The following is a 50593-nucleotide window of genomic DNA, read 5'->3' as shown; positions in this document are numbered from 1 at the left end:
GCCCCGCCCTCCCTGGACGAGGACGCGACGCAGGAAGAGGCCCGGGAGGCGCGCGAGGAGGCCCGCGAAGAGGCGAGGCACGCTCGCGATGAGGCCAAGCAGGCCGCGAAGGAAGAGGCCGAGGCCGCCAAGCAGCGCATCCGCGAGGAGATCCGCAGCTTCCGCGACAGCTTCAAGCACAAGAAGGGCAAGCGCGGAGCCCGGGACGTGGTGGCGCGCGGACAGAACCTGGAGGTGAAGGAGGGCGAGTCCGTGGAGAGCGCCGTCGTGTACGGCGGCAACCTCATCGTGAAGGGCACCGTGGAGGACGACGCGGTCGCCTTCGGCGGCAACCTGGAGATCCAGGGCCACGTGGAGGGAGACGCGCACGCCTTCGGCGGCAACGTCATCCTGGGCCCCAACGCGCAGGTGGAGGGCGACGTGTCCGCCTTCGGCGGGCAGGTGCAGAAGGCGGACGGCGCCATCGTGGAGGGCAGCCTGGAGTCCTTCGGCGGCGCGGGCCTGGGCCGCATGGTGGCCGGGGAGATCAAGCGCGGCATGCAGGACGGGCAGAACCACGACGCGTCGGTGGACCACGACGACGACGATGACGACCGAGGCAGCCGCGGCGGGGGCCTGGCGTCCTTCATCCTCCAGTTCGCGCTCCTCTTCGGCCTGGGCTTCCTGGGGCAGATGTTCTTCCCGGCGCGCATGAAGGAGCTGGGCGATGAGATCCGCGCCAACCCCGCCCGCAACTTCTGGGTGGGCATCGTGGGCGCGCTGGCCCTCATCCCGTTGACCATCGTCCTGTGCATCACGCTCATCGGCATCCCGGTGGCGTTCGCCCTCCTGGTCGCCTCCATGCTGGGCACGGCGTTGGGCTACGCGGCCATCGCCAGCGAGGTGGGCACGCGGTTGCCGGTGATGCGCGGCCGCAAGACGCAGGCGGTGGTGCTCGCCCTGGGCCTGGGCCTCATCCTGCTCATCAGCCACATCCCGGTGGTGGGCGTGCTGCTCAACCTCATCCTCAACCCGCTGGCCTTCGGAGCGGTCATCCGCACCCGGTTCGGCTACCGCGGCCGGGGCATGCCGGAGCCCATCTTCCCCCGGAGCGAGCACCCGGTTTGACGCACCCGGCCTCACGGCCCCCCGGCTTGCCACACCGCATCATGAAGCCCCGCTCCCAAGCGCACCGGGAGTGGGGCTTTTCCTTCTCCAACAAGTGCCGTGCTCGCGCGCCATCACCTGCGCTGTCGTGACCGGGTGTTGACGGTGGGCGGGCGGCCGCTGACAGGCTTTGACCGGCTCCGTCGGGTGCGCCATTTTGCGCGGCACCCATGCGACGCCTCCCAGACGCAACCCCGCGCGGCAGGGCCATCACCGTGGACCTCGAGGGCGAGAGCATCCCCGCCATCGAAGGCGAGCCGGTGGCGTGCTCCCTCATCGCCGCGGGCGAGAACGTCCTCTCCCGCTCCGTGAAGTACCACCGCCCGCGCGGGCCGTACTGCTTCGCCGCGGCCTGCTCGCACTGCCTCATGCGCGTGGACGGGCTGCCCAACGTCTACACGTGCCGCACCCCCGCGAAGGAGGGCATGCGGCTGGAGCGGCAGAACGCGTACCCGTCCGCGAAGGTGGACATCTTCGAGACCATCGACTGGTTCTTCCCCAAGCGCCTGGACCATCACGAGATGTTCGCGGGCGTGCCGGTGGCGGAGGACGTGATGGCGCGAGTGGCCCGGCAGCTGGCCGGCCTGGGCCTGTTGCCCAAGGCAGCGGGCCCGGAGCCCCTGCCCCCTCGCACCTTCCACACCACCGTCGCGGTGGTGGGCGGCGGCGCGGCGGGCCTGGACGCGGCGCGGGTGCTCGCCGGACAGGGCGTGCCCTTCCTGCTCTTCGAGCGCGACGCGAACCTGGGCGGACGGCTGGCCCACGGAGTCCCGGAGGAGAACGCGCCCTTCGTGCCGGAGGCCACCGCGTTCCCGCAGGGCAGCGTGGTGCGCAACGCCACCGTCATCGGCCTGTATGACGACGAGCACGGCCGCTACCTGGCGGTCGCGTCGCAGGAGTCGGCGAACGTGCGGCTGCTCAAGGTCTACGCGAAGCGCTTCCTGCTCACGGTGGGCGGCCATCCCCCCACCCTCCCCTTCGAGAACAACGACCTGCCCGGCGTCATCGCGGGCCGCGCGGCCAGCCTGCTCCTGCGCAAGCACGACGTGGCGCCCCAGGTGGCGACGCTGGTGGGCCACGGCCCGGAGCTGCACGCGCTGGCGCACCTGTTCACCCAGCGCGGCGTGGAGGTGGCGGCGGTGGTGGACCTGAAGGGCCCGCTGCCCGCGAACGCGCACCCCAAGGCCGTCATCGGTGACGGCCTCAAGGCCCACGGCCTGCGCGGAGTGACGGCGCTGAGCTTCACGCCCCAGGGCGGCCGCAAGCAGAAGGTGTCGTGCGACGCGGTGGTGGTGTCCGTGCCGGTGACGCCGGGCTTCGAGCTGGCGCGCCAGGGCGGCGCGAAGGTGGAGTTCGACGCGGACGCGGGCCATTTCCGGGTCGAGGCGGACGCGGACGGGCGCACGCAGGCGGGGGACGTGTTCGTCGCGGGCGACGTGGCGAAGCCAGGCTCGGCGAAGGACGCCGCGGCCATGGGCGCACGCGCGGCGCAGGCGCTGATGGGAGGGCTGTCATGAGCAAGGCGCTCGTCTGCACCTGTGAGGACGTCACCGTCACGGACGTGGAGCACGCCATCGAGCGCGGCTACCACGACGTGGAGTCGGTGAAGCGCTACACGGGCTTCGGCACCGGCATCTGCCAGGGCAAGAGCTGCCACTCCGCGGTGGCCGCGCTGCTCAAGCAGAAGGCCCCGGCGCTCAAGCCGGAGGGCGTGGTGCCCTTCACGCCGCGCCCGCCGCTGTACCCCACGGAGCTGCGCGTGCTCGCCAGCGCACCCGTGGACGAGTCCGTCCCGCCCGTGGGCGGCGTGCCCCAGGAGCTGGAGCACTTCCCGTCCGCCCTGCGCCCGGAAGGCCCGGTGCCCCAGAAGGCGAAGGTGGTCATCATCGGCGGCGGCATCATGGGCCTGTCGCTGGCGTACAACCTGGCCCTGCGCGGTGAGACGGACGTCGTCGTCCTGGAGCGCGGCTACCTGTGCGCGGGCGCGTCCGGCCGCAACGGCGGCGGCGTGCGCATGCAGTGGGGCACCCCGGCGCTGATTGAGCTGGCCAAGCGCTCCATCGACCTGATGAAGGGCTTCGCGCGCGACCTGGGCGTCAACGTGTGGCTGCGCCAGGGTGGCTACTTGTTCCTGGCCAAGCGCAAGGACACCGCGTACCGCCTGGATCGCAACGCCGCCCTGCACAACAAGTACGGCGTGCCCACGCGCATCATCACCGCGGACGAGGCGCGGCAGATCGTCCCGGACCTCACGATGAAGGACTGCGTGACGGCGGCCTACAACCCGGAGGACGGCGTCATCTTCCCCTGGGCCTTCCTGTGGGGCTACGCGCAGGGCTGCGTGAAGCGCGGCGTGAAGGTGGAGACGTACACCCACGTCACCGGCTTCGAGACGAGCAACGGCCAGGTGCGCAAGGTGAAGACGGACCGGGGCGACATCGCCTGCGACACCGTGGTGCTCGCCTCCGGCGCGTGGAGCCCGCAGGTGGCGAAGCTGGCGGACGTGACGCTGCCCAACGAGCCGCACCGCCACGAAATCCTCAGCACCGAACCGCTCAAGCCCTTCCTATCGCCGCTGGTGTCGGTGCTCGACACGGGCCTGTACTTCAGCCAGTCCATGCGCGGCGAAATCGTGGGCGGCATGGGTGACCCGAAGGAGCCCGCCGGCCCCAACATGGGCAGCACCCTGCGCTTCGTGGCGCGCTTCGCCCAGGCCCTCACGGAGCAGCTGCCGCACGTGGGCCAGGTGAAGGTGCTGCGCCAGTGGGGCGGCCTCTACGACGTCACCCCGGACAACAACCCCATCCTCGGGCGCACCCCCGGCCTGGACAACCTGCTGCAGCTGTCCGGCTTCGTGGGCCACGGCTTCATGATGGCCCCCGCCGTCGCGGAGCGGATGGCCCAATGGATGACCTCCGGCGACTCCGATGAGCTCTTCACCCGCTTCAACCTCCGCCGCTTCGAGGAAGGCACCCTCGAGCGCGAGGACATGATCATCGGCTGAAGAACTCCGCCCTCCCCGCCCCTGTCTCCGCCTGGGACAGGGACACCCCCGCATGTCCGCAAAAGCGGCACTCCCGGAAAATCACGCAAGTTCCCGGGATGGCTGGGGATTCGCCGCGGAATGTGACGTTTCTTTACAATCGCAACCGGGTTGCACGGAGCATCCACGCACCAGTGTCACGGGGGCGTGACGCCGGGCTCCCTCTGACGGGAGCCATGGCACGGGGCGTGCGTAGGCCCCCCGCGCCGCGCAATGCCGCGCGGGGGGAGATTCAGTGATGGCCGCGAAGAAGCTCGTGGGTGCGATGCTGGTGATGGGCCTGACGGCGTGTGGTTCCGTGGAGCCCATGGACGTGCCGGACGCGGAGCCGCTCGCGTCGCAGGAGTCCAACGTCATCGTGGGCACGCTGAACTGGGTGAGCGCCACGTCCCTCACGGGCACGCAGCGCACGAAGTCCCTGGCGGTGGGCTACCTCTCCATCCCGGCGGTGGGCAGCCGCTGCACGGCGTGGCTGGTGTCCAACGACGTGGTCATCACCAACAACCACTGCGTGGGCAGCGCCTCGGAAGCGGTGGGCGCGCGCGTGTCGTTCAACTACGAGGACGGCATCGCGTCCGGCTCGCGCGTCTGGTACGCGTGCGACACGTTCATCAAGACCTGGAGCGGTGACGACATGACGGCGCTGCGCTGCTCGGCCGTCAACGGCCAGTTGCCCGGCCAGGTGTACGGCTTCCTCACCGTTGCCAGCGCCAACGCGGCGACGAACGCCACCGTGTACGTCGTGAACCAGAACTGCGACTACTACACGACGTCGTCCTGCGTGCCGACGAAGAAGTCCTCGCCGGGCAAGGTGCTCAACGGCAACTACAGCACCACGGACATCTCCTACGACGCGGACACGCTGGGCGGCTCGTCCGGCTCGCCCGTCATCTCCACGTCCACCCACCAGGTGGTGGCGCTGCACCACATCGGCATCGGCGGCAACTCGCAGGGCCGCGGCACGGCCAACACCGGCGTGAAGGCCACGCGCGTGAAGGCGCGTCTGGCCGAAATCGGCCTGTAGTCGCCTGGCGTCTACGTCACGGATGAAGGCTCCCCTCCGGCCAGCAGCACGCGCTGGGGGGGCGCATCCGTTCCGGTGGGCCCGGTCGGCTTCAGGAGCAGCGTTCGCTTCAAGCCGCCCAGCGCCAGCCGCCCCAGGCCCCGCTTGAAGGAGCGCGGCAGCAGGCGCAACAGCCGCATCGCCCAGCGGTGCCCCAAGCCGGGGTACACCAGCGCCTCGCCCCGCTCGAAGCCCGCCAGGGCCTCGCGGGCGCACTGGCGCAGGGACAGCTCGAAGAACGGCGTCACCTCTCCGTCCAGGTGCGGCTCCAGCGCCAGCGGGCCGGCGGCCACGAAGGTGACGGGGATGCCCGCGTCCTTCAGCTCCAGGCGCAGGGACTCGCTGAAGCCATCCAGGAAGCGCTGCGTGGCGGAGAACGCCACCGCCCCCGGGAGGAACAGGCGCGCCGCGCCCGAGCCCACCGTGAGGATGCCGCCCCGCCCGCGCTCCAGCATGGGGCCCAGCAGGCGGTGGGTGATCATCGCCGGGGCCAGCACGTTCGCCTGCACCAGCTCCTCGATGCGCTTCCAGCGCTCCTCCGCGTACAGGCCGCTGGAGGAATGGTCCGCGTTGTTGATGAGCACGTCCACGCGGACGTAGTGGCGCTCCAGGTGCTCGAACAGGGCGTCCACCGCGCGCGGATCATCCAGCCGGCACGCGCGGATCATCACCCCCAGGGTGGGATTCCGGACGAGCAGCTCCTCCCGCAGGCTCCCCAGGTCGTCCATGTCGCGCGCGACGAGCACCAGGGTCCTGACCCGTGGGGAGAGCAGCCGGGCAAGCTCGCGGCCGATGCCGCCAGCTGCGCCGATGATGAGCACGGTACCGTTGTCGATGGGAGGGCGCATATGGGGGCAGGACCTCGGACAAGAAGGTGTCCATGCGCGGGTCGCCCTGCGTGCCCGCCCCGCTGCTCGGCTCCCCCTGCACGCCCCCTTGCCCTGGAGGCGGGCGGGCATTAATCGTTCATTGTTCCCGCTGGAGGAGGACACCCATGGCTGGCCCTTCACGCATCCTCGTACCGGTGGACCTGAAGGACGGTTCCCGGTCCGTCGTGGACTACGCGCTGCAACTCGCCCGCCCCTTCGGCGCGACGGTGGACGTCGTACACGCCTGGGAGCCGCCGCAGTACGTGGCGCCGGATCTGCTGGTGGCCTCGCCCGGCTGGGACGCCAACTCGCTGGAGGCGATGGCGCGCGACACCGCGGGCAAGGAACTGGAGGCGCTGCTGCGCAAGGTGGACGGCACCGCGCCCGTCGCGCTGTCCCACCGCGTGGTGATTGGCGAGGCGGGCAACGTGGTGCTGGAGGAGGCCGAGCGCGGGAAGTACGACCTCATCGTGATGGGCACGCACCAGCGCAAGGGGCTCACCCGCATGCTGCTGGGCAGCGTGGCGCAGAAGGTGGTGGGCCACGCCGCGTGCCCGGTGCTCACCCTGCACGTCAGCCCGGAGTAACGGTCAGGGCTCGGCCCACTGGCGCAAGAGGTTGTGGTACACGCCCGTGAGCATCACCAGCGCGGGGCTCTTGGGCACCTCGCGGGTGAGCTGCATGATGGACGTGTCCATGTCGAAGAGCAGCGAGCGCTGCCCCGCGTCGCGGATCATGCTCTGGATCCAGAAGAATGACGCCAGCCGCACGCCGCGCGTCACCGGCGTGACGTGGTGCAGGCTGGTGGACGGGTAGACGATGAGGTCCCCCGCGGGCAGCTTCGCCGCGTGGTTGCCGTAAGTGTCCTCCACCACCAGCTCACCGCCGTCGTAGCTGTCCGGGTCGCTCAGGAAGAGCGTGGCGGACACGTCCGTGCGGATGCGCTGGTTGGTGCCCAGGATGGGCCGGATGGCGTTGTCCACGTGCGAGCCGAAGTCCATCCCGTGCTCGTAGCGGTTGAACAACGGCGGGAACACGCGCTGGGGCAGCACGGCGGAGATGAACAGCGGGCTCTTCTCCAGGCCGGCCAGCACCAGGTCCCCCAGCTCCCGGGCAGCGGGGCTGCCTTCGGACAGCTGGAGGTTCTTCTTCACCTGCATGGACTGCTTGCCGGCGGTGGTCCGGCCATCCTCCCACGCCGCCTTGTCGAAGACGGCGCGGCAGTGGGCCACCTGCTCGGGCGTGAGGACCTGCGGGATGTGCACCATCATGATGGACGTCCTCCTACGCCCGGCAGGAATTGCGCGCGACTAGAACCGCACGTGCGCGGACAGCAGGGCGGACACACCGTCCGCCGGCACGGCCTGACCGCCGTAGTACGAGTCGTAATAGAGCTTGTCGGTCAGGTTGTAGACGTTCAGCTGCAGGTCCACCTTCTTGATGGAGTACGACGCGAACGCGTCGAAGCGCCAGAAGTTGGGGACCTTGGTGAGCAGCACCGTCGCGTTGGCCGGGTTGTTCACCGGGGCCACGTCCTGGTAGGTGGCGCCGCCGCCCACGGACAGGTTGTCCAGGATGGCGTAGGTGGTCCACAGCGAGAAGCTGCGCTTGGGCGTGTTCACCAGGCGCTGGCCCACCAGGAACTCATTGCTGTGCTCGCGGATGCTCGCGTCCAGGAACGTGTAGTTGGCGAACACGTTCCAGCGGCGCACCGGCGAACCCGCGACGCCGAGCGCGTAGCCCTGCACCCGCTGCTTGCCCTCCAGCACGGTGGGCGGGCCGTCCGGATCCGAGTTCGGCACGCGCGCGTTCAGCTTGTGGGTGCGGAAGAGCGCGGCGTTGACGCTCAGGCGCTCCGCGATGAGGTCCGCCTTGGCGCCGACCTCGAAGGTCTCGTTCTTCTCCGGATCCAGCGTGACGGTGTCGTTGGCCAGCGTGGCCAGCTCCGCGCTCGGGTTCTGGGACGTGCCGTACATGCCGTAGACGCTGGTGTTCTCCGCCGGGTGGAGCACCAGGCCCACGCGCCAGTTGAACAGGCTGTTCTCCTGCTCGAAGGCGGCCACGTCACCGTTCGCGGCCTTGGTCTCGTAGTCGCTGTGCAGGTTGTCCAGGCGCAGGGTGCCCAGCACCTCCACGTACTTGCCGATCTGGATCTGATCCGACGCGTACGCGCCCAGGTTCCACTGACGGCTGTAGTTGGTGGCGCCCGGGACGCGGTTCACGCCGGACAGGTCCGGGCTGTTGTCCGGATCGAACAGGTCCGCGGGCAGGTTGCCGGTCGCCGTCGTGAGGTTGGTGCGCCCCTGCTCACGCTGCTCGCGGGACACGTCCAGGCCGAAGTTGGCGGTGTGCTTGAGGAAGCCCGTGTTGAACACGCCGCGCACGTCCAGTTGGTCCGCGAAGTAGGTGTTGTCCGCGGTCGTCTCGAAGCGCTGGCGGCCGATGGTGGTGGGGTTCGTGGCCGGCGTCAGGCCACGCGGCGCGGTGGGCCGGGCGAAGCGGTCCACACCGCCGTAGCGCAGCGTGTTCGTGAGGCGGAAGGTGTTGCCCAGGTCCGCCAGCAGGCGCGCCGAGCCGATGTGGACGTTGACGATCTCCGTGTCGCTATCCTTCACGCCGTAGAAGTTCTCACGGGGCACGTCCAGCGTGACGCCCACGGGGTAGCCGTTGAAGTACGGCTGGCCGTAGTCCGGCACGCTGTCCTCGTGCTGGTAGAAGTAGTCCACTTCCAGGGCGACCTTGTCCGCCAGCTGGAAGCGCGCGGACGGCGCGATGCCCGCCCGGTTCTCCTTGACGATGTCACGGCCCGCGACACCCGCCAGCTGCCCCACGGCGCTCACGCGGAACTGCACGCTGTCGGACAGCTCCTGGTTGACGTCCGCCTCGATGCGGCCAATCGGCGCCGTGCCGCCCGACAGGCGCAGGTCCGTGAAGGAGCCCTTGCGCGCCTTCTTCGTCACCAGGTTGATGGCGCCGCCCGTGGAGCCGCGGCCGAACAGCACCGACGACGGGCCGAAGTAGACCTCCACGCCCTCCAGGTTGAACGTGTCGCGGGTGAACCAGCCCAGGTCCCGCACGCCGTCGCGCAGCGTGTCCGTCTGGGCGGAGAAGCCGCGCAGCGAGAAGGAGTCACCCTGGCGGCCACCCTCGCCCGCCGTCACCGTGATGCCGGACACGTTGCGAAGCGCGTCGCGCAGCGTCGTCGCCTGCTGCTCCTCCATCACGCGCTCGGGCACCACCGTGATGGTCTGCGGCGTGTCCACCAGCGGCCGCGGCAGGCGGGCCAGGCTGGGCTCGGTGACGTTGTACTTCTCCGTCTCCCCTTCCACGGACACTTCCGGCAGGACGTACGCGTCGTCCTGACCGGCCTGCGCCTCCGGCGCGCCAGCGGGCGCGGACTCCGGGGTGCGCTCGGGGGCCGGGGCATCCTGACCCACGGGGGCGTTCTCCGCCGGCCGGGACTCCTGCACCGGCGCGGACGTCTCACCCGTCACCGGCGTCTCCTGCGCGACCGCGCCACCCGCGGCCAGCGCGGAGGCAAGACCCACGGCAGCGGGACCCCAGGGCCAGAGCGTGCCGCGCACGCCTCCAGGGTTGCCATTCGAAGAGCGGATACCAGTACGACCGGGCTTGGCTGTGGACACGAATCCCCTCGGGATGGGAAGCACTGTCTAAATGAGAATGATTCTCATATGCAGGACCCTGATTCGCGTTACAAGAAATTTCTTCCCGTCAGCACGCTGAGTCGCAAAGACAGGCGATCGTTACAGCACTGCTTTGTATCAGACAGCCGAATGCCACACGCCGCCGAGTGAAAACAAAGAGGCCCGGATCCGCTCTCGTGGTCCGGGCCCCGGGGATGTCTGGGTTTACTGAATTGTCACTTCAGGCGGCGTTTGTATTCGTTTCCGCGGGCGGTGCCACCGGGGCCGGGGGCGCCACGGCTTGCGTCTTCCGGCGCGGAACGAAGCGGCGCCAGGAGAGCGCGTAGCCGGTGTAGACGAGGAACACGGCGCCGAAGGACGCGAGCGCCGCGATGAGCTGGCCCACCCACCCGAGCGCCTCGCCGGTGTGCAGGAAGCGCAGCCACGTGCGCACCTTCCGGCCGCTGTTGAAGTCCGCGTACGTCTCCGTCTTCAGCGTCTGGGCCGTGAACGGATCCAGCGACACCGTGTTGTTGGCGAAGAGCGGCCAGCGCTCCTGCTCGCGAACGGTGAAGGCGCTGGCCTGCGGACCCTTCGGACCGCCGCGAGCTTCCGCACGACCTTCGCCGCGCTGGCCACCCTCACCGCGCGGAGCGCCTTCGCCACGCGGGCCACCCTCGCCTCGCGCGGCACCCTCGGGACGACCACCGGGGGCGCCAGCGCCCTGAGGCGTGGCCAGGCGCAGGGTGATGGTCTCCCAGGCGTTGGACTGCTTCATCACCGCCGCGAACTGCGCATCCAGCGGCTGGGGCTGCGTCCCCGGCGCGGGCGTGGGGACGACGACGGGCGCCGCGGCGATGGGCCCCTGCGCGGCGGGCGGCTCGTTGCCGGTGAGCGTGAAGACCAGGTTCGACGCCCACTTATAGGAGATGACCGCGCCAGACGTGGTCAGCACCACCAGCACGGGCAGCGACCAGAAGCCGATGACGTTGTGCCAGTTGAAGTCGCGCGCCTTGCCCTTGAGCCCGCGGCGGAACCACAGGATGGGACGCATGGCGCGCAGGTTCCACTTGCGCGGCCACCACAGGATCAGGCCGGTGAGGCCCAGGAACAGGAACGCCAGGTTGGCCACTCCGGTGATGGCCTTGCCCACCGCGCGGTTGTCGCCGGACGCCGCGAGCCAGCGGTGCAGATCCTCCATCGTGTTGAAGAACGACCGCCAGCCCTGCGCCCCCGGCTCGCGCACTTCACCGGTGTAGGGATTGACGTAGACCGCGGCGCCGCGACCCAGGGCCACCGACACCACGCTGTCCGCCCCCGGGTACACCGTCACGCCGGAGGGCGGCACGGCGGGCTTCGCCTCCTTCACCTTCGCGAGCAGCTCCTCCAGCGTCAGGCGGGGAGTCCCCTCCGCGGGAGGCGTCACGTGGCGGGCGTCACGGTCCGCCCAGTCGATGATCTGCGACTCGAACGCGATCGCCGCGCCCGTGAAAGACATCACCCCGACGACGAGCCCCACGATGAGGCCGCAGATCAGGTGGATCCAGAAGAGAATCGAGCGGAGCTTGGGATTCATGAAGGCTTCTACCGGACTGCGAAGGAACTACCTCAGGGCGAACTTCACCGGGATCACGACCTTCACGCGCACGGGCGCGCCGTCGTGTCCCAGGGCCGGCGAGAAGCGCCAGCCCGCCACGGACTCGAGCGCGGCCTCGTCCAGGCCCGGCACCGAGCGATGGATGCGCGGCGAACCCGGCTCCACCGAGCCGTCCGTGCCAATGACAACCATCACCATCACCACGCCGGTGATGCCATCCTCACGGGCGCGGCGCGGATACTCCGGCTTGCCCGACAGCAGCACCGGCAGCTTCATCACCTCGCGCGGCGTGTAGATGGGCGGCGCGGTGCCCTGCCCACCGACCTTGCCGCCCACGATTCCGCCCACCACGCCCCCGACGACGCCACCCACCACGCCGTCCGGCACGCCCGGACCCGCGGGCGCCTGCGACGCGACCGCGGACACCTCTGTCGCGGCCGGGGTCTCCACCTGCTCCACCGGCGTCTCCTTCACCGGCTCCGGCACCTTCGCGGGCACCACCAGCTCCCGGTGCTTGGGGCGCGGCTTCGGTACCACCGACTTCACGGGCTCTGGAGTCGCCTGCTTCACCGCGCCACCGCCCAGAGGCGGCGGAGGCGGCGCGTAGGCCATCAGCACCAGCTCCGGCTCCGGCTTCTTGACCTCCGCCGGCGGCGGGTTCGCCACCATCACGCCCACCACCACCGCCAGAACGTGCGCCGCGGTCGCGGTCACCAGGGCCCCGCTCCAGCGCCCCCATCCCTCCTCCGCCGTCGCGCTCGCGGACTGGAAGAGCCCCACCGGACTCCGCGCCGCATCCGCACGGGCGGTCGCAGCCTGCGGCAGCGTCGGGCCAGCGCCCAATCCGTCGTCGAAGTTGAGAATGGTTCGCATTTTCGGTTACCGAAAGGGGATACCCCCTGGCGGGTGGCAACGTCAATCTGGAGCGATGCTGAAATCAGCCTGGCGCGTCATCACGTGACGGTTTCGTCGCCAAGGGCGCGATTTTCCGAGGTGCGTCAGGACCCTGCTGCGTATAAAGGCCTTCCGCTGACTCGCTTTTTGTCGTCGTCCGACTGTCGCATCCGGTGCGACACGCTTAAGCCCTCCCATCCATGACGCCGGTCCTCCCTCACACCGGGCGTGAAGCCCCCCGCGAGATCAGGTTCGCCCTGACGGCGGTCGTGTGCGCGGCGGTGGTGGCCGGGTTCCTGGGGCTGGTGGGGCATTCGCCGGGCCCCCTCCGCGCGGAGGGCGTGGCGGCCCGGGCCCCCGTGGTATCGCGCACGCCTTCCTTCCCGAAGCTGGGGTGGGAGGAAGCGGGGCTGCTGCATGGCTCGCACGTGGCCGCGCCGCGGGGCTCGCGCGACCAGGTGGATGGCGGTGGTTCCGGCCTCCGCCCTCCGACGCCCGTCGCGCCCCGGCTGGACACGCTGCGCGCGCTCCTCGCGCGCCATGACGCGCGGATGCTGGCGCTGGCCGAGGGCCTGCTTGCCCGAGCCCTGCCCTCCCGGCTCACGCCGCTGGCGGACCGTCCCCGGACGGTGAACTGCCCGGCGCAGGGCCCACCCGTCTGGGGCTGAGCGGTTCTTTTCGTCCCCCTTCTCTCGTTCGTAGGCCCGCGCCCGTCTCCACCCCGGTGTGACCCCTGAGGACCCGGCGGGCAGGCCCTTCCCACGACACAACCCTTTCAGCACGCGGTGCGCCCTTCGCGGCCGCGCGAGGCCTTCCTCCTTGTCTTCATCCCCTTCCCCCGAGCCCACCTCTCCCCCTTCGCAGCAGACCCAGCAGGGCGGCGCTACCCACGATCAGTGGCAGGGCGCGCGCCTGTTGTGGAGCGGACTGCTGTGCCTTCTCATCATCGTCGGGGCCATTGCCCTCGAGCGATGCAGCTGAGTCCGCCCTAACTTCCAGTGGATCCGGCCCCGCGCAGCACGGGCGGGGCCGGTTATCGCGAGCCCATCACCTCCAGAGGCGCCCCCATGCACGACGCCCACGCGTTCCTCCAAGCCCTCGCCACCGTCCTTTGTGTCGCGGCGGTCACCACGGTCCTCTTCCAGCGCCTACGCCAGCCGGTGGTGCTGGGCTACATCCTCGCGGGCTTCATCATAGGACCGCACGTCCCCATCCCCCTGGTGGCGGACCCGGGCATCGTGCAGACGCTGTCGGAGTTGGGCGTCATCCTGCTGATGTTCTCCCTGGGGCTGGAGTTCAGCCTGCGGCGGCTGTTCCAGGTGGGGCCCACCGCGGGGCTCACCGCCGTCATCCAGTGCAGCGTGATGGTGTGGCTGGGCTTCATCGTTGGCCGCGCCTTCGGCTGGACGATGCTGGAGAGCCTGTTCACTGGCTGCTGCATCGCCATCTCCAGCACCACCATCATCGCCAAGGCGTTCGACGAGCAGAACATCCGGGGCGCGCTGCGCGGCATCGTGGTGGGCATCCTCATCGTGGAGGACCTCATCGGCATCCTGCTGATGGCCATGCTCACCGCGGTGTCCACCGGCTCGGGCCTGTCCGCCTGGGACCTGGCGCTGACGGTGGGCAAGCTGGCCGCGTTCCTCGTGGGGCTGGTCGGCATTGGCCTGTTCGTCGTGCCCCGGTTGATGCGCGCCATCACGAAGCTCCAGCGGCCGGAGACGACGCTCGTCAGCAGCGTAGGCATCTGCTTCGCGGGCGCGCTGCTGGCGCAGACGTTCGGCTACTCGGTGGCGCTGGGCGCGTTCCTCGCAGGCTCGCTGGTGGCGGAGTCCGGCGAGGGCAAGGAGATTGAACACCTGGTGCAGCCGGTGCGCGACCTGTTCGGCGCGGTGTTCTTCGTGTCGGTGGGCATGCTCATCGACCCGGCGCTCATCCGCGAGCACTGGGCGGCCATCGCGGTGCTCACCGGTGTGGTCGTCGTGGGGAAGATCCTCAGCGTGTCGCTGGGCGCGTTCTTCACGGGCAACGGTACGCGCACGTCCGTGCAGGCGGGCCTGAGCCTGTCCCAGATTGGCGAGTTCTCCTTCATCATCGCGGGCCTGGGCCTGTCCCTGAAGGCCACGGGCACGTTCCTATACCCGGTGGCGGTGGCCGTGTCCGCCATCACCACGCTGACCACGCCGTGGCTCATCCGCGCGTCCGGTCCCATCGCCAACTGGGTGGACCGCAAGCTGCCGGCGCCGCTGCAGACGTTCGCGTCGCTGTACGGCAGCTGGGTGGAGAACCTGCGCACGTCGCCGCGCCAGAAGACGGTGGGCGCGCGCGTGCGGCGCATGGCACTGCTGATGCTCCTGGACGCGGCGTTCATCACCATCATCGTCATCGGCACGTCCGTGCTGCTGCCCCAGGTGACGGAGTTCATCGACGAGCGCATGGGCTGGGGCAAGACGATGACGCCGTGGATCGTCATCGGCCTGTCCACGGCGCTGGCCCTGCCCTTCTGCGTGGGCATCGTGCGGATGGGGCGGCGGCTGGGCGTGGTGCTGGCGGAGGGCGCGCTACCGGCGGCCGCCAACGGCAGGGTGGACCTGGCGGCGGCGCCTCGGCGGGTGCTGGTGGTGGCGCTCCAGTTGGCCAGCGTCTTCATGGTGGGCGTGCCGGTGCTGGCCATCACCCAGCCGTTCATTCCCGGCGTGCCGGGCGCGGTGGTGCTGCTGGTGTCCCTGGGCGTGATGGGCTTCGCCTTCTGGAAGAGCGCCACGAACCTGCAGGGACACATGCGCGCGGGCGCGCAGGTCATCGTGGAGGCGCTCGCGGCCCAGTCCCACGCCAAGGGCGACGAGGACGAGCCGTCAAAAGACGTGCTGCACGGCGTGCGTCAGATGCTGCCCGGCATTGGCGAACCGGAGTCGGTGGCGCTCGGCGAGTCCAGCGCGGCGGTGGGCCGGACCCTGGCGGAGCTCAACCTGCGCGGCATGACGGGGGCCACGGTGCTGGCCATCCGGCGGGGCGAAGCAGGCGTGCTGGTGCCCACCGCGCAGGAGGTGCTGCGCGCGGGTGACATCCTCGCGCTCGCGGGGACTCATGAGGCCATCGACGCGGCGAAGGGCGTGCTCGGCTGAGGCAGGGCACCGGATGCAATGGGGGGCGCGGCCGTCCGTAGCAAGGGCATGCCGCTCCCCTTCCGCGTTCCGGAGGTCTCCGCCATGCGCCGCCCGTTCCTTCCCACCCTGTTGCTTGCCTGCTCACTGGCCGTGCCTGCCCTGGCGGCGGAACCGGCGAAGAAGCCGGCCAAGGCTCCCGCCAAGACCATCTGCGTCAACGTCAAGGACGGGAGCAAGGCGGTCCAGGGGACGAACCTGGTCATCGAGCCCGGGGAGAAGATCAAGGACGCGGTCGCCGTGGATGGCGACGTCATCGTGAAGAAGGGCGCGGTGGTGGACAACGACGTGGCCGCCATCCGGGGCCGCGTCATCCTGGAGCCCGGCGCGAAGGTGAAGGGCGACGTGGTGTCCATCGGCGGAGAGGTGCGGGTGCCCGCGGGCGCGCACGTCGACGGGAGCGCGACGGCGCTGGGCGGCAAGCTCGTCCTGGACAAGAAGGAGGACGTGGGCGGTGAGCAGAACTCCTTGTCCCTGGTCTTCAACGGCGACGACCTGGTGAAGGAGTTCATCGGCAAGGCGCTCGACGAGGATGCCGGCAAGTGCCACATCCTCGACGACGACGATGATGACGACGACAAGGACGTTTGAGCCGTCCTCCACCGTGTCAGGCAGCCCCCGTCACTTCCATTCTGGCGGGGGCTTTCGCGTGGCGCGGCGGCGCGAGCGGGGTTGCAGGTGCACCTCGTCCCCGCGGCAGACGCGCACCCGCAGGAAGCGCTGGAGCTGATCCAGGGCCAGGTCGTGGTCCTTGTCGCTCTCCGCGCAGCAGCAGTCGCTGAGCACGGTGATCTTGAACTCGTGCATGTGCGCGTCGTGGGCGCTGAAGAAGACGCACAGGTTGGTGGCGATGCCCGCGAGCAGCAGCTTCTTCGTGCCCAGGTGCTCCAGCAGGGGCACCAGCGACGTGGCGAAGAAGGCCGAGTGCTTGGGCTTGAGGATGAAGTAGTCGTCCGGCTGGGGCTTGAGCGCGCGGGCGACTTGCCGGCCCCGGCTGTCCTTCCGGGTGCAGTGCTTGTAGACGTCCGTGAAGCTGCTGCGCCACAGGTCGAAGTTGTCGTTGACGTAGATGACCGGGACGCCCGCCTTGCGCATCCGCTCCGCGAAGGGGCCCAGGCGCTCCACCATGCGCAGCGCCCAGGGCAGGACGTTCTCCCCGCCGGGGAACTCCAGGTCGTTGATGACGTCGATGATGAGCAGCGCGGTGTCATGCCGCCGCTCATGCGGCGTGCGCGTCTGCTTCCGGACCGCCTGGCGCGGTTTCGCCACGTCCACCTCCCCGTGGCGAAACGCTAATCATCCTGTCGCCGAACGCCCAGGTGCCACGCGCGGCGGGTTACCGGCGGGGCCTCCACCCGAGCCCGGCGAGCAGCCACCAGGCCAGTACACCCGGAAGCGCGGTGGCGCCGGCACTGCACCCGCCGGATTCATCCTCCATGTGCACGGGCACCGTGCCGCCATCCTTCGCGGAGCCCGCGTCCACCTGGGTTCCCGCGTCCTCCACGGTCCCTGCGTCTTCGAAGGCTCCCGCGTCTTCGCTTGTCCCGGCATCCTCGAGGGTCCCCGCGTCTTCGCTTGTCCCGGCATCCTCGAGGGTTCCCGCGTCCACTTCCGCGCCGCCGTCGACGCCGCCGTCATTGACTGGCTCCTCGGGCACCTCGTCCTCCTCCGTGCGGGCATGGACGGTGACCACGGGGAAGTCCTGCGACGGCGTGAACGTGAAGGACGCGTGTTCGACGTCCGCATCCGCGTCCTGCGCCGCGCCCAGCGTCACGAATTGAGGAACGCTCCAGTTCTCGAGTGTGAAGCGAAGCGAGCCACCCTCGACCACGGACAGGTCGCCCCCACCTCCATGCGCCACCACCTTGACCCAGACGTCCACCAGGGGCGGCATCGCCAGGGACACCATGACCGTCTGGGTTTCGCCCTCCGGAATGACAAGGTCCGATGGCGACACGATCAAGGCCTGACCTTCCGGCGTCGGAGTGACCCGCAGGATCACCCCATAATAGCTCAACACATACAGCGCCCCGTCCGGCCCTTTGCTCACGTCGACGAAGCCGCCTCCTCCATCACGATTGATGATGATGTCATCCGTGGCCACGGAGCCATCCACCGCGAACCGGATCCGATGAAACATCCCGCGGAAGTCCGTGTACAAGTAGTTGCTGGAGTAGCTCGCGGGGAAGCGTGTCCCCTCATAGAACATGCCGCCCATGGAGAACTCGCCCTCCGGCCATCGCCTGAGCCGGCCGCCGCCGCTCACCGCGTCCGGCTCCGGTTGGTCCACGGTGAACGACCGCGAGGAGGGATGCCCCGTGACATAGAAATCGCCGTTGAAGCTGGGGTCCTCCACGTCCCTGATCAGGAGCCGCGTCCCTTTGCGGTACCAAGAGGACTGCAGGTCGTCGCCCATCATCGTGAAGGTCGCGACGCCGTTCTGCCGCACCGCGCCTGTCGGGGTGAACGTGTATTCATCAAAGACACCCGGCAGATAGGAATACACCGGCGAGAGGTAGCCAGCGGGTTGGTTGTTCTGGTAGTCGGGCCAGCCACCATGATCCCCCGGGCTGACGCTGAAGATCTGAACAGCGCCCGGGCCCGAGACATTGGCCCACAAGCGCCCGGTCCCCGGCTGGAAGACCAATCCATAGAGATTGCAGAAGCCCCGCGCCCAGATGCTGTCCACGTTGGGGCCCGCCCCGTCGTAGAAGGGATTGTCCGTGGGCACGGTGCCATCCGGACGCACCCGGTGGATCTTGCCCGCCGCGTTCGTCAGAACATCTGGGTCGCGATAGCCATGGAGAGACCCCACCCCGAAGTACAGCATGCCATCCGGGCCGAAGGTCATCCCGCCGCCGTCGTAGTCGAGCACTCCCGCCTGGAGGCCGTCCACGATAACGGTGCGATTCACGCCGACGCCGCCAACGTCGGTGTACCGGAAGATCTGCAACGTGAAGCCCGGCATCGCCGCGAAGAAATAGACGTAGTGGTTGTTCGCGAAGTCCGGATCGAAGGCCATCCCCAGGAGGCCTTGCTGCTCGTGCCCCTGCTCGAATGACTCGGAGATGAAGGGGGTCGGCTGCAACACCCCGTTTTCCACGACGATGACCTTTCCAGACATCGTCGTTACAAACAGGCGGCCAGATCCGTCCGGAACCCATCCCATCCGGGTGGCGTCGTAGTGTGGGAACGTCACCCAGTCCATGATTTCGAGGTCAGAAGCTGTCTCGACGGGTTGGGAATAGACGGGGAAGGCGGTCAGCAATGCCAGGGCAAGCCAAGGGACAATGGATCGCATACAGATCAGGCTAGCGCGCCTCCCCGTCTGTCCGTCAGTCTTTTCTTTCCAGCTCTGGATTCAGCTCCGCCGGGCGCGGCGGGGCCTCCACTCGAGTCCCGCGAGCAGCCACCAGGCCAGGACGCCCGGAAGCGCGGTGGCGCCGGCACTGCACCCGCCGGATTCATCCTCCAGGTGCACAGGCACCGTGCCGCCGTCCTTTGAGGAGCCCGCGTCCACGACCGCTCCGGCGTCCACCTGGGTTCCCGCGTCCTCCACGGTCCCCGCATCATCGAGGGTTCCCGCATCCTCCACGGTCCCTGCATCTTCGAGGGTCCCCGCATCCTCAAGGGTTCCGGCGTCGAATTCGCTCCCGGCATCCCCCGCAATGCCTCCGTCGGTAGCGGGCTCCTCCGGCACTTCGTCCTCTTCCGTGCGGGCATGGACGGTGACCACGGGGAAGTCCTGCGTCGGCGTGAACGTGAAGGACGCATGTTCGACGTCCGCATCCGCGTCCTGCGCCGCGCCCAGCGTCACGAATTGGGGAACGCTCCAGTTCTCGATCGTGAACCGAAGCGAGGCGCCGTCCACCACGGAGAGGTCGCCATCGCCACCCTGCACTGCCACCTTGACCCAGACGTCCACGGCGGGAGGCATCGCCAGGGACACCATGACCGTCTGGGTTCCGCCCTCCGGGATGACGAGGTCCGACGGCGACACGATCAAGGCCTGGCCTCCTGGCACCGGAGTGATCCGGTTGATTCCGCCGTAATAGCTCAGCACGTACAGCGCCCCGTCCGGTCCCTCGTTCACGTCGACGAAGCCGCCGCCTGTCTCATAGTTCATGATGACGTCTTCATTGGCCATGGAGCCGTCCGCCGCGAACCGGATCCGATGAAGCATTCCGCGGAAGTCCGTGTACAAGTAGTTGCCGGAGTAGCTCGTGGGGAAGCGCGTCCCTGTATAGAACATGCCTCCCATGACGAACTCGCCCTGGGGCCATCGCCTGAGCTGACCACCGCCGCTCACCGCATCCGGCTCAGGCTGATCCACGGTAAATGACTGCGGAGACGGATGCCCCGTGACATAGAAATCACCGTTGAAGCTGGGCTCCTCCACATCCCGAATCAGGATCCGCGTCCCTTTGCGGTACCAATAGGAATCCACGGAGTCGCCCAGCAGCGTGAAGGTCGCAACGCCGTTCTGCCGCACCGCACCTGTCGACGTGAGCGGAGAGTCATCAAAGTTGGCGGGGATGTATGAATAAACGGGCGAAAGGTAGCCCGCGGGGCGCCTGTAGTTGTAGTGGGGCCACCCTCCATGATCGCCCGGACTCACGCTGAAGATCTGAAGATTCTCCGGACTTGAGGCATTGGCCCACAGGCGGCCGGTTCCCGGCTGGAAGACCAACCCGTAGAGATTGCAGAAGCCCTGCGCCCAGATGCTGTCCACGTTGGGGCCCGGTCCATCGTAGAAGGGGTTGTCGGTAGGCACGGTGCCATCCGGGCGCACGCGGTGGATCTTTCCCGCCGCGCTCGTCAAGACATCTTCGCCCCGGCTGCCGTGGAGATTTCCCACCCCGAAGTACAGCATGCCATCCGGACCGAAGGTCATGCCGCCGCCGTCGTAGTCGAGCACTCCCGCCTGGAGCCCGTCCACGATGACGGTGCGATTCACGCCGACGCCACCGACGTCGGTGTACCGGAAGATCTGCAACGTGTAGCCCGGCATCGCCGCGAAGAAATAGACGTAGTGGTTGTTCGCGAAGTCCGGATCGAAGGCCATGCCCAGGAGGCCTTGCTGATCGTGCCCCTGGGTGAACGACTCGGAGATGAAGGGGGTGGGCTGCAACACCCCGTTCACCACGACGAGGACCTTTCCCCTCATCGTCGTCACGAACAGGCGGCCAGAGCCGTCCGGAACCCATCCCATCCGGGTGGCATCGTTGTCGCTGAAGATCACCCAGTTATCGATGATCTCAAGGTCACGAGCAGTCTCGACAGGTTGGGAATAGACGGGGAAGGCAGTCAGCAATGCCAGGGCAAGCCAAGGGACAATGGATCGCATATCGAGCACGCTAGCGTGCCTTCCCGTCTGTCCGTCAGTCTTTTCCTTCCAGTTCTGGATTCAGCTCCGCCGGGCGCGGCGAGGCCTCCACAGAAGACCCGCGAGCAACCACCCGCCCAGGACACCCGGAAGCGCGGTGGCGCCAGCACTGCATCCGCCGGATTCATCCTCCTTGGGGCCCGTCACCGTGCCGCCATCCTGCTGGGTGCCCGCGTCCGCGACGGAGCCACCGTCCGTTCCGGTCCCCGCATCCGTATTGGCCCCGGCATCCGTCTGGGCGCCAGCATCCACGACGCTGCCCGCATCGGTGCCGGCGTCGGGGATTCCTGACGCTCGGACCTGGAGCTGGAACGTCTGGACTGCATCCGGAAGCTGTCCATTGCTGGCGCGCACGGAGACGGTCACGGTCGCTTCGCTCGTCGGCGTCCAGGACAGACGCCCGCTGACAGGATCCAGCGTCATGCCTTGCGGTCCCTGCACCAGTGTCAGCAGCGGCTCGGGCTTCCCGAACGCCGTGACCGTGTACGCATAGGGCTTCCCCACGGTCGCCTGCGTCACGGGCGCGGAGGTGATGGTCGGCACCCCAGCCACGTCCCTGGCGATGACGGTGACCACCCGCGAGATGAGTCCCGGAGAGGACACCGTCAACAAGGCCACGTCGTCCTCGCTGTCCGTGTCACGCGCGGTCGCCACCGTGACGGTCTTCGCCGCGGTTCCGTCCTCGGGCGTGAAGGTCAGGGAGGCGCCGCCGGTGACGGTCACGTCCGCGCTCCCCGAAGTGCGGGCCACGGTGACCGTCACGGGAGACGTCGGTACATAGGTCAGGCCGACGGTGAAGGTGCCGCCCATTCCCTCATCCAGATCGAATGACGTGGTGGAGAGCTTGAGCGCCTGGACTTCATCCTCCTCGGTGCGCACGTGGATCTCCACGCCGGGAACGCCAGCCGGAAAACCCTGGTCCAGGGTGACGAAGAACGTGGCGTGGTCGACCTCCGAGTCCGCGTCATGGGCCGCGCTGATGGTGACGAACTGCGGGACGCTCCAGTTGGTCGCGTCGAACAGCATTGGCTGTCCGGCGGTCACCCGGATGTCCGAGTCCTCTTCACGCCTCACGAGGGCCACATACGTCGGGGTCGTGGGCGGCATGGCCAGGGAGACCATGAGGGTCTTCGACCCTCCTTCGGGGACAACCAGGTCTTGAGTGGAGGCGATCACGCCCTGACCTACAGGCAGCGGCGTGACCCGGAAGATCGTGCCGTAGAAGGATGAGACATACAGCGCGCCATCCGGCCCCACCGCGACGTCGGTGAAGTTCGTCTCGTGGACGTAGTTCACCACGAGCTCCACCTTTTTCACGGAGCCATCCGCTCCCAGGTCCACCCGGTGGAGGTACCCACCGAAGTCGGCGAAGAAGTAGTCGCCCTGGTAGTCGGAGGGAAAGCGTGAGCCTGCGTAGAACACGCCACCGACCACGGCATCGCCCATCGGGTCTGTCTGCAGGCCACCGCCACCGCTCACCGCATCCGGACCGGCCTGCTCCACCGTGAACGACAGGGGCGTCGGAAAGCCGGTGATGTAGCCGACTCCATTGAAGCTGGGGTCCGCCACATCCCGCAGATGAACCTTCTTGCCCTTGCGCAGAGAGGAGACCGGATAGGTGCCCTCCACGGTGAAGGTCGCGACCCCGCCCTTGCGCACGGCACCTGTCGACGTGAAGGAGTACACGTCCCACAGCCCTGGCGTATAGGCGACGAGTGGCGACAGGAATCCCTGGGGCTGGTTGTTCTCATACTGCCACCAGCCCGCATGCTCTCCCGGACCCACGCTGAAGATCTGCTCGGCTGCCGCCCCAGCGACGTTGGCCCAGAGCTTCCCGGTTCCAGGCTGGAAGCGGATCCGGAAGGGATTGCGGAAGCCTCGGGCCCAGACGAGATCGTTGTTCGGTCCCCAGTCATCGTAGAAGGGGTTGTCCGTGGGAACGGTCCCGTCCTTGCGGACGCGGAGGATCTTCGACGACATCAGGGACAGGTCGTCATTGCCCCCTGCGTAGATGTCTCCATCCCCTACTCCAAAATACAGGAACCCATCCAGACCGAAGGCCAGACCTCCACCATTGTGGCTCTTGTTTTGCGGGATGTTGTCCACGATGACGGTCCGGTTGACACCCACACCGCCAGCCTCCGTGAACCGCAGAATCTGCGCCATGTAGCGGGTGACACCCCCTACGTCGATGTTCGGCTGACTGGCGAAGACGTAGACGTAGCGGTTGGTCGCGAAGTCCGGATCGAAGGCAAGGCTTTGCAGGCCCTGCTCTCCATCCGTTGCCACCAGCTCATTGATGAATGGCGTAGGCTGGAGCGCGCCGTTCTGGATGATCCGGACCTTCCCCCCCTTGATCACCACGAACAGCCGGTTGGAACCGTCCGGAGCCCAGGCCAGTCCGGACGCATTCTCAATCTCCTGCGTCTCGATGAACTTCGCGACTTCGACGCCATAGGCGCCACTGGGGGTAGGAATATAGACCTGGGCTTGGGCGGTGAAGGCCGCAAGACATGCAAGAAACACCAAGGAATGGACTGAACGCATGGCAGACACGCTACCATCCCTTCCTCAGGGTCTGGGCTTCACGCCCCAGATGCCCACCTTGCCGTCGTCCATGCCCCAGCTCACGAAGCGTCCGTCGGGGGAGAAGTTCGCGGTACTGCCCTGCATGTCATCCAGGTCCGAATAGGCGAAGACGCGCCGGCCCTCCTGGACGTCGATGACCACGAACGCGCTCGTGTCCGCGCTGGCGGCCAGCAATGAACCCTCGGGGCTGAACTCGACCTGCAGCGCACCGGATGCCGGGGCCTCGATGCTCCGAACGGTTTCCAGTCCGGGGAGGCCCAGGAACAGCAACTCGCCACCGGAATTGGCGGCGACCAGGCCTTCTCCGGCCGGAGTGAATGCCACGTTCCAGATCAGCTGGGCGTCGAGCGTACGTGACCCCACGGGCTTGCCGGTCCTCGCATCCCAAAGGCGTACGGAAGCTCGTGTCGCGGCACCTGCCTGCGCCTCGGCGGCTCCCACGGCCGCGAACCGGCCATCCGCCGACAGCGCGCAGCCGTAGAGAAACGCGGGGTCCTCCAGCCGCCACACGAGCCAACTGCGCTCCAGGTCCCAGAGCAGGACACGTCCCTGCGCGGACGCGAGCAGCAGGCGCGTTCCGTCCGAGGACAGACACGCATTGGAGACGGACCCACCCGTCTCCACCGAGGACAGCAGCGTGCCGTCGGTAACGGACCAGATCTGGAGGGTGCCACGCGCCGTCACGGACAGAAGGCGCTGGGAGCCGGGCAGGAACCATGCGGCCACGCAGAGGGAAACGGAATGCGCGAAGAGCGGAGCCGTCCCTTCTGAATGCAGGTCCCACCAGCGCAAAGGCGTCCCACCCTGCTTCTGGACGGACAGCAGGTAGCGGGACGACGCATCCCACCCAAGCCTCTGCCAACGCGAGTACGGCGACAGCTCCGGCGCCCCCAGCGTCCGCAGCAGGGACAAGTGTCTCGCGGTCTCAGGGGTCAGTGTCAGGGAATGCGTGAGCATGGTGCGGATCCGAGATGGCGCATAGCCGCTCAAGAGCGAGGCTTGAAGCGGTTTCAAAAGAGGAGTCCGCGATGCCCCCGTCCGCACGCTGCGTCAAGGTGGACCGCGCGCTGGGGGGCTTGAGCCGGAGCGATCCGGCGGCCTAAGACGCGGCCTCCCCGTCCAGGGGACCCTTTTCGAGGAACTTCATGTTCAAGAAGATCGCCATTGGCGTTGTCGCCGTGCTCGCGCTGCTCGCCGGCTTCATTACCACCCGCCCCGATTCCTACACCGTCACGCGCACCGCCACGGTGCCGGGTACGCCCGACGTCGCATTCGGTCTGGTCCATGACTTCCACCAGTGGAACCAGTGGTCTCCCTGGGACAACCTCGACCCGAACATGAAGAAGACCTTTGGCGGCGCGGAGTCGGGCGTTGGCGCCACCTATGGGTGGGTGGGCAACAACGACGTGGGTGAGGGCCGCATGACCATCCTGGAGGCCACCGCCAACGCGGCCGTCCGTATCAAGCTGGAGTTCATCAAGCCCTTCGAAGACAGCAGCATCACCACCTTCACGTTCAAGCCCGCCGACGACGGCACCACGGTCACCTGGGCCATGGCCGGCAACCACAACTTCATGAGCAAGGCGATGTGCCTCGTCATGGACATGGACCAGATGATCGGCAAGGACTTCGAGAAGGGCCTCGCCAGCATGAAGACCGCTGCCCAGACCGAGGCCACCAAGCGCGCGGAGGCCGAAGCCGCCCGCAAGGTCGCCGAGGCCAAGGCCGCCGAGGAGGCCGCCGCCGCTGCCAAGGCCGCCGCTCCCGCGGAAGGCGCGCCCGCCGTCGCCGCGCCGACCCCGTAGCTCCGGCCTGAAGGATGCGCGGCAGAAGGCAGACCTCCTGTTCCGCGCGACGGCCGCGCTCCACCCCCCCTACGCTCGTGACGCAGTCCGCCCACGAAGATCTGGAACCCCAGCTCCGGGCGATCGTCAAAGTGCTGCTTCGCAGAATGACATCAAACTGAAGAGGGGCGGCCCATCTCCGGCCGCCCCTCTCCTCACTCAAGCCATCACCCTACTTCGTGAAGGTGATGGGCCCCGAGGACAGCGTGGTGTTGTTCGCGCCGTCCACCGCGCGCACGCGCCACGTGTGCGAGCCCGTGGACAGACCGTTCAGCGTCGTCTGCTCCGTGCCCACGCCGTACACCTCGAACTCCCACAGCGAATAGCCGTACGCCGTCGCGCGCTGCACGCCGCGCATGCGCACGTAGCGGCCCACGCCGGCCACCGTCCAGTCGTCGATGCCGCCGTCGCCGGTGTCCACCGTCCGCAGCGCCGTCCAGTTGGTGGAGCCGTCCAGCGACGACTCCAGCACGTAGCGGCGGCCGTAGGCGGCTTCCCAGTTCAGCACGATGCGCTTGAGCGAGTAGATGGCCCCCAGGTCGATGGTGATGGACTCCGTGTCACCCGTGGTCGCCGTGCCCACGCTGGACCAACGCGTCGCCAGGCTGCCGTCCACCGCGTCGTTCGCGCTGCCGAACTCCACGGACGTGGCGTAGGCATTCTTCCCTCGCGCCAGGTTCGTGCCCGCCGGCACCGGCGTGCTGCGCAGGATGGAGGGGCTGCGGTCCGTGCCGTCCACGATGAGGACGTACTCCGCCACGCCCGCGCCCACGTCCGTCGTCTGCTCCCAGATGAAGCGCGTGGACGTGCCCGGCACCGACTGCCCGGCCGACGGCGACAGCGCCGCGAAGGCCGCGGGCGGCGTCGTGTCGTTCAGCGTGAAGGTGAACGTCGCGGACTGCGTGACGCCGTTCGCCCAGTTGAACGCCTTCACGAACCAGGTGTGCACCCCGTTCGCCAGCTTCAGCCCATCCAGCGCCGCCGACGGCGTCTTGGTGATGGCCACCGGCATCGCACCGCCGTCCAGGTACACCTCGTAACGCTGGATGCCCGTCTGCGGATCGCTGCTGGCCGCCCAGGTGAACGCCGGACGCGTGCCGGCGATCACCACATTGTTCGCGGGCGTCAGCAGGCTGAACGCCACGGGCGGCGTCGCGTCCGTCAGGCCGAAGCCCTGGATGCCCGCGCCGTACTGGTACAGCGGGTTGCCGTACGTGGGCGGCACCGGCTGGCCCGCCGCGATCTTCTGGCGGATGGCCGTGCGCTCCGCGTCCGTCGCGCCCAGGTCGAACGGCAGGTCCCACTTCTCCAACTGGTTGTTCTCCACGTCCGTGCCAATCTGGTTCATGCCGCGCGGCAGCTGCCACGGCGTCTTGCCCCGAGGCAGCACGTCACCGAACAGCACGTCCGCCACCGCGTAGCCGCCCATGTCGCCCGGGCGGTACGCCAGCATCAGCGCGTTGGAGAGGGGCACCACGTTCGTCAGCACGTACGGGCGCGGGCTGATCAACACCACCGTCGTGGGGATGCCCCGCGACTTGAAGCTGTTGATGACGCCGTACTGGTCGCCCCACTTCGCGTCGTGGGCGGGTCCAATCGGGTCGCCCGGCAGGTAAGGCTTCTCCTTGTCCCACTCCGTGCCGTGGGTGAAGTAGCTCTCGCCCACCACCACGATGGCCGCGTCCGGCGTCACGCCCGCGGGGGCGTTGTCCTTGTAGACCGTGAGCCCCGCGGCCTCCGCGCGCGCCTTCACCGCCGCGTAGATGGTCGGGTCGCCGAACTCGGTGCCGTGGAAGTCCGAACGCCAGGTCACCATGCAGGACATGTCGTCCGCGCGCGGGCCCGCGATGACCAGCTTGCCGCCCGCCGGCAGGCGGATGGGCAGCGCGCCGTCGTTCTTGAGCAGCGTCATGGCCTCCTGGGAGGCGCGGCGCACCGCCGCCTTGCTGTCCGCGGTGTGCCACTGGGACGTGCCGGCCGGGCCCTGCTTGTACGGGTCCTCGAAGATGCCCAGGCGGAACTTCAGGTCCAGGATGCGGCGCACGGAGTCGTTGATGCGCGCGACGGGGACTTCGTTCTCGAAGTTGGCCATGGCCTGCGGCGTCGCGCCGCCCATCACGTCCGAGCCCGCCGTGGCGGAGCGCACCCAAGAACCCGACGGCAGCCAGTCCGAGCAGATGACGCCGTCGTACTTCAGCTGGTTGCGCAGGTAGTTGAGGATGCCCGGGTTGTCACCCGCGCCGTAGCCCTCCGGCCCCAGCAGCCAGCTGCCCGCGTAGCCCGGCATGATGCCGCTGGTGCCCGCCTCGATGGCCGCGTGCCACGGACGCATGTGGTAGTGGATGGTGGTGCCGTCGTAGGTGATGCCCGCCTCACCGCCAGCGCCCTGCCCCGGCCAGTGCTTCGTCGTCACCCAGATGGAGCTCGGGTTCACCTCCGGACCGCCCTGGAGGCCCGCGATGAGCGCGCGGGTGATACCCGACGCCAGGTCCGCGTCCTCACCGTTGCCCTCCTGGATGCGCGGATACAGGACCTTGGTGTTCACCTCCGCCAGCGGAGACAGCGTGCCGCGGCTGCCAATGGCCAATTGCTCGCGGCGCTGGATGTCACCCATCTCGTAGATGGTGTCCAGGTCGCGCGTGGCCGCCAGCGCCGGCTGCGTGGGCCAGCTCGTCTTGTAGCCGTGGATGGAGTCACCCGCGTCGATGTGCGGGATGCCCAGGCGCGTGGCCGCGGACGCCTTCTGGAACATGGGGATGTCCGTGGGCGACAGGGGCCCCATCTGGAAGCCGGCCTCCGGGTACGTCTTGGCGTCGTAGAACATCTGCAGCGCCTTCTCGCGCAGCGTCATGCGGCCCAGCAGGTCGTTCACGCGCACGGAGATGGGGTTGTGCCAGTCCTCGTACGGCTCAATCGTCCCGTTCTTGTTCAGGTCGCGCACGCCGTTGACGAGGTTGACGCCGTCCGCCTGCGTCTCCACCACCGGCAGGTACACGCTGAAGCTGCCAATGTCCGAGCGCGACGTGCTGCCGCCCGACAGCGTGGCAACGACGTACCACTTGTATGTCCAGCGGTCCGGCAGGTCCTCCGTGAAGGTGAAGGACGTGCCCGTCTGCGACGCCACCTGCGTGTAGCGATCCAACAGATTGCCCGCCGCCATCCAGTCGTAGTCGTTGCGCGTGAGGTTGACGTAGAGCTTGTAGTTCGTCGCGCCCGTCACCGTGGCCCAGGACAGCGTGGGACGGCGGGAGGCAGTGATCATCGCGTTGTTGGCCGGCGCGGTCAGGCGGAACGCCCCGGCGACCGGCAGCGGCGCGGGCGCCACGTACGGGTCCGGGATGATGGTGGGGTCGCGAGGATCCGTGGGGCCATTGCCCGTGGAGAAGATTTCGACGTTCCAGTCCGCGCCCTGCACCGCCAGCGCCGTGACGGACTGCGCGCGCTGCTGCACGCCGTTGTAGTCCACCACCGCCAGGCGGATGTCCGTGTTGGGCTGCGTGGGAGAGAACTGGTTCTTCGACAGCGTCACCGTCGTGTTGGGCGGGAACGTGAGCTGGTAGGTGAAGGGCCCGGGCGGATTGCGCACGGACGGCGTGGTGTTGCCCTCCTCCGGCACCGGCGTCACCGACAGCGGCGCGGGCGACACGTTGATCTTCGCGTACGCCAGCTCTGGGAAGTTCAGCTTGAGGGTCTGGTTGGTGGTCTGCGTGGGCGGCGGCGTGGTGCCCCCGTTCTGGTAGACCTCGAAGGACCACAGCGAATAGCCGTAGCCCGTGCCGCGCTCCGTGCCGCGCATGCGGATGTAACGGTACGTGCCGGACACGGGAATCTCCCGGCGGCCGATGGCGCCGTTGGTCACCGTGTTGAGCGTCGTCCAGCTGGTGTCGTTGTTGGAGCCGTCAATCGTGTACGTCTTTCCGTACGCGCCCTCCCAGTCCAGCACCACCTTGCCCACCACCTGGGACGACCCCAGGTCCACGCGGATCCACTGCGGATCCACGCCCTGCGCGGAGGCCCAGCGGGTGTTGATGTCATTGTCGAACGCGAAGCCCGGCTGGAGCCCCGCGGCATCCGCCTCCACGCTGGACGCGGTGGCCGGACGGTTGCGCGCCAGGTCCGTGTTGGTGGGAGGCGGCGTGCCGCCCGTCTCATAGACGGCGAACTCCCACAGCGAATAGCCATACGCGGGCAGCGCGCGCGTGACGCCCTGCATGCGGACGTAGCGGCCCGTGGTGCCGGCCGGCAGGGACAAGTCATCCACGGCGCCATCGCCGGTGTTCACCGTCAGCGCGTCGGTGAAGGTGGTGTTGTTGGTGGAGACCTGGATTTTGTAGACCGTGGCGTAGGCCGGCTCCCAGGTGAGCACCACGCGCGAGATGGTGCGCGTCTGGCCCAGGTCCACGGTGATCCATTCATTCGCCGTGAAGCCGCTGGCCCAGCGGGTGCCACCGTCGCCGTCCACCGCGTACTGGCCCAGGAATGGGGCCTCCGCGGAGGAGGTATACGTGGTCTTGTTCAGCGCGACGTTCGTCTGCGCGCGGGCGTCGGACGCGCCCAGGAGGGACACCACCATGAGCACCGCTGCGAAGGCTTGTAATAACCAGACGCCCGGTGCTTCACGGAGACATGGGCTTGCGCCCCTGCTTGACAATTGCGGCAAGGATTCGGACATTGGGGGATGACTCCTTGGGTAGGAACAGCAACTGCATCCCTGCCCTGACGACACCGCACGCGGGGGCGTGACGGCGGCGTCAAGACAAGGCTCGGGCGTTCCGGCTGTCACACGGCGACAGCCGGCCCGCCTTTCCTGGCACTGCGTTCCTGCCTAGTCCGCGGTGAAGTACAGGTTGTCGAGCAGGAGGAACTGACCGGTCGTGCCACCCTCGGCCGCGAAGGTGAACGGTGACGACACGTCGTTGAGCTTCAGGCCCGCCGCGACGAAGTCCGCCACGGGGATGGACAGGTGGTGCCACTCACCATCGTTCGCCCAGCCGTACTTGGTGACGGTGAGCGGGTTGCCCTTCTCCGCGGTGCCCGTGCCGCTGGTCATGCCGATCTTCACGTTGGCGAAGGCGGCGTCGGACGACTTCATGCTGACGTGGAGCGTCTTCCACGCATCGAAGTTGTGCGTCTGCTTCCAGTGCACACCGAAGCCCATCCACGGCTTGCCGTTCTGGACGATGCGGTCGGCGGACTTGCCCTCGACGTGGTCCGGGTCGGACTCCACGTAGACGGTGTTGTCGTAGAGGTAGAAGTTGGAGTCGATGTTGTCGAGGATGATCTCCTGCGAGCGGCCCGTCTCGTAGAAGATGCCCACCATCAGACGGGCCTTGCCGGCCTCGTAGGGGAACGGCCCCGGCAGCATGTCCGAGGGCTGCGTCCCGCCGTCGGGGTTCGGGTCGTCCGGCAGCTCCTGGCCAGAGTAGTCCGCCGGGCCCGGATCCGGGCGGCAGGCGGCGAGCAGCAGCAACAGGCCCCACACTGGCTTCTTCATGGCTTCACCGCCCGGTCCGCACCACTGGAGGTCTTCACCATCACCCAGCCGCCAGCCACGGTGCCGCCCAGCTCGACGACGCCCTTGTACGCGGGCGTCACCAGGTCGTAGGCCACCGTGCCGGACGCGTCGTACGTCACCGCGTCCGGGAAGTAGTCGAGCACGGACTGGTAGGCCTTCACCGCCATCTCGCGCGTCTGCGCCAGGCTGCCCTGGTCCGCCAGGCCCCGCTGGTAGATGGCCGCCAGGTTGAGGGCCACGTAGTACTGCGCTTCACCGTAAGGCCCGTTCGCGAGCACCGTGGCCCACGAGTAGTAGGCCGCCACGGGGTCCGCCCCGGACTGGATCTGCCACTTCGTCTCCGTGCCCACCCCCGACATCGCGAAGGGGTTGTTCGGGTCATCCAGCACGGAGGTGTTCGGGTAGATGCCCATCGCCGGGTCGGTGACCGTGAAGGTCATGTCGTCCAGCGACTTGCCGTAGATGATGGTCGGATCTTCGTAGCAGCCGGACAGCGCGGCCACGGAGGCAGCCAGCAGGAAACCAGTCCTCATGATGCGTGTTCCCTCAGAGAGAAAGGATGGCATACGCGCCCACCTCGTACTCACGACCGTTCAGGCCCTCGGTGATGCCCCGATCGTTGAGGCCTTCCGAGTACTCGTTCAGCATTCGCACCAGCCCGCGCAGACCGAAGCGCGTGGTCACCGCGCCCAGCACCGGCTTCTTCAAGCCGTAGGACAGGTCCCCGCCCAGCTGCACCGGGTAGGTGAGGTTGAAGACGCGGTGGTAGTCGTACGGACCCCAGTCGTTGAAGCGCAGCTGGGCCGCCAGCAGCAGCGTGTCGTAGAGGGCTGAGCCATCCAGGCCGAAGCGGTGGATCTGCCGGCTGTCCTCGCCGGAGGACTGCTGGCTGCCCACGTACACAGTGCCGTACAGGCGCAGGCGCTGGGTGGGGTTGCCCACCAGGCGCAGGGACGTCTCCCACTCATCGCGGGCCACCGGCGCGCTGCCGAAGGCGATGGTGCTTCCGTCCGCGAGGATGGCGATGCCCGCGTCGCGCGACGTGGGCTGGTGCCGGTAGACGATGTCCAGGCCCGCGGCGAACGGCGCGTCCTCGCGCATGTCGCGGTCCCACGACCAGAACCAGGTGCCCGGCGTCGGGTCGAAGGTGATGAGCAGCTCGCCGCCCAGCGTCTCGCGGTTGTCCAGCACGCTGAACGAGTCCACCAGCACGCTGCGCGGCCGCACGCCCGCGTAGTACATGCCGGAGCCAGGGTCGTACGCGTCCGAGATGGTGGGGTTCGGCCCGATGAGGGGCCTCTGGTACAGGACGTTGGGCGACACCTGGATGGAGCCGAACTGCAACGCCGCGCCCAGCTGGCCCGCGTAGTGGTTGCCGCGGCCGCTCTCGCGCAGGCTCCAGCCGGTGATGATGTTGCCCTGCTCCGGCCCGCTGTCCGCGACGAGTCCACGGAAGGAGGACTGCACCAGCCAGCGCACCGGCCCCATGTCGTAGGTGAGCCGCGCCTTGGCGCCCAGCGTGTCCAGGAACTGCACCTTGTCCTGGAGCACGTCGTAGCCGCTGTTGAGGTAGCTGGGGCCACCTTCCGGAGCGGCGCGCGTATAGGTGAACGTCTCGCCAATGCGCTGGGGCGCGGAGAGCAGGCCGCCCACGTCCAGCACCAGCTTACCGGTGGCGTACTGGAAGTTGAGCGCCGTCCTGCGCGCGATGCGCTCGCGCACCACGGAGGCCGTGGCGGACGACGCGCCCTGCGCCAGGTCCTCCTGGTGCACCAGCGTGACGTTCACCGGGCCCACGTTGTTGCGGTACTTCGCCACCACGGAGGGGTTGGCGCCCCAGTACAGCTCCGGCCCAACGGCGACCTTCAGTCCATCCATGGCCTTCTTGCCGCTGAACACCACGCCGAAGGGCGCGTTGCCGTGGTAGATGTCCAGGTTCGGCCCGTAGTTCGCCTCGCGGTAGAGGTTGAAGAAGTCACCCTCCTCGCCCCAGTGGTAGTGACCGGTGCGGTAGTAGCCTTCCAGCGCGAAGTCCGAGCGGTCGAACTTGAACTCCGCCTGGTACAGGGCGAAGCGATCCAGCGCGGACTGCTCGCGCGCCGGGGCGCCGGGGCCCACCGGGATGTCACCGGAGGTCGGCGTGGAGGGCGTGCCGCGGTTCTCGTAGAACAGGTTGTTGAGCCGGTTCTGCGCCACGTTGCCCACGACGTTGAACGACGCGCGGCCGTAGACGCCGCTGGCCGGCTGCAACGCCAGGTCGAAGAAGATGGATTCGGTGTGGTCCGCCGAGCTCTGGTTGGGCCGCACCGTCGCGATGCTTCCGCGCGACAGTGAGCTGTCGAGCAGCAGCCGCAGGTTCGACACCCGCACCGCGCTGAGCTCCTCCGTGCGCGCCAGCGCCACCGACGAGGTGTAGCCGCTGGTGAGCGCGGACGGACGGATGCCCGCGAAGTAGTCGCGGATGGAGTCCGGGTTGGTCGTCGTTGCGTACGGGTCCAGGCGGAACACGGCCTGAAGGACGTAGTAGGCGGTGCGCGGCTGGATGCCGCTGATGCCGTTGGAGTCCGGCGGGCCCAGGGCCGCGATGCCGAACCACTCCTCGTTCATGTTGTTCTGGCCGGGGACGAAGTCCGCCGCGTAGCCGCCGTTGGGCCACGTCGCGGTGGTGTCGTGGATGGACAGGTTGGACTCCTGGCCGTGCTTCCACCAGCCGTCCACCCACTGGAACACGAAGCCGCCAATGGCGGTGCCGGACATCCCCTGGCCGTAGCCCTCCAGGTAGATCTGCTCCCACTGCGTGCGCAGGTACTCCGCCTGCGCCACGTGGTCCTCGCGGCCCGCGCGAGCGTCATAGGCATCCGCGCCGAACTCGCTGAAGAACACCGGCTTGTTGAGCTTGGCCTTCACCTCCGCGAACATGTCGCGCGCGGTGGGGCCTCGGTAGACGTTCGTGCCCAGCACATCCAGGTCCTGGCAGTGCTTGGCGATGAGGTCGATGTACTGGAGGTCGCCGTTGGCGATGGACACGGGGTGGCTCGTGTCGCGCTTCTTCACCGTGCGGGCCGCCTCGCCGTAGAGCGAATAGAGCGACTCCGCGCGGGCGGCGTCCTCGTGGCCCGGCAGGGCTTCGATCTCGAACGACGTCCAGTGCAGGCCGTAGTTGTTCTCGTTGCCCAACAGCCACATCAGCACGCCGGGCACGTCGCGGTAGAGCTCCACCTTCTCCGCCAACGCGCCGAGGATGGCCTTGCGGTGATCCGGGTTCGAGTAGTCGATGTTGACGACCATGACCCCGTTCACCGGGTGGCCATAGCGTCCCATCAGCGGGTTGAGCAGCGTGTAGATGCCGTAGTTCCGGTAGATGTACTCAACCCAGACAGGCGGGATGTCGTCGAACTGGCGGATGGCGTTGAAGCCCGCGTCGCGGAGCATCCCCATCTCTTTCGCCAGCACCTGCTTGATGAAGTCCTCCGGCTGCGTCCAGAGCGAGTACCGGTAGTTCTCACCGATGGGCGTGTAGCCCCAGTTCACGCCGTGAACGGGGAAGTCCTTCCCGTCCACCTGGAGCTTGAAGCCGCGCTCGTCTTGGATGACTCGCGTCACCGTCGTGCGCTTCGCGTCCGAAGACACGACGGCCTGCGGGGCCGGAGCCGCAGGAGCAGCGATGGGAGCGTCCGCGGGCGCCTGCGGCTCGGGCGTCGCCTGCCCCGGCACGGGCGCGGCGGCATCCACGGGACCGGCGGAGGGCGGCTGCGCGGCGGGCGGCGACTGAAGGGGCGAGCCCGCACCGGACACCTGGGCCCAGGCCTGGGTGCCACCGCACAACGCCAGACACGTCGTCAGGAAGAGCCTTTTCAAGCGGCCTGCTCCACGTCCAGGCCGTTCTGGGCCACGACGTCGCGATAGAGATGGGCGCTGTCCTTCGGGATGCGCTGCTGGGTGGCGTAGTCCACCCACACCAGGCCGAAGCGCTTGGTGTACCCGTAGGCCCACTCGAAGTTGTCCAGCAGCGACCACGCGAAGTAACCCGCCAGCTTCACGCCCTGAGCGATGGCGTCACTGCACGCCGCCAGGTGCCCGCGCAGGTACTCCACGCGCTGCACGTCGTGCACGCGGCCGTCCGCGCTGGGGGTGGTGGAGTACGCGCAGCCGTTCTCCGTGATGTAGATGGGGCCCGGCTTGTATTCCTTTTCCAGGTGCACCAGCAGGCGCGTGAGGGAGGCCGGGCACACCTCCCAGTCCATGTCCGTCTTGTCCGGGCGCACGAACACGGTGCGGGGCGCGTTCTGCTCTTCCGGGATGCGGTTGCTGCGCAGGACGGCGCGCGAATAGAAGTTCACGCCCAGGAAGTCGGTGGGCACGGCGATGGTCTCCAGGTCGCCGGGCTGGATGAAGTCCAGGTTCGGGGACGCGATGCGGCCCGCCTTCACGTGGTCTTCAATCACATCCTGCGGATAGCCCCGGCCGTAGAGCGGCTCCAGGAACCAGCGGTTGAAGCCGCCGTCGAAGTCGCGGGTCGCGTCCGCGTCCTCCGGGCTGGGCGACGCGGGCTCGCCCGGCGTGAGGTTGAGGGTGATGCCCACCTCCGCGTTCTTCACGTTGGCGCGCAGCACCTTCACCGCGTTGCCGTGCGACACGAGCAGCGTGTGCGCGGCGGCCAGCATCTTGGACCAGTCCTTGTGACCCGGTGCGTGCTCGCCGTTGGCGTAGCCCAGGTAGCTGATGCACCAGGGCTCGTTGTGGGTGATCCAGCGATTCACGCGGTCGCCCAGGGCGCGGCTGATGACGTCCGCGTACTCCACGAAGGCGTCACCGGTGGCGCGCGCGGGCCAGCCGCCCTGGTCCTCCAGCACCTGCGGCAGGTCCCAGTGGTAGAGCGTGACGAAGGGCTCGATGCCCGCACCCAGCAGCGAGTCGACGAGGCGCGAGTAGAAGTCCACGCCCGCCGCGTTCACCCGGCCGCGGCCCTCCGGGAGGATGCGCGGCCACGCGATGGAGAAGCGGTAGGACTTCAGCCCCATCCAGCGCATCAGTTCGATGTCCTCCGGCCAGCGGCGGTAGTGCTCACAGGCCACCGAGCCGTCGGACTTGTCTTGGATCTTCCCCGGGGTGGCGGCGAAGCGGTCCCAGATGGACTCGCCCCGGCCGTCCACTCGGGTGGCGCCCTCAATCTGATACGCGGAGGTGGCCACTCCCCAGAGGAAGTCAGGAGGAAACTGACGCATCGGCGGTAACTCCTTTCGGAACTTCAAGGTGGCAGCGGACGAGGTGATTCGCGGCCGGCAGGACGTCGGGAGGCGTGAGGGTGGAGCAGCGAGGCTCGGACACCGGGCAACGAGGAGCGAAGGGACAGCCCACGAGCGGCGGCGACCCCGTGGCGGGGCGCACCGGCAGCGCGGCCTGGAGGAAGTCGTCTCCATCCGGCACCGCGGACAGCAGCAGCTTCGTGTACGGGTGGCGCGGCTGGCGCAGCACTTCATCCGCCCTGCCCGCCTCCACCACGGTGCCCGCGTAGAGCACGAGGATGCGGTCGGCCAGGTGGCGCGCGCTCGCCAGGTCGTGGGTGATGAACAGGATGCCGATGCCGCGCTCCTGCGTGAGGCCGCGAAGCAACTGCAGCACGCCCTTGCGCGTGGACACGTCCAGCATGGACGTGGGCTCGTCCGCGATGATGACCTGCGGCTCCACCGCCAGGGCGCGCGCCACCGCCACGCGCTGGCGCTGGCCACCGGACAGCTCATGCGGGTAGCGCTTCGCGAAGGCCTCCGCGGGCGTCAGGCCCACGGACTCCAGCAGCGACAGCACCCGCGTGCGAAGGCCGGACTTCTGCACCCGGCCGTGGCGCACGAGCGGCCGCTCCAGGTGATAGGCCACCGTGTGCACGGGGTTGAGGGATGCGAACGGATCCTGGAACACCATCTGCACCCGGCCGCGGTAGTCCAGCGACGCCTGCGCGCTGCCGTCCGCCAGCACGTCGCGTCCGGCGAGCCGCAGCTGTCCCGCGTCCGGCATGTCCAGCCGGGCCAAGAGCCGCGCCAGCGTGGACTTGCCGCTGCCGGACTCGCCCACCAGCGCGACGATCTCCCCCGGCTGGAGGGAGAAGGACACGCCCTTGAGGATGGGCTTGCGCTCACGGGAGAAGAAGCCGCCCGCCAGGAAGCTGCGGGTGAGCCCTTCCGCCTCCAGGAGGGGCGCGCTCATCGGTGACCTCCGGGGATGGCGGCGACGCGCGTGGACGGACGGGACACGGCCAGCTCCGGCGCCTTCTGTACTGGCTGCGGCGCGGCGTCCTTCGCGGACAGGTGCGGAAATGAGGACAGCAGCAGCTGCGTGTACGGGTGGCGGGCCCCAGCGCGCAGGTTGGCGGACGTGTCCACCTCCACCAGCTTGCCGCCCTGGAGCACGCCCACGCGGTCCGACAGCGCGAGCAGCAGCGGCAGGTCATGCGTGATGAAGAGCATGGCGAAGCCCAGCCGCTGCTTGAGCTCCACCATGCGCTGGAGCAGCTCCTTCTGCACCACGACGTCCAGCGCCGTGGTGGGCTCGTCCATGATGATCAGCCGGGGCTCCAGGGCCAGCGCCAGCGCGATGCCCACGCGCTGCCTCATGCCACCGGAGAGCTGGTGTGGCCACGCCGTCACCAGGTCCGGCGACAGGCCCACCATGCCCAGCAGCTCCCGCGCGCGGGCGTAGGACGTGGCGCGCGACACGCGGCCGTGCGCCGCGAGCGTGTCGTGGAACTGCTCGCCCAGCGTGAGCACCGGGTTGAGCGCGCTCATGGCGCTCTGAAACACCATGGACACCTGGCGCCAGCGGAACGCGCGCAGGGCCGGGCCCTCCAGCGCGGTGACGTCCATGCCGTTGAAGAGGATGCGCCCCTGCGCGACGCGCGCGGAGGCAGGCAAGAGGCCCAGCAGCGCGGAGCCGATGGTGGACTTACCGCTGCCGGACTCACCCGCCAGGCCGAACACCTCGCCGGGCGCCACGTCGAACGACACCGAGTCCACCACGCGGGAAGCGCCCTTCTCCGTCGCGTAGTCGATGCACAGGTCCTGCACGCGCAGGAGCACGCCCGGTACCGGCTTCTCCAGGTGCGCGCGCGGGGCGGTGCTCGCGGGCAGCGCCGCCGGCTTGTGCACGCGCAGCGAGGGGTTGGTCAGCTCGTCGATGGCGGAGCTCAGCAGCGTGAGCGCGAAGCCCACGAGCGCGATACACATGCCCGTGGGGACGAAGATCCACCAGGAGCGCGTGAGCAGCGCCGCGTCGTTGCCGGCCCAGTAGAGGTTGGTGCCCCACGTCACCACGCTCACGTCGCCCAGGCCCAGGAACTCCAGGCCCACCTGCGCGCCCACGGCATAGAGCGTGTTCCCGATGAACGACGAGCCCACCAGCGACGCCATGTTGGGCAACAGCTCCCGCGACACGATGCGCGAGTGGCTCTCCCCCGTCACCACCGCCGCGGACACGAAGTCGCGCCCGCGCAAGGCCAGAGACTCCGCGCGGAACACGCGAGCGTTCCAGGCCCAGCCCGCCACGGTCAGCACCGCCACCATGCGCAGCGGGCCGGACGGCAGGTACGCGCCCAGCACGATGGCCAGCGGCATGCCGGGGATCACCAGGAACACGTTGGTGGTGAGCGACAGCGCGTCGTCCACGCGGCGGCCCAGGTAGCCGGCGGTGATGCCCACCAGCGCGCCCACCAGCGTCACGAGCGCGCCCACCGCGAAGCCCACCGCCAACGTCTGGCGCGCGCCCACCACGGTCTGCGCGAGCACGTCCTGTCCCTGGCCGGTGGTGCCGAACCAGTGCGCCGCGTTGGGCGGCTGGTGCGGCCGGCCCACGAGGTCCGTGGGGTCCATCACGAAGAAGGGCCCCACCACCGCGAGCAGCAGGAAGAACACGAGCAGGCCGCCGCCCACCGCCGCCTTCCGGTGGCGGGAGAGCCTTCGCAGGAAGTCACGCATGGGCGCGGGTCCTCGGATCCAACCAGAGGCAGATGAGGTCCACGGCGAAGTTCGCCGCGAGCACCGCCAGCGTGATGACCAGGAAGAGCCCCTGCATCAGCGGGTAGTCCTGGTTGCGCACGGCGAGGATGAGCAGGTAGCCCGTGCCCGGATAGGAGAAGACGATCTCCGTCAGCAGCGAACCGGACAGCACGAAGCCCACCGCCATGCCGAAGCTGGTGACGTTGGGCAGCAGCGCGTTGCGCGCGGCGTAGCGCAGCATCACCTGCCGGGGCGGAAGGCCACGCGCGTGCGCCAGGCGGATGGAGTCCGTGCCCAGCGTGGCCACCATCGTGTTGCGCATGCCCAGCATCCAGCCGCCCAGCGTGGCCACCACGATGGAGGACGCGGGCAGCACCGCGTGGCGGGCCACGTCCGCGGCGAACGCGAACGACAGCCCCGGCTCCATGTCGTGCCCGTACGCGTGGCGCAGCGGGAACCACCCCAGCACGAAGCCGAAGAGGTACAGCGCCAGCATGGCCAGCCAGAAGTACGGGAAGGCCCCCAGGAACGCGAGCGCCGGAGCCAGTCCCGAGTCCAGCCACCCGCCTCGGTTCCACGCGGCGAGCACGCCCAGGAAGGACCCCACCACGAAGCTGATGATGACGGCCACGCCAGCCAGGGCCACCGTCCACATCAGGCCGGTGCCAATCACTTCCGTCACCCGCGCGGGGAAGTAGGCGTAGGACATGCCCAGGTCGCCCTGCACCAGGTGCTTCAGGTAGGTGAAGTACTGGGCGTAGAGCGGCGCGTCCGTGAAGCCGAAGGCGGCCTTCAGCGCGCCCATGGCCTCTGGCGCGACCTTGCCCTCGAAGCGCGCGAACATCGCCGCGGCCGGGTCGCCGGGAGCCAGGCGCGGAATCACGAAGTTGAGCGTGAGCGAGGCCCACGCGGCGATGAGGTAGAAGCCCATTCGCCGGAGGATGTAGCGGCCCATGGTCAGCGCTCCCTCGGAGACAGCTGCGTCAGCACCAGCAGGCTGTCGGGCTCCGCGTGCGGCGCGAGCCGCGCGTAGGGGTTCTGCTCGGTGGGGAAGCCCGTGAAGCGCGAGGAGTTGGACTCGCCCCAGGACGGGTTGGGGAACAGTGGGATGGCGGGCGCGGTGGCGGAGAAGCGCTGCTGCACCTGGGACATCAGCGCGTGCTGCTCCTCCGGCGTGCCGGCGCGCTCGAAGCGCACGAGCAGCTCATCCGCCTGCGCGTCGCCCATGCGGTGCCAGTTGGCCGCGGCCACCTCGCCCACCGGGCGCACCGTGCGCGGTGACAACAGCCACTTGTAGAAGTTGTACGGAGTGGGGCCGTCCAGCGACCAGGAGATGGCCAGTTGGAACTCACCCTTCTGCAGGCGCGTGAACCAGGTGCCGAACTCGTACGTCTTGAGCGTCACGCCGATGCCCAGCTTGCGCAGGTCGCGGCCCACCACCTGCCCTGCCCGCACCCAGTCCGACCACCCGCTCACGACCTCCAGGTCCAGCGCGAAGGGCTGCCCATCCTTCAGGCGCCGCATGCCGTCCGCGCCGCGCGTGAGGCCCGCCTCGTCCAGGAGCTTGTTCGCCGCGGCCAGGTCGTAGTGCGTCCACGCGTCCTTGGCGACCTCCGCGTCCTTCCAGCCGGTGTACGCGTCGTTGAGGGCGGTGGCGTCCGCGGGGCGGGTGTAGCCATACATGGCCACCTCCACCAACCGGTCGCGGTCCAGCGCCATGCTCAGCGCCTTGCGCACGCGCACGTCATCCAGCGGCGGGCGCGTGGTGTTGGGATAGAGGAAGACGGTGCTGCCGTAGAGCGGGAACCAGCGCGCGTGGTGCGCGGGGTCTCTCGACACGAAGGTGCGGTCCACGGCCGGCACGAAGTTGCCCGCCCAGTCCACCTCCCCCTCCACGAGCGCCATGTTGGCCTGGTCGTTGGTGGGGAACGCGAGGAAGCGCAGCGCGGACACCGCGGGCTTGCCGGGCTGCCAGTAGTGCGGGTTCTTGCCCAGCTCGTAGACCTGGTTGCGGAACAGCGTCACCTGCGTGAAGGGCCCGGTGGCCACCGGCTCCGGGTTGGTGAACGTCACCGGGTCCGCGACGTCCTTCCACACGTGCTGGGGCACGATGATCTGATGCGCCAGGTCGCTGAAGCCCGGCAGGTACACGCGTGAGAAGGTGAAGGCGACGGTGCCCTTCCCTTCCGTCTTCACGTCCGTGAGGAAGCGCCACACGCCGCCCGCGTCCAGCGCCGGGTGCTGCTTGAGCAGGCCGAAGGTGTAGACGACGTCGTCCGCGGTGAAGGGCTTGCCGTCGGACCAGAGGACGCCGTCGCGCACGTTGAAGCGCAGCGTGAGCTGGTCCTCCGACCACGCGTGGCCGGTGGCCAGCCACGGCACCCACTTGCCCTGCGCGGAGCTGAAGATCTCCATGCACTCGTACACGCCCGCCCGGGTGGGCCAGCGCGCACCGGCGCCCGCGAACAGCGGGTTGAAGTTGCGCACCCACGCGCTCTGCTGCTCCACGGAGACGAAGAGCACGCCCGGCGGCCGGGGGCGCGGCTCGGACGAGCACGCCACCAGCAGCGCCAACGGCAGGAGCGCGCGGGTGAACCTCACTGCGCGGCCCTTTCGTAGACGCGCACGTAGTCCACCTTCATCGTCTGCGGGAACACCGTCTTGGAGTCCGGCGGCCCCACGAACGAGCCGCCCACCGCGATGTTCAGGATGATGAAGTGCGGATGGTCGTAGACCCACTTCCGGCCGGACGGCAGGTTCTTCGGCGTCACCTCGAAGAAGACGGTGTCGTCCACGATGAAGCGCAAGAGCTCCGGCTCCCACTCCACCGCGTAGATGTGGAAGTCCTCGGCGAGCGGCGGCCCGGAGACGGCGTGCTGGCGGCCGAGGTTCGAGCCACCGGAGTAGCCCGGCCCGTGCACCGCGCTGCTCACGACGGAGGGGATCTGCCCCTTGTGCTCCATGATGTCGATCTCGCCGCAGGCCGGCCAACCGACGGAGTCCACGTCCGCGCCCAGCAGCCAGAACGCCGGCCAGATGCCCCGGCCCGTGGGCAGCTTGATGCGCGCCTCGATGCGACCGTAGGCCTTGCTGTAGCGGTTCTTCGTCGTCAGGCGCGCGGACGTGTAGTCGTTGTTGCCGTAGCGCTCGCGGCGCGCGGTGATGGCCAGGTGGCCCTCGCCGTCCAGCGACGCGTTCTCCGCCCGCGACGTGTTGTATTCGTACTGGCCGTTGCCCCATCCGTCCCCGCCCACGTCCGGGACCCAGCGCTCCTTTGAAGGCAGCGAGCCCGCCGGACCGTCGAACTCGTCCTGCCAGACGACTTCCCACCCCGTGCCCGGCTGCTCCGTGACGGGCCTGGGTTGCTCGTTTTGCCTGTTATCCAGACCTGCTGCTGGATCACACGAAGCCATTCCCAGGCCCGAGAGGGCCAGGGCGAGGACAAGACGGCGCGAAGTCATGCACTTCTCCCGACGTGCTGCGTGGGAAAGAGGGAGCGGTCGCGCAGCGCCGCCTGGAGCACCAGGGTGGCCGCGCCCACGGCGATGGCCCGCTCTCCCAGCACCGACGTGACGATGCGCGTCTCCGCCATGGAGACAGACAGGGCGCGCTGCCGCACGGACGCGCGCAAGGGGTCGAGCAGCATCTCGCCCACGGAGGAGATCTCCCCGCCCAGCACGACGATGGCGGGGTTCAACAGGTTGAGCAGGCCGCCCACGGCGATGCCCAGGTAGGCGCCCATGCCGTCGATGATCTGCTTCGCGGCGGCGTCACCCGTGCGGGCGCCCTCCACCAGGTCGCGCACGGTGGGGCCCTTGCGGCCGCGGGTGCCCATGAGCTCGCGTGCGCGTTCGGTGAGCGCCGTGGAGCCGATGAGGGTGACGAGGCAGCCCCTCAGGCCGCACACGCAGAGCGGGCCGTTGGAGTCGACCGGGATGTGGCCGATTTCACCGGCCATTCCGCCGGCGCCCCGGTACACGTCGCCGTGGATGATATGGCCCGCGCCGATACCGGTGGCCAGCTTGATGTACGTGAGGTCCTCGCCGCCGGAGCCCGCGCCCCAGAAGCACTCCGACAGCGCGCCGAGGTTCGCGTCGTTGTCCACGAACACCGGCATGTCGAAGGTGGTCTCGAACCACTCCTTCACGTCCACGTGCTTCCACGCGGGGAGGATGAGGGGGGACATCTTGCCGGGAGCGGCCGGGTGCACGGGGCTGGGCACGGCCACCCCCATGCCGACGACGGAGCGGCGCGGGACGCGCTCGGCCTCCAGGCACTCCTGGACCAGCTCCTTCGCCTTCTGCAGCGACCCTTCCGGATCGCCGCGCACCGCGTGGCTCGCCTTGCTCTGCGTGCGCACGCGGCCGCGGAGGTCCGTGAGGACGACGGTGACGTGGCTGGCGCCCAGTTCGACGCCCACCAGGCTGAAGGCTTCGTCGCAGAAGCCGATGAGGGTGGGACGGCGGCCCCCGCGGGAGACCCCGGCGCCAATGCTGCGCACCAGGCCCGCGTGCTCCAGGTCCGCGACGATGGCGGAGACGGTCGACGGGCTGAGCTCCGTGCGCCGGGCGATCTCCGCCCGGGAGATCTGACGCTCGCGCCAGATCATGTTGAGCAGCAGGCCGCTGTTCTGCGCACGCATGCCCGCCGCATCGACCGTCAACACCGCCGTTCCCGCTTTCATCGTCCGCTCACGTTCCTGGTTGGGCGCACAGGGCGCTCAGATGGGAGTCACTGCCACTGGATGTCGTCGATGTAGAACACGAACGGCTCTTCGTGGCCTCCCGCGGACCATCCGAAGCCCGCCGCTACGTCGGCGTAGCGGATCTTGCTGATGTCGAGCGTGTACTTCACCGGCGCGTTGGTCAGCACGGCGGCGGGGTTGAGCTTCTTCTCGAAGCCGTCCTGGGAGTCAGGGCCGTAGCCGACGAAGAAGTCGACGGTCTCTCCGCCCTTGTCGCTCCAGGCATAGAAGGTCACGGCCTTCGCGCCGTCCGGAACCAGGAAGCCCGGCGTGTTGGTCTTGCCCCAGTTGTCCTGCGGGTACTGCCAGAAGACGCCCGCCCAGCCCTGGCTCTTCTTCGTGTAGGTGAACTTGTGGCACGTCCCCAGGCCCGTGCCCGGGCGGGGCGTGGCGCAGACGGGCTCGTCCTTCAGGCCGTCCTCCGAGCCGTCACCCATGTAGCCGCTGGACTGCCAGGTGCCGTCCACCGCCAGGGGCAGCGTCGTCTGGGTGCCCGCGTCGGTGCCCGCATCCGTCTCCGTGCCCGCGTCGGTGGTGGTGCCCGCGTCGGTGGTCGTCCCGGCGTCGGTGTTGGTACCCGCGTCGGTGTTGGTGCCCGCGTCGGTGTTGGTGCCCGCGTCGGTGTTGGTGCCCGCGTCAGTCTTGGTACCGGCGTCGTTCTGGGTGCCAGGCGTGGGGTCGTCCTCGGGATCACAGGCCCCCACGAGCCCCGCGAGCGCGAAAACTCCGACAGCCGTCAACGTCCACGCGAACCGCTTGTTGCGAAGCATGAATCCCCTCCGGGTTGTCTTGCTGGGATGACTTCGTTCTTACGGCGAAGAAATCAAAACCTGCTGGAATCCGCCGCCCGCATGCCGCGTCGCGTTACCCATGCAGCCCTACGCCAGAGGAGAAACCGCCGTCTCCCGCCGCCGGGGCCCCTGCCATCTGGAGCCGCCCTGCGTCCCCGCCCACCGCGAACATGCGAGTTCGTTCGATTGACGAAGAAATACCAGCCCCCTTTACCCATTTGCAAGCAGCCGAGAACGCGTTGCGCGGCGTAAACCGGTTGATGCGGTGCGCCGTGCCTGCCCCGGGGAACCACACCGCGCCAGGATGCGCGGGGTCCGACCTCAAAGCAGGGAGACCCTGGAGTCGCTGTACGCGGCTCCAGGGTCTCGCTCACGACCTTCAACATCTGACTTCCGGTTCAGCCAGGAGTGCACGGCACGTCGCACGCCTCATGCTGGCAACGAACGCACCTCACCGGGCCTGATGCCTTGCACGCGTCGAGAACGCCCTGAAGGACCTCTCCAGTCCACTCTTCCGCCTGCCGGTAATCCGCCTCACCCACGCGGCCACGTGGCAGGGTCGTTACGACGACCAGGAAGAAGGCGGGCCCAAGAACCTTGTGATGCTGAATCCTCACAGGAACCTGATGAGCCATTGAGGGCCCATCAGGCTCCGCAACCACAAACAGCTGATTGTCCAGTTTGCCGGTGCTCCGCAATCGGAGTCGATGCAGTCCCTCATTGATGCATGACTCCGTCACCGCCGACTTGAGGCGCGCCGACCGTTCCACCGATGGTTCGGCCTTCGTGCCGGGCAGCCATGAGCACGCCCACAAGGCCGAAGCAGCAACTACGAGAATGAGGAATAACGAAGGCTTCATGTTCACTTGGGCATCTGCGTCGGCCAGGGGCTCGGCGGGTTCTGTCTCGGTCCCCACTCAAGAGGATTCAGCTTGTGGTGCGTTCCAGTGAAGACCTGCGAAAGTCCCTGGAACATCAAATGCAGTGGAAAGTATTCGTTCCCCAGGACATCCGACTGCAGGACATGCGCCTCTTCGTGGGGGCGATTGCTAAGGTCCGTGTTTCTATAGCAGATAACCCGCCCAAACGTGGTGTCGTAACCCCTCTGCGCCTGGACTGGGTGATTCAGCACTTGAATGTATGGGCCAACCGTTGGCGAAAACTGGAGGCTGACGTTCGCACCATTAAAAGCACCGTATCCAACCCCATACACAAGACCCACGAAGTTCTGGATGTTGAAGATCGGGTCCTTTCCGGTCGGGTCGGTCACATTGACCGGATTGTTCACCGCGTATGCGTACGCCGGCAGCACAGCCGGCCCCATCGCGAGCAACGGCTCCGGCTGCAGGTACCGCCCCACGCTCGGGTCGTAGTAGCGGTTCCAGTTCTCGAAGAGGTCCGTCTCCGCGTCGTAGTAGTGCCCCGGGAAGCGCAGGGGCGTCCAGAAGGGCTGTGCGCCCGTCTGGTAGCGCTGGTAGTCGAAGCCCTCCATCGCCGCTCCGGTGGACGTGTTCGGTCCGGAGCTGTCGGGTGGGCCCGCGCTGATACCCACGCCTATCCCATCGGCGGGCAACGAGAACCAGGGGGTGATCACCTGGTTCATCTCCGGGTCCAGATAGGTCACCTCCTGAGGATCCAAGGGGTCATTCCTGAAGACCGTCACTTCGTCTTGCCCATCATGGATGTCGATGAACAGGAACCGAGCCCGCGCACGAACATGGACGCTGCTGTTCTCCGCAGTCTGCTGGAAACCAGTGAAGATCTCTCCGTCGTCATCTGAGTAGGGGATCGCGGTACTGTCCGCGGTAGTGAGCCGATTGACGTGGCCAAAGGGTTGGTAATCCGCCGCGCCCGCTACCAGCCCGTCACCGTTCAACATCAGAACCGGCTTGCCCACGATGTCCGTCACGGGGAAATAGACGCCGCACGCTGCGGCTTCACCGTCACGTCGGCAATCCGCGGTCGAATCCGGTTCCCGGACGTTCTGCGTCGCGTTCAGCCTGCCCCGGAAGAGCATCAACGGACGTCCTCCGAGCCAGACGTAATCATCCACCACGCGGAAGTTATCCTGGGTCTGCGGGACGAGTTCATTCCACCCCTGGTCCACCAGCAGTTGGTTGCCAGTGCCATGGAAGAATTCATCCCGCCGGTTGAATGGGTTGACCTTGGCGCGTCTGCGGCCCAGGGCATCGTAGAAATAGTTGTACGTCATGCCGTTGACCCGAACGGCACGGAAGACGGATTCTCGCGCCGAGCCCTGCCCTTCCGACGCGTTGAAGGGCGCGTAGCGGAACTCCATCAGGTTCGCGGGCTGCCCCGACGTGTAGTGGCCCAACTCCTTGCTCGCGACGCGACCATCCGCGTCGTAGGTGAAGTTAACCACTTTCGACTGCCCGTAGTACTGCGGGTACGGAGGCGTCACGGACTGCAACAGGTCCGCACGAACCCCAGTCTCATACCCAAGCGTGTGAGCTGGCGTGCTGCTGAAGTGAGTAGATTGAGACCGGTTGCCACGGCGATCGTACTCAAACGTCTGCTGTTCAAAGGCGCCACCGGTCGCATCCCGGTTGCCCGTGGGCCGGGACGCAGACGTCAGCCGCAGGGTCCGATCATAGGCATACAGCTCCGTCCTGGGCGTCGTCGCCCCCAGAAGGCACGTATCCGTCCGTGCGACCTGATCCGCGTTCCACGTATAGGTGCGCTTGTAGATGCCGCCATTGTTGAACGTGCTGCCCGGAGTGAAGTCATCCCGGTACACGCGCAACGAGCGCGGCCGCCCCGTCAGATCCGAATTCGCGGCGGACGGGAAGGCCACCGCGCAATTGGCCGGGGCCTGCGTTCCATCATCCCCCAGTGCGTACTCCACGGCCACCGGGCGTGATTGAGCGGGCAACGGGTTGATCTGGTAGCCCCGCAGACCGCCGAACGGCTCCCAGGCCACCTTGCTCACCAGCCGTTGGGTTTCCGGACCGGAGGTCGTGAACAGGGTCACGTCGACGGCGGAGACACGATGCGCATTCGCATGCGTGCCATAGATATAGGTGACCGTGCGCCCGTACGGGTACTGGACGTCCGACAACCGGCCAAGGCCGTCGTACGAGTACCGCGTCTCCAGCTCCGGCGTGCATCCCGAGTCGCCCTGTCGCTGCCGCAGCTCCGACTCCACCCGACCCAGCAAGTCGTAGCGGAACCAGGTGCGGCCCAGGGAATCGTCGCGGTACCGCAACCCGCCCTCGGAGTGCATCACGTTGCTGCCACAGCTCGACGGCACCGTCCCGTCCGAGTCATAGCCGAACTGGTAGAGCGTCTCACTGACAGGCGTGGTGCCGCTGCTCCTGCGCTTCGCGCTCAGAGGCCGGTTCAAGATGTCGTAGCCGTACTCCAGCCACTCGTTCGCCAACCGCATGGCCTCCGTCTGCTTCACGAGCAAGTTGCCGCGCGCATCGAACGCCTGGCGCACCGGTCCGGTGGCATGCGGAAGCTGGGTCTGAACAAGGTTTCCGAAGTCGTCGTACTGGTACGAAGCCAGCAGTCCACAACCCGCGGCCGCGCTGGCACAGCCCGCACGAACGGCGTTCACGTTGCCCTGGGCATCGTAGGCAATCGTGGTGTGCTGTTCGACCCCGCCGCTCAGATACTCCGAGACGCGGTTGAGGCGGTCCGCCGAGTCGTACCCCATCTGCGTGCAGAGCGCGGAGAGGGTCGTATCCGGATTGCGGCAGAAGTCGGGGGCGGCATTGAAGGGCCGGCCGGCCGCGACCAGGTTGTTATTGAGGTCGAAGCCGCTGATGGCGGTGAAGCTACCCGTTCCCTCGCCCTGCCGAGCGTAGGTGGGGCGCGATTGGGGATCCGGATGATGCGTTGTCCGGGTCCGGAGTTCCTCGACGCCATTGATGCGGGAACGCCGCTCCTCGGTCTTCAACGCACCATTGGGCCAGTAGGTCTTGACCGACTTTTCGCTCCAGTCCACTCCCAACTCATCATCGGCCACGGCCACCCACTGGAGCTGGGTGGTCTTCTGTCCGCCCTGGCATCCCGCACCCGTCGTTCCGGTCCGATAGCAGTAGACCGTCCAGACTCCGTCAGACTGCTGTACCGCGCGCACCTGTGCTCCGTCGTAGCGCAGCGTCGTCGACAGCCCCTCGCCCGTTGCGCTCACGAGGCGTCCACCCTGGTACGTCATCGACATGATGCCGCCTTGAGGGGTGACGACCGTGGTCGCGACGCCGCGTGCGTCGTAATTCCGGTATTCGGTCGTGAGCGGTGACGAGGAACAGGTGTTGGAGTCACCCTGATGAGAGGTGTAACGCGACATCTTCCAGAGGCGTCCCGCGTTGTTGCTGCGCTCCACGGAGGGCGGCCCGTAGTAGCGGTACTGGGTGAGGGGGTAGTCAGAACCCGTGCAGCCCGTGGCTTCCGGGCCGCTCACGAGGCAAGGCCCCCGGACCTCCTTCAGCACCGTTCCTCCGGTGTCGGACTCTCCAGAGCACTTGAGGTGGTTGTAATAGAAGATGCCGACATGGCGGGCCACGGGGCTTGACCACGTGCCCGTGGACTCGTTGAAGGTCTGGGTGAAGCCGGAGCGGATCACGGACTTCTCGAACCGCGTCGCCGTGTCGTAGGTGGTCCGCGTGACGACCTGGCCATTCGGCTGCAATACGGACGGCCTGGAGTCGGAGGAGGTCTCCACCGGATTCCAGGGGTGCGGGATTGCTCCTGAAGGGATGCTGGCGAACACCTGGGTCGTCGTTCCACCCGTGACGCCACCCGTGCCGTTGGCGCTCTGAGCACCGTAACTCCGAGACACCTGCGCCACCGGGCTGACCGTCCCGGGAACAGAGCTCGTGCCCGCCGGAGCAAAGGTCATCTGGGTGACGTCGTAGCGCCCGAGCTTGTTCCAGACAGAGCTCAGGTAGAGCGTGCCATCCGCCGGAGTCGCGTAGGCAAAGTTGATGTCTCCGGCCGCGAAACTCATGCAGTTGCCCGACAGGCACGCGTCCTGGACGCCGTCCAGGATGGCGTAGGGCGCGTAAGCTGTGCCGCGGGTGAAGAACTTGCGGCGATATTGAACCGACGTGCCGGCGGAGTCTCCTGAGGTCGCGGTCATGGGTTCCGCTGAGGGAGGGACACAGGTGGGTCCTCCTCCCATGGCGGCCGGACCATCACAGTCGCCGGACCCCGCACTCATGGCCATGCTGGTGGTCGTGCCCGTGCTGACCGACGCCACCTTGCCGGACTGATACTGGTGCCCCGTCAGGGCCAACTGATTGACCGAGACCTTCCAGGCCGTGGAGGTGGCGGTGGTCGCGGTCGTGTCCTCGTAGGCGACGTTGTCCCCGGTCTCCGGATAGTCGACCCCGGCGAGGAGGCCGGGCCTTTCGACGCTGAGACCCGAGGTCAAGGCATAGTGGTAGACCGCGACCGCTGTCTCAGAGGTATCGGAGGAGTTGGCGTTGTTGCGCAGGTACAGCGTATCCAGGACGCACTCCGCTCCCGGAGTGACTCCCGGGGCGGTATTGATGGCCCGATAGGACAGGCGCAGCCGACCGCCCTCCTCTGTCGTGACAGTGGAGAGGAACGGGACGCCATTGTTCAGGGCGCTCCCACCCGGGCAGGCGACCATCTGGCCGTTCTGATTGAATGGAGGGGGTGTCGCGTATGTCAGCGTGAGACGGACGCGCGGAGTTCCCGTCAGGCGATCTTCCTCGATTCGAGTCAGGAAGAAGCGACGCACCAGGCCACCGGCCGTCGCCGTCCACCTGTGGCCATAGATGAAACGGCCTTCCCCCGGTTTGGTGAGGATGAAGGTACCGTTGGAGGCCCAGAAGAGGCTGGCATTGGACCAGCGGCTGTTGGTGCGGAGCGTGGCGTAACATCCGGAGCCGGTGATCAGGCAGGCGGAGAACTCGATGACTTCGCCCTCCGTATCGCGAACGGCCCAGGTGCTGACCCCCGGAACACTCCCCTGGACATGGACGAAGCTGTAGAGGGTGTGCCACCAGCGCATGGAGCTCTGGCGGGTCGGGCTGGAGCCAAAGGGCTTCGCGACGAACGGCTCCGCGCTGTTGCCCAACATCGACTGGTAGGACCAGAAGTTGTCGGTGGAGACGTACTTGCGGACGAAGTTCAGGCCACCCTGCTCTCCATGGATGCCCACATCCGCCACGGTAAAGCGAGTGGTGAAGTCCTTCAGGTTCACGCGAGGCGCGGACATCGCGGAGACACCGGAGGCCGCGACCGTGTCGCCACCGCTTTCACAGACGTCCGGCTTGGGATCCGAGACCTCCCCTTCCTCCGAGCGATCTCCCCCACCCCCACC

General features: G+C 68.1%; 32 protein-coding genes. 9 read left to right on the top strand and 23 right to left on the bottom strand.

Translation table 11 applies throughout. The annotated features are described in order from the left end of the window. The 4 genes from D7X99_RS28140 to D7X99_RS28125 all read left to right on the top strand — a co-directional run. On the top strand, window positions 1-1107 hold a 1107-nt coding region (locus tag D7X99_RS28140; RefSeq protein ID WP_147476287.1), incomplete at its 5' end, for a polymer-forming cytoskeletal protein. Window positions 1108-1316: 209 nt separating this feature from the next. Next, window positions 1317-2663 carry a 2Fe-2S iron-sulfur cluster-binding protein gene (locus D7X99_RS28135; protein WP_121780483.1) on the top strand — a complete coding sequence of 449 codons (1347 nt, stop codon included), beginning with the start codon at window positions 1317-1319 and terminating at the stop codon, window positions 2661-2663. Further along, the gene (locus tag D7X99_RS28130; RefSeq protein WP_121780482.1) at window positions 2660-4150 is read left to right on the top strand and encodes an FAD-dependent oxidoreductase; all 1491 of its coding nucleotides are present in this window, start codon (window positions 2660-2662) and stop codon (window positions 4148-4150) included. Before D7X99_RS28135 ends, D7X99_RS28130 begins: the two co-directional genes overlap by 4 nt. A gap of 277 nt (window positions 4151-4427) precedes the next feature. Beyond that, window positions 4428-5213: a serine protease gene (locus D7X99_RS28125; RefSeq protein WP_121780481.1), complete on the top strand. Its 786-nt coding sequence runs from the start codon at window positions 4428-4430 to the stop codon at window positions 5211-5213. 11 nt (window positions 5214-5224) lie between these two features. Here D7X99_RS28125 and D7X99_RS28120 read toward each other — a convergent pair whose 3' ends face one another. After that, complete coding sequence (locus tag D7X99_RS28120) at window positions 5225-6100, bottom strand: SDR family oxidoreductase (RefSeq protein WP_121780480.1); 876 nt, start codon at window positions 6098-6100, stop codon at window positions 5225-5227. Between the two features lie 146 nt (window positions 6101-6246). Between D7X99_RS28120 and D7X99_RS28115 the strand changes: the two genes are divergently transcribed. After that, window positions 6247-6708 carry a universal stress protein gene (locus D7X99_RS28115; RefSeq protein ID WP_121780479.1) on the top strand — a complete coding sequence of 154 codons (462 nt, stop codon included), beginning with the start codon at window positions 6247-6249 and terminating at the stop codon, window positions 6706-6708. 3 nt (window positions 6709-6711) lie between these two features. On the opposite strand, the gene D7X99_RS28110 is transcribed toward D7X99_RS28115, so the two are convergent. The 4 genes from D7X99_RS28110 to D7X99_RS28095 form a co-directional block, all read right to left on the bottom strand. Then, complete coding sequence (locus D7X99_RS28110; RefSeq protein ID WP_121780478.1) at window positions 6712-7392, bottom strand: Fe2+-dependent dioxygenase; 681 nt, start codon at window positions 7390-7392, stop codon at window positions 6712-6714. A 39-nt stretch (window positions 7393-7431) separates the two neighbouring features. Beyond that, complete coding sequence (locus D7X99_RS28105) at window positions 7432-9705, bottom strand: TonB-dependent siderophore receptor (protein ID WP_233613784.1); 2274 nt, start codon at window positions 9703-9705, stop codon at window positions 7432-7434. 301 nt (window positions 9706-10006) lie between these two features. Further along, on the bottom strand, window positions 10007-11341 hold the full coding sequence (locus D7X99_RS28100; protein WP_121780476.1) for a PepSY domain-containing protein: 1335 nt from the start codon (window positions 11339-11341) through the stop codon (window positions 10007-10009). Window positions 11342-11368: 27 nt separating this feature from the next. After that, complete coding sequence (locus D7X99_RS28095; protein WP_121780475.1) at window positions 11369-12235, bottom strand: TonB family protein; 867 nt, start codon at window positions 12233-12235, stop codon at window positions 11369-11371. 221 nt (window positions 12236-12456) lie between these two features. Here D7X99_RS28095 and D7X99_RS28090 point away from each other — a divergent pair, with 221 nt between their 5' ends. The 3 genes from D7X99_RS28090 to D7X99_RS28080 all read left to right on the top strand — a co-directional run bounded on the left by D7X99_RS28090 (window position 12457) and on the right by D7X99_RS28080 (window position 16011). After that, entirely contained in the window at window positions 12457-12924 is a 468-nt protein-coding gene (locus tag D7X99_RS28090) for a hypothetical protein (protein WP_121780474.1), read from the top strand. A gap of 399 nt (window positions 12925-13323) precedes the next feature. Continuing rightward, a complete protein-coding gene (locus D7X99_RS28085) occupies window positions 13324-15381 on the top strand; it encodes a cation:proton antiporter (RefSeq protein ID WP_121780473.1) in 2058 nt (685 codons plus the stop codon). 84 nt (window positions 15382-15465) lie between these two features. Beyond that, entirely contained in the window at window positions 15466-16011 is a 546-nt protein-coding gene (locus tag D7X99_RS28080) for a hypothetical protein (RefSeq protein WP_120596139.1), read from the top strand. A 30-nt stretch (window positions 16012-16041) separates the two neighbouring features. Here D7X99_RS28080 and D7X99_RS28075 read toward each other — a convergent pair whose 3' ends face one another. From D7X99_RS28075 to D7X99_RS28055, 5 genes are all read right to left on the bottom strand, one after another. Next, complete coding sequence (locus tag D7X99_RS28075) at window positions 16042-16689, bottom strand: cysteine hydrolase family protein (protein WP_169831369.1); 648 nt, start codon at window positions 16687-16689, stop codon at window positions 16042-16044. 67 nt (window positions 16690-16756) lie between these two features. Continuing rightward, entirely contained in the window at window positions 16757-18688 is a 1932-nt protein-coding gene (locus D7X99_RS28070) for a sorbosone dehydrogenase family protein (protein ID WP_158627084.1), read from the bottom strand. Window positions 18689-18781: 93 nt separating this feature from the next. Further along, the gene (locus D7X99_RS28065) at window positions 18782-20632 is read right to left on the bottom strand and encodes a sorbosone dehydrogenase family protein (protein ID WP_158627083.1); all 1851 of its coding nucleotides are present in this window, start codon (window positions 20630-20632) and stop codon (window positions 18782-18784) included. 195 nt (window positions 20633-20827) lie between these two features. Beyond that, the gene (locus D7X99_RS28060) at window positions 20828-23353 is read right to left on the bottom strand and encodes a PQQ-dependent sugar dehydrogenase (RefSeq protein ID WP_121780470.1); all 2526 of its coding nucleotides are present in this window, start codon (window positions 23351-23353) and stop codon (window positions 20828-20830) included. A gap of 24 nt (window positions 23354-23377) precedes the next feature. Beyond that, window positions 23378-24352 carry a WD40 repeat domain-containing protein gene (locus D7X99_RS28055; RefSeq protein WP_147476286.1) on the bottom strand — a complete coding sequence of 325 codons (975 nt, stop codon included), beginning with the start codon at window positions 24350-24352 and terminating at the stop codon, window positions 23378-23380. Window positions 24353-24540: 188 nt separating this feature from the next. Here D7X99_RS28055 and D7X99_RS28050 point away from each other — a divergent pair, with 188 nt between their 5' ends. Continuing rightward, window positions 24541-25200, top strand: a complete 660-nt coding sequence (locus tag D7X99_RS28050) for an SRPBCC family protein (RefSeq protein WP_121780468.1) — start codon at window positions 24541-24543, stop codon at window positions 25198-25200. A gap of 211 nt (window positions 25201-25411) precedes the next feature. On the opposite strand, the gene D7X99_RS28045 is transcribed toward D7X99_RS28050, so the two are convergent. The 13 genes from D7X99_RS28045 to D7X99_RS27980 form a co-directional block, all read right to left on the bottom strand. Then, window positions 25412-29812 carry a discoidin domain-containing protein gene (locus D7X99_RS28045; RefSeq protein WP_233613783.1) on the bottom strand — a complete coding sequence of 1467 codons (4401 nt, stop codon included), beginning with the start codon at window positions 29810-29812 and terminating at the stop codon, window positions 25412-25414. 252 nt (window positions 29813-30064) lie between these two features. Further along, window positions 30065-30733, bottom strand: coding sequence for a putative glycoside hydrolase (locus D7X99_RS28040; protein ID WP_121780466.1), 669 nt, complete (start codon window positions 30731-30733; stop codon window positions 30065-30067). Continuing rightward, window positions 30730-31287: a hypothetical protein gene (locus tag D7X99_RS28035; protein ID WP_169831375.1), complete on the bottom strand. Its 558-nt coding sequence runs from the start codon at window positions 31285-31287 to the stop codon at window positions 30730-30732. Before D7X99_RS28035 ends, D7X99_RS28040 begins: the two co-directional genes overlap by 4 nt. A gap of 13 nt (window positions 31288-31300) precedes the next feature. Continuing rightward, window positions 31301-34612, bottom strand: a complete 3312-nt coding sequence (locus D7X99_RS28030; RefSeq protein ID WP_121780464.1) for a glycoside hydrolase family 2 TIM barrel-domain containing protein — start codon at window positions 34610-34612, stop codon at window positions 31301-31303. Beyond that, entirely contained in the window at window positions 34609-35979 is a 1371-nt protein-coding gene (locus D7X99_RS28025; protein WP_121780463.1) for a GH1 family beta-glucosidase, read from the bottom strand. Before D7X99_RS28025 ends, D7X99_RS28030 begins: the two co-directional genes overlap by 4 nt. Then, on the bottom strand, window positions 35960-36955 hold the full coding sequence (locus tag D7X99_RS28020) for an ABC transporter ATP-binding protein (RefSeq protein ID WP_121780462.1): 996 nt from the start codon (window positions 36953-36955) through the stop codon (window positions 35960-35962). Before D7X99_RS28020 ends, D7X99_RS28025 begins: the two co-directional genes overlap by 20 nt. After that, on the bottom strand, window positions 36952-38718 hold the full coding sequence (locus tag D7X99_RS28015; RefSeq protein WP_121780461.1) for a dipeptide/oligopeptide/nickel ABC transporter permease/ATP-binding protein: 1767 nt from the start codon (window positions 38716-38718) through the stop codon (window positions 36952-36954). Before D7X99_RS28015 ends, D7X99_RS28020 begins: the two co-directional genes overlap by 4 nt. Next, window positions 38711-39694, bottom strand: coding sequence for an ABC transporter permease (locus D7X99_RS28010; protein WP_121780460.1), 984 nt, complete (start codon window positions 39692-39694; stop codon window positions 38711-38713). Before D7X99_RS28010 ends, D7X99_RS28015 begins: the two co-directional genes overlap by 8 nt. Window positions 39695-39696: 2 nt before the next feature. Continuing rightward, on the bottom strand, window positions 39697-41340 hold the full coding sequence (locus tag D7X99_RS28005; RefSeq protein ID WP_121780459.1) for an ABC transporter substrate-binding protein: 1644 nt from the start codon (window positions 41338-41340) through the stop codon (window positions 39697-39699). Continuing rightward, on the bottom strand, window positions 41337-42200 hold the full coding sequence (locus D7X99_RS28000; RefSeq protein ID WP_121780458.1) for a family 16 glycosylhydrolase: 864 nt from the start codon (window positions 42198-42200) through the stop codon (window positions 41337-41339). The genes D7X99_RS28005 and D7X99_RS28000 overlap by 4 nt, the downstream gene beginning before the upstream one ends. After that, on the bottom strand, window positions 42197-43423 hold the full coding sequence (locus D7X99_RS27995) for an ROK family transcriptional regulator (protein WP_120579751.1): 1227 nt from the start codon (window positions 43421-43423) through the stop codon (window positions 42197-42199). The genes D7X99_RS28000 and D7X99_RS27995 overlap by 4 nt, the downstream gene beginning before the upstream one ends. Before the next feature lie 47 nt (window positions 43424-43470). Then, entirely contained in the window at window positions 43471-44253 is a 783-nt protein-coding gene (locus D7X99_RS42430) for a hypothetical protein (RefSeq protein WP_147476285.1), read from the bottom strand. 883 nt (window positions 44254-45136) lie between these two features. Further along, window positions 45137-50473 (bottom strand): RHS repeat-associated core domain-containing protein, encoded by a 5337-nt coding sequence (locus tag D7X99_RS27980; RefSeq protein WP_169849634.1) that lies wholly within the window; start codon window positions 50471-50473, stop codon window positions 45137-45139. Between the last annotated feature and the right edge of the window lie 120 nt (window positions 50474-50593).

This window comes from Corallococcus sp. AB032C, assembly GCF_003668935.1.
In the GTDB taxonomy this organism is placed as follows: domain Bacteria; phylum Myxococcota; class Myxococcia; order Myxococcales; family Myxococcaceae; genus Corallococcus; species Corallococcus exiguus.
This window is presented reverse-complemented; position numbering and strand designations above follow the sequence as displayed.

What these genes read in the sequence shown, in the direction of transcription:
- D7X99_RS28025 (WP_121780463.1), bottom strand. Translation starts at nt 35,979, where the DNA reads ATGCGTCAGTTTCCTCCTGACTTCCTCTGGGGAGTGGCCACCTCCGCG.
- D7X99_RS28000 (WP_121780458.1), bottom strand. Translation starts at nt 42,200, where the DNA reads ATGACTTCGCGCCGTCTTGTCCTCGCCCTGGCCCTCTCGGGCCTGGGA.
- D7X99_RS28065 (WP_158627083.1), bottom strand. Translation starts at nt 20,632, where the DNA reads ATGGGATGGGTTCCGGACGGCTCTGGCCGCCTGTTCGTGACGACGATG.
- D7X99_RS28040 (WP_121780466.1), bottom strand. Translation starts at nt 30,733, where the DNA reads ATGAAGAAGCCAGTGTGGGGCCTGTTGCTGCTGCTCGCCGCCTGCCGC.
- D7X99_RS28125 (WP_121780481.1), top strand. Translation starts at nt 4,428, where the DNA reads ATGGCCGCGAAGAAGCTCGTGGGTGCGATGCTGGTGATGGGCCTGACG.
- D7X99_RS28020 (WP_121780462.1), bottom strand. Translation starts at nt 36,955, where the DNA reads ATGAGCGCGCCCCTCCTGGAGGCGGAAGGGCTCACCCGCAGCTTCCTG.
- D7X99_RS28110 (WP_121780478.1), bottom strand. Translation starts at nt 7,392, where the DNA reads ATGATGGTGCACATCCCGCAGGTCCTCACGCCCGAGCAGGTGGCCCAC.
- D7X99_RS28080 (WP_120596139.1), top strand. Translation starts at nt 15,466, where the DNA reads ATGCGCCGCCCGTTCCTTCCCACCCTGTTGCTTGCCTGCTCACTGGCC.
- D7X99_RS28035 (WP_169831375.1), bottom strand. Translation starts at nt 31,287, where the DNA reads ATGAGGACTGGTTTCCTGCTGGCTGCCTCCGTGGCCGCGCTGTCCGGC.
- D7X99_RS28045 (WP_233613783.1), bottom strand. Translation starts at nt 29,812, where the DNA reads ATGGTGGTGTCCCTCCTGGGCGCGTCCGACGCCCGCGCGCAGACGAAC.
- D7X99_RS28055 (WP_147476286.1), bottom strand. Translation starts at nt 24,352, where the DNA reads ATGCTCACGCATTCCCTGACACTGACCCCTGAGACCGCGAGACACTTG.
- D7X99_RS28120 (WP_121780480.1), bottom strand. Translation starts at nt 6,100, where the DNA reads ATGCGCCCTCCCATCGACAACGGTACCGTGCTCATCATCGGCGCAGCT.
- D7X99_RS28095 (WP_121780475.1), bottom strand. Translation starts at nt 12,235, where the DNA reads ATGCGAACCATTCTCAACTTCGACGACGGATTGGGCGCTGGCCCGACG.
- D7X99_RS27995 (WP_120579751.1), bottom strand. Translation starts at nt 43,423, where the DNA reads ATGAAAGCGGGAACGGCGGTGTTGACGGTCGATGCGGCGGGCATGCGT.
- D7X99_RS28050 (WP_121780468.1), top strand. Translation starts at nt 24,541, where the DNA reads ATGTTCAAGAAGATCGCCATTGGCGTTGTCGCCGTGCTCGCGCTGCTC.
- D7X99_RS42430 (WP_147476285.1), bottom strand. Translation starts at nt 44,253, where the DNA reads ATGCTTCGCAACAAGCGGTTCGCGTGGACGTTGACGGCTGTCGGAGTT.
- D7X99_RS28060 (WP_121780470.1), bottom strand. Translation starts at nt 23,353, where the DNA reads ATGCGTTCAGTCCATTCCTTGGTGTTTCTTGCATGTCTTGCGGCCTTC.
- D7X99_RS28135 (WP_121780483.1), top strand. Translation starts at nt 1,317, where the DNA reads ATGCGACGCCTCCCAGACGCAACCCCGCGCGGCAGGGCCATCACCGTG.
- D7X99_RS28090 (WP_121780474.1), top strand. Translation starts at nt 12,457, where the DNA reads ATGACGCCGGTCCTCCCTCACACCGGGCGTGAAGCCCCCCGCGAGATC.
- D7X99_RS28100 (WP_121780476.1), bottom strand. Translation starts at nt 11,341, where the DNA reads ATGAATCCCAAGCTCCGCTCGATTCTCTTCTGGATCCACCTGATCTGC.
- D7X99_RS28115 (WP_121780479.1), top strand. Translation starts at nt 6,247, where the DNA reads ATGGCTGGCCCTTCACGCATCCTCGTACCGGTGGACCTGAAGGACGGT.
- D7X99_RS28130 (WP_121780482.1), top strand. Translation starts at nt 2,660, where the DNA reads ATGAGCAAGGCGCTCGTCTGCACCTGTGAGGACGTCACCGTCACGGAC.
- D7X99_RS28085 (WP_121780473.1), top strand. Translation starts at nt 13,324, where the DNA reads ATGCACGACGCCCACGCGTTCCTCCAAGCCCTCGCCACCGTCCTTTGT.
- D7X99_RS28010 (WP_121780460.1), bottom strand. Translation starts at nt 39,694, where the DNA reads ATGGGCCGCTACATCCTCCGGCGAATGGGCTTCTACCTCATCGCCGCG.
- D7X99_RS28015 (WP_121780461.1), bottom strand. Translation starts at nt 38,718, where the DNA reads ATGCGTGACTTCCTGCGAAGGCTCTCCCGCCACCGGAAGGCGGCGGTG.